This is a genomic window from Secundilactobacillus silagei JCM 19001 (assembly GCF_002217945.1).
In the GTDB taxonomy this organism is placed as follows: Bacteria; Bacillota; Bacilli; order Lactobacillales; family Lactobacillaceae; genus Secundilactobacillus; species Secundilactobacillus silagei.
Genome location: NZ_BCMG01000015.1, coordinates 1 through 51264 on the forward strand (window position 1 = coordinate 1; position 51264 = coordinate 51264).

Sequence of the window (51264 nt, forward strand, 5' to 3'; positions counted from 1 at the left end):
TGCTTGGAATCGTCACATTTGCCTTGGCATCGTTTGGTGTGTAGGTCACTTTACCTGTGGTCGTTGGGTTATCAACGGTGATCGTGCCGTCGGCATTCACCGTCGCCGGTACCGTTGGCTTATCCGCTGTGTAGCCTGGCTTCACTGGTACTGTGACATCAACATGCTCGCCTGTCTTACCGGTTACATCAGGTACTGTTTGATCACCTTGGTTGCTTGGAATCGTCACATTTGCCTTAGCATCGTTTGGTGTGTAGGTCACTTTACCTGTGGTTGTTGGGTTATCGACCGTGATCGTGCCATCGGCATTTACTGTCGCCGGTACCGTTGACTTATCCGCTGTGTAGCCCGGCTTCACTGGTACTGTGACATCAACATGCTCGCCCGTCTTACCAGTTACATTAGGCACCGTTTGATCACCTTGGTTACTTGGAATCGTCACATTTGCCTTGGCATCATTTGGTGTGTAGGTCACTTTACCTGTAGTTGTTGGGTTATCGACCGTGATCGTGCCATCGGCATTTACTGTCGCCGGTACCGTTGGCTTATCCGCTGTGTAGCCCGGCTTCACTGGTACTGTGACATCAACATGCTCGCCTGTCTTACCGGTTACATCAGGTACTGTTTGATCACCTTGGTTGCTTGGAATCGTCACATTTGCCTTGGCATCATTTGGTGTGTAGGTTACTTTACCTGTGGTCGTTGGGTTATCAACGGTGATCGTGCCGTCGGCATTCACTGTCGCTGGTACGGTCGTTTTATCTGGTGTGTAACCTTCAAGTGGCGGCACATCAACAGTGACATGTTCGCCTGTCTTACCGGTTACATCAGGTACCGTTTGATCACCTTGGTTGCTTGGAACTGTCACAGTCGCTTTAATATCTTTAATGTACTTGATTGTCACTGTTTGAGGAGAATCAGTGGCTACTTTGTATGAAATTTGAGCATCTGGGGCAACCTCATACCCATCTACCTTGTAATTTTTATCAGCCGTTGACAAATCCAAAGTTGTATTGAACTTGGTCTGAATTGTTGAATCAGTTCCGATTGCAACGTTGTTTTCATCCACATGCTTGACGGTGACAGTTTCAGAGTTGGCCTTGTAGTGTAAAGTTACAGTGTTGACATTGGTAAGATTCGTCACAGTAAATGAACTGGCATTGTCAGTGTCAGTTTTTGTAAAACCAGTATCGTAGGTATATCCAGATATTTCTGGTTGTGGAATTGTTGTTGCGGAATTGAATGATCCATTCACTGTGTCATCAGGTTTAATCGTATTGCCTTTTTCATCAACATACTTAACGTTTACATGCACATGTGCAGCATCGTAAGTGTAAGTAATTGTTGTTGTTTGAGGAATGTATGGATTAATCATATTAAAATTATCGAAGTTATAAAAGTCGCTCTTCGCGGGAGTTGTTGCAGTGGCTGGAGTATATGTCAAATCGTCTGAACCATGTTTGTCAGGCGTTTTATAATCAACATGAATGGGTACCAGCATTAAGATCAGTAACCGTATAAGTAACTGTAGCATTGGTACCAGAAGATCTATGAATAATCTCAGTAATCACTTGCCCATCAGCCGTAAATGGTGACATGTAACCATTAGCATTGGAACTAGCCTGGGGTGTATATCCCTTTAGTTCAGTCGAAGGCTTAGTAGTATATTTTTGACCTGACAATCCTTTCATTGTAATTGGGTCGGCAATTTCATTTTTAGAGCCATCAACGTACTTCGTGGTTTGCTCTTGTTTCATTGGTTTAATTACCACATCGCCAGAATACGTATTGTTTCCATCCCCTGATAACTTCCCATATACATTTGAAACTACCTGAAGACCAGTATGTTTAATATATACACTTTGAGTATCATTATATATAACTGCTCCAGTATGAGAATCAGTATAACTAGCACCAGTAATTGGAGTGGTAGAAAGTACATTCCAACCAGTCCCATTTTGTTGTGAAACAACTAATACAACATCTGTTGGATCCGTTCTGCTGGTCTCAAGGTCCAAATGGTAATTTCCCAATTTACCTTCGTAGTAAACGTAATGATCTCCAGTATTCTTGACGGAAGCAGCATAACTGTCTGGATTATAGTCAGGATCACTCACACTAAACCCTTCTGGTAATTGTTCCCCACTCTTCGGCGAACCCTGCTCAAGTTTCTTCACGTTTGTGACGGTATCAGCTGTTTTAGATGTGCCCGTTGCCGCATTCTGAACTTTTCCGGCATTGTCTGTAGCATCATTAGTATCGCTAACAGTCGCATCACCATCAGCTGATTTAGCCGGTTGATCAGTTTCGTCATCAGCGGTACTTTTATTACTGTTTTCCAAATTTGTATTATTTACGGAACCACTTTCAGATTTTGATTGTTCAGTATTCACAGTACCGGTTTTGTTCCCAGTGCTTGTTGTTGGTGCAGCCTGATCCTTATTATCAGTTGATGACTGAGTTGCACTTGCATCAGTTTTGTTAGTTGATGTCGGTTGCTCTTTATCATTTGCTGGCTGAACAACGGTCCCATCAGTCTTACTACTGGATGCAGGTTGCTCTTGATCAGCTGCCGGCTGCGTTGCAGTCGCATCAGTTTTTGACACACTGCTCCCATTATTGTTTTCAGTATTGGTTGACAAGCTAACTTCAGGTTGCTGCAAGGGCTGTGCCGTTTTTACCTGCGTTGTCGGGCTCTGCTCCGTTGCGGTATCATCAGCCTTCGCTACAGCTGTGAAGCCAAACTGAGCTAATCCCAAACTCAGTGTCGTTAGGCCTGCAATTAGCCATAGTTTTCCAGCCTTATAAAGCTTATAATGTTCCTTTTTTGTACTGCAGTCTTGTTTTAAATCATGATTATCTTTTCCTAGATTCCCCATAAATGTCACTCCCCTTTTTAAAGCTTAAAAATTAAATCATCACACTAACTTATCCCCGATTACCAAACATAAACACCATCTAGCTTCCTGCATTGCTATTCGTTTATGCCCTTAATAAGTTTTGAAGCAAAACCTTTATTGAATTAAATGTATCATGTAATAACTGTTGTAGGTCACCACTAAATTTAATAGAGCCATTAAGTATGTCTACTATTAATAAAATAACCATAATACTTAAAACCAAAATTTACAATAATTAACCTCTTTTTACTTCAAAAATTTACAGTTATTGATTTTTGTTACCTGCATAGCCGTCCAGTTTCAGTTTTACAAACACAATCGCTGCTTACCTAGAATTTTAATCTAAATTAATCCCGACTTTTGGGCTCTAAGGCGCTATTCAAGTTGTTTCTACGCCTAATTTTATGGTATGATATTTTTAGTTTATTAGAGAGTTCTAATTATTAGGAGGTTACACCCAATGTTGTTGAAATCCTTGATCAAGCCTAAGGAGCGGTTGGTGACCGTTCAGGAAAACGTCACCTTAGAAGAAGCTCTGAAGATACTTGAAGATTCCGGTTATCGCTGTGTACCAATTTTAGATGAAACCGGCACGATTTTCCGGGGTAACATCTATAAGATGCATATCTATCGGCACAAGTCGCGTGGCGGTGATATGCAATTACCCGTCACGACCTTATTGAAAAATGCCACCAAGTTTATCAAAATTGACGCTGCTTTCTTCAACGTCTTCTTTTCGATCAAGGATCTGCCATATATCGCCGTTCTCGATGCTGAGAACAAATTTTACGGTATTTTGACGCATACCCGGTTAATGGACATGCTGTCACAATCGTGGAACGTTAATATTGGTTCTTACGTCCTCACCGTTGTTTCACCGGGAACCCGTGGTGACTTGGTGGGTATCGCAAAGATCATTACTAAATATACCAATATCGCTAGTGTCATCAGTCTTGATGCCCGCGATGGTGAATTAGTGCACCGCATTATGTTCACCTTACCCGCTGACGTTGATAAGACTAGGCTTGACCGCATTGTACGCGCACTGGAACGCAAAGATTTCCAAGTCCCAGAAATTGAAAATTTAAACCACGAAATATAGCCTTGTAATCATCAATTTTAGAGTGTGTGACAAAACTCGGTAGATTCCAGAATTTAACTCAAAAAAGCCGTTCCGGCGAACTTTGTCGGAACGGGTTTTTTTGAGTTAAATGGCCGGAATCTGAGTTTTAGAACACGATTAGACTATATTGAAGTATTGAACAAATGGTCATTTTTTTGCTATTTTCAGTTAAGAAGACAGTTAAAATACTTACCAATATAGACTTATGTCACGGCCTCTTGTTGTCAAAAAAAGACGCCACCCCGTTTTAAGGATGGCATCTTGCACTATGTAATTAACCAAAACTAGACTCGCTTATGCTGCTTATAATCACTTTTTTTATTTAAGCCGATACTGACTTCTAAACCATGGTCAACTTGTTGCATCGTGACCTCATCCAGTTGCGCAACGTGGTCTTTAAGCCGTTGCTTATCGATCGTTCGAATTTGCTCCAGCAAAATGACCGAATCTTTTTCGATTCCTGTATGATGGGCCTTTATCGCCACGTGCGTTGGCATTTTCGGTTTGGAGATCCGAGCTGTGATTGCGGCTACGATCACGGTTGGACTATAGTGATTACCAATATTGTTTTGAACGATCAGCACCGGTCTCACGCCCCCCTGTTCTGAGCCGACCACGGGCGATAAATCAGCGTAATAAATGTCCCCCCGCTTGATCTCATCATTTGCCATTTCTTCATCCCCTATCTTAACGTCGCTCACAGTTGTGGGTCCTCCAAATATAACCGAGCAACTTCATTTTCACATGGCAGGTATTCTTGAACAATTGCCGCGTTAACCGTACTCATCTTCTGATAACCGCTAATTAAAGACGCCGTTACGTTTACCAGATCAGCAGTTAGCTGACAGTCTGGAAAGTTAAGGCTATTGATTAAGTGCTTAAATTGTCGCAAGGGCAGTTGAGAATGATAAACGCGCTGTTTGGTAATTATACCTCGTATGTTATAACTTCTCATTATGGACTCCTATTTCTCCGTTACTTATTCATATAATTCTACCATTGACGTCAACAAAAAAGAACCCCTTACCCAGTTTTGCCTGGATAAGGGGTGCTGTTTAACTTTAATTAATATAAGTTCGCTTTAATCGCTGGGTAAAACCGCAGGCAATTTCGTAATGAATGGTGCCGCAATAGTCGGCTATATCCTGCAAGCTGATGACCTGACCATGATCTTCGCCAACTAGGGTCACCGTAGTGCCAACCGGATATTTCTGAGGCAGACGAATCATTAGCTGATCCATGCAAATGCGACCAATAATTTCACAAAATTCACCATTGACCAACACGTGAAAACCTTGAAGCCGCCGTTCGTAGCCGTCAGCATAACCAATCGGCAGGGTCGCTACCCATTCATCTTGCTGAGCCGTATAAGTTGCCCCATAGCTCACGGAGTAGCCCTTCGGCAGCTGTTTGACGTACACCATTTTAGTGGTTAGACTCATCGCCGGCTGTAATGTAAAGGGGGCGGTTAATTCCGTACCAGAAGGATTCAGGCCGTACGCCGCCACACCGTAGCGAATCATGTTGCCGTTGCAGGCGGCGTGCCATAAACTGGTTGCTGAGTTCGATACGTGCACGTATTTAGGGCGCTTAGGTAAGACGGCCATAAAGGCTTTCCACCGGTCGATCTGCTGTTCAAAGTAGGCCGTGTCAGCGGCATCCGCCTTCGCAAAATGGGTAAAGATCCCTTCAAAATTAAATTGCGCCTGGTCATCGAGATACTGAACCGCTGCGCGCAACTCTGCGGGATGTTGAAAACCGATGCGTCCCATGCCAGTATCCAGCGCTAAATGAACCGCTAATTGGTGATCCGCTGACAGCGCGTTAGTTGCCGTCTTTAGCCAGTCGATCGAACCCACCGTTGCTGAAATATGGTGAGCTGCCATCACGTCAGCATACTGCGGCTCAGTAATACCTAATACTAAGATGGGCTGCATAAAGCCTGCTTCTCGCAACGTTAACGCTTCATCTAAAATCGCCACACAAAAGCCGGTAGCACCCGCTTTTTCAGCCGTTCTTGCCACCTGAGTGATCCCGTGACCGTATCCGTTAGCTTTGACCACCTGAAACAACTCAACTCCTGGCTTTAACCGGGCCTTCTCCGCTGCAATATTATGGTAAATAGCCGCCTGATCGATCACGAGCTGAGTAGGCCGATGAATCCCAATTGTCATTTTGTGAACTCTCCTTCTAGTAAGACTTGTGTCATCACTAATTGACGTGTGTGTGAGATCGAAACAAACCCCTTACCCTTAAACGGCTGTTTTACCAGTTCGGGTTTGCCGAACTCATTATCTAGTATTTCAACATCTTGAAACGATACCGCTTTACCAATACCGGTTCCAAACGCCTTACTATAGGCTTCTTTAGCAGACCAGCGACCGGCCAAAAATTCCGCACCGCGTTTATCATTCAACGTTTGATAAACCGCAACTTCATTCGGTGTCAGCACTTTTTTGACGAACCGTTCCTGATCAGCAACATCGACGATACGGCCGATTTCTTCAATATCTACACCAATTCCGTATATCAAGCCGAAACCTCACTTTCGCACTGTTTTCGTAGCCTTAATTTTACCACACTCACACATGGGGTAACATGACACCTACTCACGCTTGGTTGATGCTTTTTCACTCGCAAATTTTAACGACTAGACAAAAAATCTCTCAGGCAAATTGCCTAAGAGATTTCTTTAGTTATAAATTAGTCTTTTTTACGGATCGTAAACCCGTGCTTGTTACCACCGCTGTTTTTATGGTCGCGGTGATCACGATGATCACGGTTACCACCATGATCTCGGTTACCGCCACGATCATGACGGTCCTTGCTAGAACCATAGCGATGATGGGAATCGTTGTTGCGACCGCCATAGTGACGACCGTTACCGCCACGGCCATGGCCACCGCCATGACCGCCTCGGCCACCACGATAGTTCCGACTACCGCCGCTACCCTTGTGACGAGGTAATGGACGTTCTGGGGTGATCTTAACGGGTACTTGGTTGGAGTTGTCCTTAGTTAAGTCGTTCAAAAGTGCAGCAACTAAGTCAACTGCTTCATACTGGTCAAGCAATTTAGAAGCCATATCGGCGTATTTATCAGTATCGGTTTTTTCAACCAGATCCTTAACCGTTTCTTCGGCATTGCTTAATTGTCCAGTGAAGGCATCTTCTTCCGAAGGTGGCTTCAATGGCAGCATCCGCACCTTAGTTAACTTTTCAATTTCACGTAGGTAATCCATTTCGTTTGGTGTGACGAAAGTCAATGACACACCATGGTGCCCGGCACGGCCAGTACGGCCGACACGGTGCACGTAACTGTCAGGATCTTGAGGAATATCGTAGTTAAAGACATGGGTAACATCTTCAACATCGATCCCACGAGCAGCAACATCGGTTGCCACTAAGATATCCAGCTTACCATGCTTGAACCGGTTCAGAATCTGTGAACGGCTCTTCTGTGTTAAATCACCGTGAATCCCAGCAGCGTTATAACCGCGGGCTTCAAGGCCACGAGAAATTTCATCCACCCGACGCTTAGTCCGAGTGAAGACGATACTCAAATCAGGTGCTTGCACATCGAAGATCCGAGTCATCACATCAAATTTTTCGTAATCTTTAGCACGAACATAGTACTGGTCAATCAGATCAGTGGTTAATTCTTTAGCTTTGATCTTTACGTGGTGTGGTTCGTGCATGAACTGCACGCCAACCCGTTTAATTTCTGCTGGCATCGTAGCTGAGAACAGCATCGTTTGTCGTTCGTCAGGTGTTTCCTTGATAATCGATTCAATGTCATCTAAGAATCCCATGTTTAACATCTCATCGGCTTCATCCAAGACCAGCATCTTAACGTGGTCTAGTTTAACTGTCCGCCGGTTCATGTGATCCAGCAGACGGCCTGGTGTTCCGACTAAGACTTGGGGGTGATTCTTCAAGCTGTTGATTTGACGACGAATATCGGCACCACCGTAGACAACCTGAACCTTAGCATGTTCTTCCTTACCCAATTGGAAAATTTGTTCCTGGGTTTGAATGGCCAATTCACGCGTTGGTGAAATGACTAATGCTTGAATGTGGGGATCATCCCGGTCGATGTTTTGCAAAATAGGTAATGCGAAGGCCGCAGTCTTCCCAGTTCCTGTTTGTGCTTGACCAATAACGTCTTTACCTTCCAATACCATTGGAATGGTTTCTGCTTGAATGGGGGTTGCTTCCTCGTAACCGTTACGTTCAACGGCTTCAAGTAAGGCTTTTGTTAACCCGAGTTCTGAAAACTTCAAATAAGTATCCTCCTAATAGGCTTTTGCAAAGGGAATAAGACTATGAGAAATCCGTCTCGTGCTGCGTCATATTCCCCGTTAGAAATGTTTAAGTTCGAAAAAATTACAACTAGAGTATCATACATCACGCTACTGATAAAAGCAACAACTAATATTCATAACAATTGAAAACAACCGTTCCCAATGACTTCGGGGGACGGCTGCTAGCTTATTGCAAAGCGGCTAATACGTTTTCAAGGTGAATACCATGGCTCCCCTTGATCAACACAATATCGGTTGGTTTGAGATCAGCCTTTAGCTGCGTCATTAACTTTTCCTGTTCATCGGTACCATATAAATGCAGGTGTGCTGCATCGAATTTGTCCTGCAAGGCTGTGTACAAGGCCTTCATATGCGGGCCAACTAAGTAAACATCCTGGATCAACTGCGGATCAAAAGCGGTTTGAAGCCCAGCGTGTAAGGCATCCGCCTGATCGCCTAATTCCAGCATATCACCTAACACAACACGCCGTTGACCATGAGTCGCCACCTTAGAAAAAGCGGCCATGACTTCTTTAACGGCTGTTGGATTAGAATTATAAACGTCACTGAGAATTCGCTCGCCCGCACTGCCGTCGATCCATTCAGCCCGGTTCTCCGTCAGATTAAGGTTCGTAAACGCCTTAGCAACTGCTTGCGGTGAAATGCGGTACAGCTTGGCGACACTTAAAGCTGCCAGCGCGTTATTCACGTTATAGTCACCGATCATGGGAACGTTCATTTCTTGATCTGGCCACTCATTAGCAGTAAACGTTGTCTGAGTATCCGTGTCCTTAACGGCTGTCGCGTACATATCGTCATCCTTGGAACGGCCAAATGTCCGTTGACGCTGAGTAATTTTTTTAGCCCGTTCAACTAATAGCGGTTCGTCACCATCGTAAATAAACGTGCCGTCTTCTTTGAGGCCGTGAGTAATTTCCATTTTAGCATCGGCAATTTTATCCCGCGTCCCAAAGAATTCAATGTGGGCTTCACCGATCATCGTAATGATGGCAACATCGGGTTCTACTAAGCGGCTCAAAAAGTCGAGCTGGCCTGGCCGATCCATTCCCATTTCAATTACCAGTACCTCAGTATTGGGCTCCATCGACAGAATCGTCACCGGGACGCCGATTTCGTTATTGAAATTCTCCATGGTTTTCGTGACGTTAAACTGGGTAGCAAGAATCGCTGCCACCATATCTTTAGTCGTCGTTTTACCATTAGAACCGGTAATCGCGACTACCTTAGGATTGATTTTTAATAAATAATGTTGACTAAGCGCCTGTAACGCCTTCAAAGGATCTTCAACGACCAATACCGGTAAATCCGTTGGCGCCTCACCGTGGTCAGCTTTCCAAAGTGTCGCTACGGCACCGTTTTTCAGCGCGTTTTGAACGTATTCATGACCATCGCGTTCACCCTCCAAGGGCACAAACAAAGCCCCGGCAGTTAAATGACGACTATCAAATGCGACACTGGAAATCTCAATTTCATTCCAAGCACTCGTATCATTTTGAGCCGAAACTGCTTTTGCAATTTCACCAAGTTGCATCTTCATTGAAAACAATCTCCTATTTTTGTCTCGTTTTTTGTTGCACATCGCTTATCATTATACCACGACCAAGCCACCAAAAAACGGCGTATATCAAGCTGTAGCCTTGACCCACTCCGCTTACAGATCCATTTCGTTTTCGGTAAAGGGTGTTTCATCAGTAATGGTAATTCCCCACTGCTTCTGTTCAACATCGTAACTCAACGTACCGACCTGCTGGGTAGTCTCATACACGTCCATGCGGTCATGCCACCAGTTTTGCCGTTCCGGATGTTCTTGCAGGCGCAGTGGGATCAAGTAGCGCCGGTGCCGCTCAATCGCCTGATCAAACGCAAATATCAGCCCTTCGGAAAAGACCGTTTTTAATTTTTGAATGATTTCATCGGGCACGTCACTGACAGAAAATGGCCGGTTAAACATCATCCAGCGATTACTGTGCAGCAATCTGAGGTGCCGCTTTAATGAAACATCCAGAATATGCTCAAAGGTCCCCATTTGCCGGTAATAGACTTTTACGAAACCGCTAGTGGTCGCCAGATACGCATATTGATTTTGTAACTTTGAATACAGTGGAAGGTGATAATGCGTGCCCATATGCGCCATGTATAATAATTCCGCAATTTCACTAGGCATCATTAAATCAAGATCATCGCTTTCGTGATAATCTAGCCACATCTTCGGCGAATCGGTTCTGGACAGCAAAAATTCACGCACTGAATTTTGACCCGTCACCGTTTGAAACCGGGTGTGGCCATTAACTTGATTGCCCTCAAGCAGGCCATCGATCAGTACGATTCGTTGCGGCACATCGGGCATCCCATTCACAAAGTCAGCCGACGTAATGCCATACGATATAACGAGATTATTCACCTGTTCCCAGTTGATATAGATAAAATTACCTTGCATCACTTTTCCCACATTCTCTCACATTATAGACACTTTTATTGTACTACGAAATAACGCTGAAATGGACGCTAAACATTTAATCCATTTAAATTTGTTGCCCTCGCTCAAGTGCTTGACGTTCCGGCCATTATCCCATAACATGAGGGGAAAATCACTCTAAAGGAGTCGTCACCATGACTAACGTACTTTTTGTCTGTTTAGGGAATATCTGCCGCTCACCAATGGCTGAGGCCATCTTTAAAGACCTCGTTTTAAAAGCTGGCCTGCAAGATCAAATTCAAGTGGATTCCTGCGCCACCAGCAGTGAAGAAGATGGCCACAAGCCCCATCCCGGTGCCCGCAAAGTGATGGCAGCTCACGGACTAGACTACAGCTATATGCATTCCCGGCCCATTACCCGGCAAGACTTTGACTGGGCCGATTACATTATTACCATGGACAGCCAAAACGTCTTCAACCTTAACCAGATGGCACCTGCTCAGGATCGCAGTAAGATTCAGCTGTGTCTAGATATCCTGCCTGATAAACGGGGACAAGACATTCCTGATCCCTGGTATACTCATCGATTTGAATATACCTACCAAGTTTTATGTTCTGCGCTGCCAGCTTGGCTGGATAAAATTAAGTCTGCTCGTTAAGCTAAAAAGCCACCTAGTCAGTCAATTTTGACTGATCAGGTGGCCTTTTACTACTAAAACGGCATTACTTATTGTTAAACTTAGCCGCAAACTCTTTTTGAACCTTGACCGGCGTGTTTGATAACTTAGCCGTATGCGTCAAGCGTCCGCGAATCAGTAAGCGCCGCGCCCCAGTTGCGTCGCAGGTCACTAACGTAATGATGTTTGATTTCGTCTGGTTCACCACGTCAACCCGCGTTGCGGCAATGAATTCTCGTCGGTAAACCTTAAAGGTGTACACTTTCTTCATATCCGTCGTATAGATCGTATCGCCTACTCGAGTCTTAAAATACAGCGGCGAAAACAAAATGTCTTTACGAACCATATGGTGCCCAGCCAGTGGGTAGTTACCGTGCCCCATTCTCTGGTCAGCCCGCATGGTCCCAGCCGAAAGGGCTAACGTTGTGTTGGCAACCCCCTTAGCAATTGGCAGGTGGATTTTAGACTTGGGCACGACGATCTGGCCCACTGGCAGGATCTTTTGCGAATTCAGCCGGGCTTTAGCGACGGTTGAAAAGTTCAGTGATTTAGCGTTTTTAAAATTAAAATTGGCCTTTTTTCGGTCGTTATTAGCCGCCGTTTTAGCCGTCACTTTCGGCTGATAGGAACTGACCATGTAATTTTTAATCTGCTGGTTAAAGATCAGTCCCAAAGAAATCAGTACCAGTAGTGTCAGACCAATTCGATACAGCCATTTTGAAAATTGGCGTCGTCCTTTATTTTTCATTTTATTCCCCACTATCCCTATGGCATCATTTATGAAAGCGGTCCACATCATTTAGCACTCAATGAGTATATCTTGGTTATCGCCAGGAAAAGTGCTACTCTTTATCTTACTGCTCTATTTTACTCGATTGAAGAATTTTTTGAAAGAAAGAAGATTGATATTCATTGACTGAACCAGAACCTGCTGCCGTCAAGCCGAAACGTCCCGTTTGGCGTCGCAACTTATTCGTCCTGTGGTTTGGTACCTTTATGGCTGGCCTTGCTTTTAGCGAAATCATGCCGTTCTTATCCCTTTACGTGGATACGTTAGGTAACTTCACCAAGGATCAACTTAATTTATATTCTGGCATTACCTTTTCGGCAACCTACTTGGTTACAGCTGTTGCCAGTCCAATCTGGGGCCGGCTGGCCGATCGCAAGGGCCGCAAATTAATGCTGTTGCGGGCCTCGCTCGGAATGGCCCTTGTCATGGGACTCATGGGTGCCGTGACTAACGTGTGGGAACTCATGGCCCTGCGTTTTATTCAGGGAATCTTTTCCGGCTACATCAGTAACGCCAATGCGCTGATGGCGACTCAAGCTCCCAAGAGCAAAAGTGGTCAGGCACTGGGGACCCTATCCACCGGGTACGTGGCCGGTTCACTATTTGGTCCGCTGGTCGGCGGGGCTTTAGCTGAAGTTTTCTCCTACCGGGTCACCTTCTTTATTACCGGTGTCCTGTTACTATCCGTCTTTTTAGTCAGTTACTTTTTCGTCACGGAATCGTTTACCCCGGTTAAAAAGGAAAACATGCTGTCAAGCAAGGCGGTTCTGGGCGTCATCAACCATCCTAAATTGATCTTAGGGATGTTCATTACGACCTTAATCATTCAGGCTTCCAACATGTCAATTTCACCGATTTTATCCCTGTATGTCAGAGAAATTATGCCTAAGGGGTCGGCGATTACGCTGTTTAGCGGCATTGTTGCTGCCATTCCGGGGGTCGCGACCCTCTTTGCGGCACCGCAACTGGGCCGGTTAGGCGACAAGATCGGGACGGAATTGATTTTATCGATCGGTTTTATTTTTGCCATTTTGGTCTACCTGCCAATGGCCTTCGTGACCAACGTCTGGCAGTTAATGTTCCTGCGGTTTCTTATCGGAATATCAAACGCAACGATGCTGCCAGCGGTTCAAACCATCCTCTCGAAAAATACGCCACCGCAAGTCACTGGCCGCATCTTTAGCTGGAATCAATCCTTCCAAGCGGTGGGCAGCGTGCTGGGACCCATGATCGGTTCAACGGTGTCAACAATGTTTGATTACTCGGGTGTCTTCATTTCGACTTCGATCCTGGTCCTGTTAAACTTCTTGTTAGTTTGGCATAATACGGCTAGTTTGAGGAGAGGGCATTTGAAGCGTTAGAGTGTGGAAGCAAGCGATTAGAGAGCGACATGTAAGCCGATTAAGGCAGAAATCCCGAACTTGGATTTATGGCTTAATTGGCTTACATACAGCTCTCTAATCGCTTGCTGGAACACGTTTCGGCAATATAAAATAAATGAGCCACATCTAACAAAGCGTGCGTTAGATGTGGCTCTTCTATGTCTCTAAATAAAAAAGTCAACAAAAAAGCCACCCACACCAAGTGTAAGTGGCCAATGGTTAAGATTAGTCGTTTTTGAGACCGTACTTCTTGTTGAAACGATCCACAGCACCATCTGCTTGGGCAAACTTTTGCTTACCAGTGTAGAAAGGATGTGAGTCAGAAGAAATTTCAACACGAATCAATGGATAAGTGTTGCCATCTTCCCATTCGATTGTTTCGTCAGAAGTTGCGGTTGAACCTGACATAAATTTGTAACCGGTACTTGAGTCTTGGAATACCACTTGGTGGTAATCTGGATGAATTCCTTTTTTCATAATTGTTTCGCTCCTTTGCCCTGAATCATGTACTGAAACAGAGATTGATTGTTATCGTCAACCTAAATAGAATATCATAAGAATTAACCTAATTCAAGTCACTCTTATAATTCTTCAACGCGATCAGTATCTTCAATTTTCACGTCAGCGTTCAATGCCGTCATTTTTTCAACGATACTGCCATAGCCCCGTAAAATATTTTCGGCACTGGTTATTGTTGTTGTTCCGTCTGCCATCAAAGCCGCGATCATCAATGCGGCACCGGCACGAATCTCACCGGCATCCACGGTAGCACCAGTCAAATGATCAGTGTGATCAACGATGACCATGTCCTTTTCGGGACGGATCTTAGCCCCCATCTTCTTCAGTTCGGGGACGTGCTTTAACCGCTGCGGATAAATCGTATCAACGATGACGCTGCTCCCCTTGGCCATCAGCAGCAACGGCGTAATTGGCTGTTGCAGATCGGTGGCAAAACCAGGGAAAGGCAAGGTCTTAACCTGAATTGCCTTTAAGTTTTTCGAAGGCCCTACGTAGGCAGAATCCTCACCAATTTGCAGATCAACACCCATTTCGATCAGTTTGGCCGTAAATGATTCCAAATGTTCCGGAATGATGTTATGAATCTGGACCCCGTCACCCATAGCAGCTGCCATAGCCAAATAAGTTCCCGCTTCAATCCGATCCGGAATAATGGTGTGGACGTTAGTGGCCCGTAAAACGGGGACCCCTTCGATACGGATCACGTCGGTTCCCGCGCCACGAACATGAGCACCCATGTTATTCAAAAAGGTGGCAATATCAATAATTTCAGGCTCTTTAGCCGCGTTTTCAATTGTCGTGAGACCATTGGCTTTAACGGCTGCCAAAATGGTGTTGATCGTCGCCCCAACGGAAACGACATCCAAGAAGATTCGCGCCCCGTGCAGTCCATCTTCACCGGTAGTGATTCGGACGGTTCCATGACTGTCCTCTACTTCAGCACCCAGTGCCTTAAAAGCCTTGATGTGCTGATCAATTGGCCGGGGACCGATGTTGTCACCACCGGGAAAGGTCAGGGTTGCCCGACCAAACCGGCCCAGCAGTGCGCCCATAAAGTAATAGGAAGCGCGTAAGCTCTTAATGGCTCGGCTAGGCATTGGTGCTTCCACGATTTCAGTGGGATCGATCGTCAAAACGCCGTCAACAAACCTAGAGTGCACGTTCATGGACTCTAAAATCAGCATCAGGTTATGAACGTCTAAAATATCTGGTACCATATCAAATTTAACTGGTGTATCTGCCAGGATTGCCGCTGGTATTAGTGCGACCGTACTGTTTTTAGCGCCACCGATGTTGACGCTGCCTGACAGGCGCTGTCCACCGTGGATTATCATTTTTTTCATGACATAATTTCCCTCTACTATAAAATCGTGCTTCGCTGCAGTCTTAACTAATCATAAATAATGAACAGTTAAAATACAATAGTTTACTGCTGATTCCCTTAAATTGTAATATTTGAAGCACGAATGTCATTGAAAATTATCCCAAATAACAAACAAACGTCTTATTAACGGCAAAAAGCCACGCAATCATGTCGACCGCGTGGCTTAAACCTGCTCTACTTTTCATCATGCTGATGATTAGCAGCCGCAACAAATGCTTTGAATAGTCCTTCAGGTCGGTTAGGACGGGAAAGAAATTCTGGGTGATATTGAGCGGCAACAAAGAATTTATTGGTTGGCAGTTCAATGACTTCAACCAAATGATCGTCAGGAGAAGTCCCAGCGAACACTAAGCCCTTTTTACTCATCTCATCACGGTAAGCATTGTTGAATTCGTAACGGTGACGATGACGCTCTGAAATTTCGGCTTGATTATCGTATGCCGCTGCCGTAACCGTGTTCGGCTTCAGCTTGCATGGATAGGCCCCCAGCCGTTGGGTACCACCCATATCCTCCACGTCAGTTTGATCAGCCATCAAGTCGATCACGTTGTGCGTGGTGTTAGGATCCATTTCAGTTGAGTTCGCATCTTTGTAACCCAGGACATGGCGGGCAAATTCAACACTGGCCATTTGCATCCCCAAGCAGATGCCTAAGAATGGCACGTTATTTTCACGGGCGTATTGAATCGCCGTGATCATGCCTTCGATACCACGATCACCAAAACCACCAGGAACCAGTAGTCCATCGGCATCCTTTAAGGTGTCCGCCACGTTTTCCGGCGTCACTTTTTCAGCATCGATCAGGTGCAGATCAATCTTCGCATCCAGTGGATAGCCCGCGTGTTTCAAGGCTTCCGCCACGGAAATGTAAGCGTCTTGAAGCGCCACGTATTTACCAACTAAAGCAATCGTGATCGTCTTCTTTAAATGATTGATCTTATTGATCATGACTGACCATTTAGCCATGTCAGAAACCGGTGCCTGTACGTGCAAATGATCTAAGACCAGCTGATCCATGCCCTGTTTTTGCAGGCGCAGCGGTACTTCATAAATGGTATCAACATCCATTGATTCCACCACGGCCTCGCGCTTCACATCACAGAAGAGCGCAATTTTATCACGCATGGCATCCGTAATCGGCTTTTCAGTTCTCACGACTAAAATATTGGGCTGAATTCCTAACCCTCTTAACTCACGAACACTGTGTTGAGTTGGCTTCGTCTTCATTTCACCAGCCGCCCGCAAGTAAGGAATTAACGTTGTGTGAATGTAAACGACGTTATCGCCACCAACTTCGGCCTTCATCTGACGAATTGCTTCCAGGAATGGCTGAGACTCAATGTCACCAACCGTCCCACCAATTTCGGTGATGACGATATCCGCGTTAAGCGTCTTCCCTGCCCGCATAATCTTTTCCTTGATCATGCCAGTAATATGCGGAATCACTTGAACCGTTGCGCCAAGGTAGTCACCGTGACGTTCTTTTTCCAGTACTTCTGAGTAGATCTTACCAGTCGTGACGTTAGAATACTTGTTGAGGTCATTGTCAATGAACCGTTCATAGTGACCAAGGTCCAAATCGGTTTCAGTCCCGTCATTAGTAACGAAGACTTCACCATGTTGATATGGACTCATAGTACCAGGATCGACGTTAATGTAAGGATCAAATTTTTGAATGGTCACATTTAACCCACGGTTCTTAAGCAGGCGTCCAAGAGATGCCGCAACAATTCCTTTACCAAGTGAAGAAACCACACCGCCGGTTACAAAAATATATTTGGTCATTGTATAACTCCTCATAGATTAGTTTAGGGAAAACAATCGTAAACCAATAAAAAGCTCCCTATTCATATTGAATAGGGAGCGGTTGTTCCGAACGTTGACCTTGCGATTGCTCGTAAGGTGCCCAAAAAACATAATACCTTGTTGTTAGTTTTGCGTCAAGTCAAAAGTCATTAAGAATTTAAAACCGAGTGACTTTCAGGGCACAAAAAAACTCAGCTCGTGAGCTGAGTCCATCAAACTATTTGCCTGACTTGTCGTCGTCATCCGAGTCGTCGAAGTCATCATCATCTTCATTAAATTCTGACAATTGACCTTCAATACCATCTGGCATGGAGTCGTCATCGTCATCATCGTCGCCGTCATCGATATCTGCTAAATCATTCTTGTACTTACCAAGTTCTTTAGAGTTATCGTCGGTGTCGTCATCGTCATCATCATTGTAGTCAGCATCAAGATCGTCATCATCGACATCAACGTCGTCTTGATCTTCAGGATCGTCGTCATCGTAATCGATAACGTCATCATCATCGGCCGAGTCAGCTAAGAAAGCATTAACCTTCTTGTGCTTCTTCGTCTTGGGATGATCTTCGTCTTCTTCTGCACCAACCGTTGCTTCATCGATTGATTCGAAGGGATACCAAGTCCGTAAACCCCAGACGTTATCACCTAACGAAATGAAACTGCCATCAATGTTCAAATCAGTATAGAATTGAGAAAGCCGCTCGCGAATTTCCTTATCCGAGTCACCCAGGTATGCCTGAACCTCATTGGCTAAGTCAACAAACGACATGGCATCCCCACGCTCAGATAAAATGGCGTGAGCTACTTCAATCATCGATAATTCGTTTTTATTTTGGCCTTCTAAGACTTTTAATTCCAAACTGGTGCACGTCCCTTCTCACAGTCTACGAAATACTATACTCGATTAAACCGTAAATTGCAATCGAATCTTGTAATTTCCTAATAATTGTTCACCCGCATAAAGGAGGTAATCAATTGCTGCTGAACCGCCAAATGGCCGTTCATGAAACCCAACCCGCAATTGTGGTGTGACCGTTTCAACTGGCACTAATCCATACGGGGTCCGGTACGTTGCCCGAATCCGTTTGCCCGCACTAAAGTGCATCCGTAACCGGTTAGTCCCGTTACGGGTCAGCGTGACGTCACCGTTAGGCAAAAATTTAATGGTCACTGGTACGTTACTATCTTCATCATCGTTATCAGATTCCGGTTCCTGATACCGTAAATAAATTGTCTCACCGATTTGAACGATCTGGCCCTCGACATCAATTGCATAATCAGAGGCTTGGCCATCTTGCACGGTATGAGTCGTTAAGTGAATGCCAACTGGAATGCTGGTTGACAAGTCATCCATTGCAACCCTTCCTTTCCATTTTTAATACGCTGTGTTCATTATAACGCTTTTAGCCAAGAATTTGCACGATTAAACTCCACTGGTATTGGGCTGGTAACTCACCCGATAAACGCCTTTATTATCCCCTTTATCACGGGTCAGACTGGCTAAATTAATGGGCTAGTCCAAAATTAGTGACGTGCGCTTTAATTTCCGTTATAATGAATAAAGAACTGTTCTTATAGTCAACGAGGGATACTATGAAAAAACAAACGTTGTTTTCATCTCTACAAGTGATCGATACACCATTAACCAGTGACAACAAACTGGCCGCTTTTGGCATGACCAATGCTTTATTGGATCTTTGCGGCGATACTGATCAGGCCTTACTGCATTTTTGGACGTTGCCGCCAACTTTGATTCTCGGTCTAAAGGACCGTCACCTGCCGGAACTGCCAGCTGCTTTAAAAGCCGTTGCCAGTAATGGTTATGACCATTTTATCCGTAACTCAGGCGGTTTAGCGGTAGTCAGTGATGGCGGTGTCTTAAACGTTTCGCTGTTTATTCCGCAAACCGCTGCCCAGCATTTATCAGTGGATGACGGCTACGAACTCATGAAACAATTACTGCGGCAGACTTTTCCTAGCCTGTCGATTGAAAATCACGAGGTCGCCCATTCCTATTGTCCTGGTGATTATGATCTCAGCGTCAATGGCAAAAAGATCGCTGGTATCTCCCAGCGGCGCAGTACTAAAGCACTGGTGGTGATGGCTTACATCAGTATCTTGGGTGACCAAGTTTTTCGTGGCTCGCTGGTGCGTGAATTTTACGATACCGGCTTGGCTGGCCATACCAACGAATTAGGCTTTCCAGAAGTCTGGCCGGATACCATGATCAACGTGGCCGATGCCTTGCACCAGCCACTCACCCTCGATGAAGTCAAGGGAGCTATGCTGGCCGCGTATCAGGCTCAGGATATCCAACTGGATCGTGATACCCTGATGACCAGCACCCAGTCACCGGCATTTCAAAGAACTTATAATAAAGAACTCGCTAAGATGCAAAAACGGCAGCTTGGCATTTAACTCTTAAAGGAGGCAGTGTCTACATTGCCATATCAAGCAGAACGGTTGCCCCGCGAAAAAGTTTTCCGCGATCCCGTTCATAACTATATCTATATTCAGCACCGGATCATTTTGGATCTGATCAACACCAAGGAATTTCAGCGACTGCGGCGGATCAAACAGTTAGGGACCGCATCGTTAGTCTTTCATGGCGCTGAGCATACCCGGTTTACACACTCGCTGGGAGTTTACGAAATTACCCGGCGGATCTGCGATAACTTCCAGCGCAATTATCCGACGCAAACACCAGGTGATGGTCTCTGGGACGATAACGAGCGCCTGGTTGCCCTCTGCGCTGCCCTGTTACATGATATTGGGCATGGACCGTACAGCCATACCTTTGAGCACATTTTTAAGACCGACCACGAAGCCATCACGGCTGAGATCATCACGTCTCCGACCACTGAGGTCAACCAAGTGCTGCGTCGTGTCAGCCCAGAATTTCCGGCTCAAGTGGCATCCGTGATTCAAAAGACCTACCCGAACCCGCAAGTCGTGCAAATGATTTCCAGTCAAATTGACGCTGACCGGATGGATTACCTGCTGCGGGATGCTTATCATACGGGAACTAAGTACGGTACCTTTGACCTGACCCGTATTCTGCGAGTCATGCGGCCCTACAAGGATGGCATCTGCTTTGAAATCAGCGGAATGCACGCGGTTGAAGACTACATCGTCAGCCGCTTTCAAATGTATCAGCAAATTTACTTTCACCCGGTTTCCCGCTCGATGGAAGTCATCTTAAACCATCTGCTGAAACGGGCAAAAGAGGATTACGAATCAGCTAGTAACCGTAACGAACCAGCTGCGCCTTACCTGCTGTTTCCCTTCTTCAATCATGAATTTAACTTAGAGGATTACCTCTTGTTAGATGACGGGACGCTGACCACCTACTTTGCGCATTGGCGCCAATCCAGTGATCCCATCTTGGCCGACTTAGCGCACCGCTTTTTGGATCGCAAGCCACTAAAATCCGTCAAATTTGACGAAAAGACTAAATCACTCATTCCTGAGTTACGCCAATTGATTGAAAAAGCCGGCTTTAATTCCACTTACTATACGGCCATCAACGACAGCTACGACTTGCCCTACGACGCGTACGAGAAGCCCACAGCACAGATTGAACTGATGCAAGCTGATGGTCAGCTCATCGAACTATCCACTGTGAGCGCGCTGGTCAATGCCATTTCCGGCAAATTCTCAGGTGATCAGCGGTTCTTCTTTCCCAAAGAGATGTTGTCTTCTAAGCAAGACAACGTCGAACTTTTCGACCCCATTTACAAAGCCTTTCAGACTCATCTGCATAACGACTATATCATTTAACTAATTAAGGAGCTTACTCATGGCAATCAAACTTATCGCAATCGACATCGATGGTACTTTAGTCAACGACCAAAAACAGTTGACCCAGCACACGATTGACACTATCGCCAAGGCCAGACAAAAGGGCATCAAGGTCGTCTTATGTACTGGCCGGCCCATCACTGGTGTCCAGCAATACCTTGAACCGCTAAACCTTAGCGGCGACAACGAATACGTGGTGACGTTCAACGGTAGTTTGGCACAGACCATTTCCGGTACCCCAATCGTCAGTCACAACATCACTTTAGAAGATTACATCGACCTCGAGACGTGGGCCCGTAAATCAAACATTCATTTCCACATGGAAACTCTGAACTACATTTACACGGCTAACCGCGACATCAGCCCCTACACGATTGCGGAATCGTTCATCGTTAAGATGCCGATCCGCTACCGGACACCTGAAGAGATCACGAATAAACTCACGATTTCAAAGGGCATGTTTATTGATGATCCTAAATTATTGTCCGAATTCATTAAGAATTTCCCTCAAGCACTCAAAGACCGTTTTTACGTGGTTCAAAGTGAACCCTACTTCTTTGAAGCCATGAATAAAAAGGCCAGCAAGGGAAACGCCATTGCTGAACTCGCCACTAAGTTAGGCATTACCTCAGACGAAGTCATGGCCCTTGGTGACCAAGGCAATGATTTAACGATGGTCAAATACGCCGGTACCGGTGTCGCCATGGGTAATGGGATCGATGAACTGAAGCAAAACGCCCAGTTCATTACCAAAACCAACGAAGAAGACGGCGTGGCTTACGCCATTGAAAAGTTTGCCCTGTAATGTTTTTGAACGTAATAGCGCTCATCATCAGCAATTAACACTGATGATGAGCGCTATTTTTTACACCGTAAAAGCAATTCCCAGTACAATGAGGCCAATGGCGTTGATCAAACAAAACCAGGCGTACTTATTCACCACGATTGGCCCATTTTTAAGTCGGCCAACTTCTCGTACGGGTACCTTTTCTTCTGGTAATGGCTCCTCACCTTTGCGTCGACGTCTCCGCCAACCGGCAAATAAGTGGCCCTTCTCTAAGACAAAGAACGCCGCTCCCATCAAAAAGACGAGGCCCAGCATAAACCAGGTATTCGCTACGACCAGCAGTGATTGCCAGGGTAACATCAGTAGTCCCGCCACAACAATGACTGCCAGGGTCAGCAACGCCCACCGATATCGTTTCACACTTTTCACTTCAACTCACCTATTCAACAGTTATTGTGCTCTAGCATAGTTGAGATTTAGCAACTGTGCAAGACCTTTTTAAATTCAGCTTAATGCAAAAGGCTGCCCGGCACTTCATTTCCAAGTGCTGGTCAGCCTTTCGTATCATAGTTAACGGTTTATTCACTTCGCAGTGCCGTTGCAGCGTCCTTCTTAGACGCCATTCGAGCCGGAATATGGCCACCGATGATGGTCAGCACCGTACTAATGATGATCAGGATAATCGCTGCCCAAATGCTCAGCTGAGCCACGTTATTGAGCTTAGTTAAGCTCTTGATCACCGCATTGATTGGGAACGTCGCCAACCAGGCAATGACGATCCCGATGACCCCTGAAGCAACCCCTAAAATGGCGGTTTCAGCGTCAAAGACTCGGGTGATATCTTTCTTACGTGCGCCTAGAGCTTTCAGCACCCCAATTTCTTTGGTCCGTTCAAGTACGGAGGTATAGGTGATGATACTGATCATGATCATACTGGTAATTAACGAAATCGCTGCAAAGGCGATCAAGACGTAGGTAATGGCGTTCATCAAGCCACCAGTCAGCTTAGAAACTGAACCCGCCATATCCGTGTAAATGATTTTATCAGCCTTGGATTTACCTTTGTTATAGCCGTCTAGGTATTTCAGGACTTTATCCTTGTTCTGGAAAGTATTCGGATAGATCATGATGCTAGATGGCAGCTTTGAACCACCCAGGGCCGTTACCATCTGATTTTTAGCGGTACTGCCAGTTAGTTTTTGACCCGTCATGACGTTTCTCGAACTTGCCTTTTGGGCTTTCACAATTTTAGAACCAGCATTTTCAGCGACAATCGACTTGGTCAGTCGGTCACTGTAGACGAATCCCGGTGCGAGGATATTCTCTTCGTTAGCCGACTTGACCCGCAGCACACCAACAACGTGTAAGGTCTTGTTACTGCTGTTGTTGTACATGGTCTTGTAATTGTTATTTGGCAGGTACATGCCCATTCTTTGCGTATAGTAAGTATCGTTATTGACGGTTTTAAAACTGGTGCCAACAATCTTGTTAAAGTTGACCTTTTGGCCATCTTTAACGTTAAAGCCCAGATTCTTCAGCGCGTTCACGTTGGTCGAATTATCCTTGTTGATGACCATAATGACATCCGTTGCTTTACTAGGGAACCGCCCAGCCAGTGCCTTGTAGTGTTTGTGCAAAAAGCTGACTTTTCCCTTATTATCAGTTGGATAAGACGCCACCCCAATCCCGGCTGAGCTGGCCATCATGCTAGAAACATCCGGGCCAGCCGCCTTCTTTTGATCCTGATTGGACAGTTGAACCGGCTTGACCTTCCCATTGACATTACGTAACAGATTCATGCCCGTCGTATAGGTATAGCCAATGTTCTTGCCGTACTTAGGGTTTAATTTTTGAACGTAATCGACGTATTTTTGCGAGATCTTATTGGCGTGCTGCGCCTTATCAGCTTCACTCATCTCAGCAATTACGGCCTTATCCTTTGAAAAATGTTCCTTTTTTTGCGTATTATTGCCGTTTTGTGACGATGCCATTTGCGAAATGGTCACCGGATACTGTGCCAGCGTATTGGACTGCGTTTTATCGATTTGTTTTTGGAACCCATTCGACAGCGCCAGCACGATTGCGATACCGATGATGCCAATACTAGAGGCAAAGGCCGTCAGGAAAGTCCGCCCCTTTTTCGTTCGAATGTTCGTGTAAGACAGTTTCAGCGCCGTCCAGTAAGTCATTTTCGTTTTCTTCAGTGCAAATTTTTGATTATCTTCCTGCTCGTTATAAGGATCAGAATCAGACTGAATTTTGCCATCCGCAAAGCGAATAATGCGGTCAGCGTACTGATCAGCTAGATCCGGGTTATGGGTCACCATGATGACCAAGCGCTCTTTGGACAGGTCCTTAATGATCTGCATGATCTCCTGACTGGTTTCGGTATCCAATGCCCCAGTTGGTTCATCACAGAGGAGAATTTCCGGATCATTGGCAATCGCTCGGGCAATGGCCACCCGCTGCATCTGCCCACCAGAAAGCTGGTTGGTCTTTTTGTACATGTGTTTTTCCAGACCAACTCGTTTCAGGGCGGTAATCGCGCGTTCCTTTTTCTCCGCGCTGGAAACACCGCTTAGCGTCATCCCTAATTCAACGTTATCGATGATGCCAAGGTGGCCGATCAAGTTATAACTTTGAAAAATAAATCCCACCGAATTATTCCGGTAAGCATCCCAATCCGACGCCTTAAATTCCTTGGTCGATTTGCCTTTAATAATCAAATCGCCGGAATCATAAACGTCCAGGCCGCCTATATTGTTAAGCAGTGTGGTCTTCCCTGAACCGCTGGGACCCAAAATAGCCACAAATTCCTGTTTCCGAAACGCAACTGAGACGTCATCAAGTGCTTTGGTGATGGTGTCGCCAACATGATAATATTTTTTTAAATGCTTGAGTTCTAGCATCTCTAATACCTCCGTATGATAAAGGTGATGATATCCGAGAGTTAACGCATATCAGCAACTAAGATTAATCCATAACAAGCATGCTGTTACTTTATTTAAAACTACCACTAAATCAAGCGTCCGTAAATGATTGCCAGCAATGTTATCAACCGTATTATGCACCTTTTTGTTGCGATTTTCTCTACCTAGCTTCATTTCATTCTGTAATCTAAACTAAAAACAGCTCCCTTTTTCAACTGAAAAAGGGAGCTGTTCGCGTCTGATATTCTGTTAATTAAGCTCTCACACCACCATCAACGGTGAATTCACCGCCAATAGCGTACTTGGATTCATCACTGCCTAGGTAAACGCAAATTTCGCCAATATCTTTGGGTTCACCCAAATGGCCAGCTGGAATGGTCTTTAAAATCTGGGTTTTAGCGTCATCCGGCACAATATTCGTATCGATCCAGCCGGGATGCACTGAATTGACCCGGATCTTGATGCCACGGCGTGCTAACGATGAAGCAGCTGCCCGGGTCAACAACCGGCTACCACCCTTGCTAGCGGAGTAATCGGGCGCCATTGGCAAACCGACCAAGCCAGCAACGGAAGACACGTTAATAATGGAGCCAGTCGCATTGTTGGTCTGCTTCATGGCATTAATGCCGGCTTTCATTCCCAGAAAGTTACCGGTTAAGTTGATATCGATCACTTGTTGCCAGTCAGCTAACGGTTTATCTTCAATTGGTTTACCGTCGCCACCGACCCCAGCATTATTGACTAAAATATCCAGTTTACCAAACTTAGCGATGGTCGCATCGATCACCTTTTGCCAGTCAGCTTCTTTGGAGACATCCTGTTGCACGAATAAAGCCCGGTCATCGCCGAATCTTTCCACGGCCTTTTTCCCGCCGTCAACGTTATGGTTAGCTGTCAGGACCACGTTGGCACCTTCCCTGATATAACATTCAGCAATTCCTAGGCCGATACCTGCAACGCCACCGGTAATGATAGCAACTTTACTCTTTAAACAATCTGTCAATCTGATCACTCCTTAAAATGAATTCGGTTTCATAAGCACCTTATATTGTACAGATTTACCGCCACCGCCACAAACTTTATGACTTTATTTTTTTGCACTAAACTGTCATGCAGCCTAAAGCCGCTCCATAACTCAGATTCCGGCCATACAGTAAAAGCGCAGATAAGTTCCCAAGTTCAGGAAACCTATCTGCGCTTTTACTGTATTCTGGAATCTACCGAGTTATGTCCCGTTCTCTTAATCATTAACGTGAAAACGATTGTTAAACAACGGACTAACTGGCCGGTGTTCATGGATCCGGATAATGGCATCACCAATCAGCGGACCAACAGAAATCTGTTTAATTTTATCAATTTGCTTTTCTTTTGGTAATTGAATCGAATCGGTGACAATCAGCTGCTTAATCGCCGAATTTTTAATCCGGTCGATTGCAGGGCCTGAAAGTACGGGGTGAGTTGCGCTGGCGTACACGTCAGTCGCACCCGCATCCTTCAAAGCCTGCGCACCCAAGGTAATGGTACCAGCTGTATCGATCATGTCATCGATCATGATGCAGCGTTTGCCCTTCACATCACCAATAATGTTCATGATTTCAGCCACGTTGGCTCTTGGCCGGCGCTTATCAATAATGGCAATTGGCGCTTTCAAAAATTCAGCCAGTGCCCGGGCACGGCTAACACCACCATGGTCAGGGGAAACGACCACTGCGTTCTTATCGATGCCGTGGTTAATAAAGTAATCTGCCAATAATGGCGCACCCATCAAATGATCAACTGGGACATCAAAGAATCCTTGAATCTGCGCAGCGTGCAGGTCCAGTGCGACTACTCGGCTGATACCAGCCTTTTCCAACATGTTAGCAACTAACTTAGCTGTAATTGGCTCGCGGGAGCGCGCTTTACGGTCTTGACGGGCGTAACCGTAGTATGGAATAACAACGTTAATTGTTGCGGCACTGGCACGACGAAGCGCGTCTACCATAATCAATAATTCCATTAGATTATCATTGACAGGAGCGGAAGTCGATTGAATCACGAAAACGTGGCAGCCACGAATACTTTCTTCAATGTTGATCCGGATCTCACCGTCACTAAAACGGTCAACTGATGTTTTTCCAAGACTGACACCGACTTCATCAGCAATACGCTGAGCAAGGGGTTTGTTGGAATTTAACGCAAAGATCTTCAACTTTGGGTCATTATATTTCTCTGACATGGGATCCTCCAATGGCTAATTTCTAGATACAGTTTACACTAACTCACAAATTGAGTACATTACTTTTCTGGGTCGTATGGCAACTTTTTGAAATACCCCGGCTTATTGGTCTGCCGTGAACGGGCAATCGCCATATCATATTGCTTTACTTCATCCGTAATGGTTGAACCAGCAGCAATAAAGGCATGATCAGCCACCGTTAATGGGGCGATCAAATTCGAGTTGCTACCAATAAAGGCGTCGTCGCCAACCGTAGTCTCATGCTTATGAGCGCCATCGTAGTTGACAAAGATCACACCGCAACCAACGTTGATCCGTTTACCTAAATGCGCATTGCCGACATACGTTAAATGACCGACCTTAGTGCCTTCGTCGATCGTTGCCTTTTTAACTTCCACAAAATTACCTAAATGCACGTTTTTGCCAATGTGTGATTCTGGACGCAGATGGCTCATTGGTCCAATGTTGCTGCCATCTTCCATCTCGGAATCTTCTAAGTAAGAAGACGTCACCGTCACATTATCATGTAACACGGTATCATGCAACTCTGAGTGGGCCCCAATGTAGCAATTATCACCAATAACCGTCCTGCCCTTCAGCAAAACACCGGGTTCAATGATGGTATCAGAACCGATTTTAATATTAACATCGATATACGTGTCCTCAGGATTGATCAGGGTCACACCGTTGTTCATGTGATATTCGTTGATGCGGCGTTGCATCACCTTAGTGGCTTTAGACAAGGCCACGCGGTCGTTAACGCCCATGGATTCTTCAAATGAAGGCATCCGGTAAGCCGCCACAATGTCACCTTGCGCCTTCAAAATTTCAATGACGTCCGTCAGGTAATATTCACCCTGTGCGTTGTGGTTCGAGATCTTGTGCAGCGCGGCAAAAAGGGCCTTATTGTCAAAGACGTAAACGCCGGTATTGATCTCGTCGATTTCTTGTTCCTGCTTAGTGGCATCTTTTTGTTCCACAATTTTTTCAACGATGCCAATATCGTTACGCACGATTCGGCCATAACCGGTTGGATCCGGTGCCTTGGACGTTAAGATCGTGGCCACTGCCTTTTTGGCTTCGTGATACTTGAATAATTTTTCAAAGGTCTCAGCCTTAAATAGTGGCGTATCACCGCTCACTACTAAAGTGGTCCCCTCTTGATCCTTCAACAATGGTTCCGTCTGTAAAACGGCGTGGCCAGTTCCTAGTTGCTGCTTTTGCAGCACGTACTTGGTTCGGTCTCCCAACGTTTCTTCGACCTGTTCGGCACCATAGCCGACAACGGTGACGATTTGATCCATGTGCGTTTTTTCAACTTGGGTCAACACGTGATCCACCATTGAACGACCGCAAACCTTGTGTAAGACCTTGTACAACTTTGACTTCATCCGGGTGCCCTTACCAGCAGCGAGAATAATCGTATTTCTAGTACTCATTTAGACGAACTCCTTAATTTTAATAATGAAACTCATTTTTTTATTTTAATCGACGAATTGGGCAAGTCGCTCTGGTGTATATATTTGTTCCGCAAAATTACCAGGGGTCACCTCAACGTGATCGTTGGTCGCGTGAATTTTAAGCAGTGACGTATAGTTAGGCACGCGTCGTTCACCCGCAAAACTGCCCTCGGCAAAAACGGCCACGCCAGCCACTTTGGCATCAAACTCTTTAACCAGTGACTGCATGCCGCCGACAGTGCCGCCGCCCTTCATGAAATCATCCACGATTAAAACCCGTGAATCAGGCGCTAGGCTGCGTTTAGACAGGGCCATTTTTTCGATTCGGCTACTGGAGCCGGAGACGTAGTTCACACTGACAGTGGACCCCTCAGTAATCTGGGAATCGTGTCTGGCGATCACAAACGGCACGTTTAAATAATCCGAGATGCTTTGCGCAATCGGAATACCCTTAGTTGCTACCGTCAAAACGGTGTCGACCTGGTCTGCTAAATACTGGGTGGCTATCAGCCGACCGACCTGCCGTAAAACGTTCGGCCGGCCCAGTAGATCTGACATGTACACGTAACCGCCGGGTAAGAACCGATCAGCTTCAGACAGCGATTCAATGACACCATCAACAAACTGAGTCGCTTCTTTTTCGGGGATATACGGAATAAACCGCGCCCCGCCAGCTGCTCCGGGTACCGTTTCTAACAGACCGGTTCCCCGTGACTTCAGCGTTCGTTTTAAGATCGTGAGGTCCTCACTGATCGAAGACTTGGCTGATCCATAACGTTCCGAAAAAAAGGTCAGCGACACTAATCGATGAGGCCGCTCTAAAAGATACCGGGTCATATCAATCAACCGGTCGCTTCTTCTTACTTTCACTTTGGTTTCCTCCATGTCATTTAACAGCATATTTAATATTATTATTCTAGCATAAATGTTCGGGTTTAAGGAACAGATTCATTGAATCTCATGATTTTATTAACAAGTCGTTGAAGTTTAGTCCTTTTACCTGTAAAAATACCCCTCAGATATACGGGTACGCTTATTAAGATATCATTATAATCAAAAAAGTCCCAGTAACAGCTCTAACGCTGTACTGAGACTTTGATCTATGCTCGAATGCGTTGATAAACCAGTGCACTGAAGTAAAAGAGCACTTCAATCACTGCGATAAAGAAACTGACGGGCCAGTTGGTCACGTAACTCAGATAGAGGCCCAGCCAAACGCCAACCAGCGAGAACGCCACGGCAACACTGATCATCATGCCTACCGTGTGAGCAAAATACTTCGCTGCGGCAGCTGGTAACGTCAGCAGAATAAAGATCAGTAACGACCCGACGATCTGCGCGGCAACACTCACTGAAAACGCCAGCAGGACTAAGAAGATCACGGACAAGGTGCGGGTCCATAGCCCCTTGACCTGCGCCCCAATTGGGTCAAAAGAATCAAATTTGAGATAGCGGTAAATGACCACCACGACCACTAGGACCGAAATTGACAGAATCATCATTTGAACAACGTTGGCTCGGCTGATGCCGATCACGCTCCCAAATAAAATGCCAGTCGCATAGCTGGCATTGCTGTCTGCTAGTGATAGAAATAGGATTCCTAGACCAATCGCTAAGGCTGAAATCGCCGTAATGGAATTTTCCCGGCGCGACGATTTGGCGCCCAATTCACCAACACCAATGGAACTGATAGTGGTAAATAGCAGCATCCCGTTTAGCGGCTGCCAGCCCATAAAGATCCCAAAGGCGGCACCAGCAAACCCAATTTCGGATAAGGTATGCGTTAGAAAAGACATGTTACGGGCAATCACGAAAACGCCCATAATACCCGAAATAATCGCAATCAAGGTGCCAGCCATGTAGGCATTTTGCATAAAAGGATAACTAAGCATTATTCATCGCGCCTACTTTCTCGTTGGTTAACTCTGAAATGTTTCCCGCTTCATAATGACCGGGACTCAAAAACAGGTAATGGTCGCCGTAACGCCGTGCTAACGGGATATCGTGAGTCACAAAGATCACGGTGAGCTGTTGATTCTCATTGATCTGCTTGACCAAATCTAACAATTCCGTTTTGGCGATCGGATCCAAACTGGCAGTTGATTCATCAAGGATCAACAGTCTTGGCCGATCAAGCAACGCCTGTGCCAGATAAGCCTTCTGCTTCTCACCACCGGATGCTTGTCCCAATGGCCGGCGACGAATATCAAAGAGTTTGGTTTCGGTCAAGATTTCATTCACGCGTCGCCGTTCCTTAGCTGTTAACCACGGCAGACCTATTTTGGCAAAGTTCAGGCCCACAAAATCTTGAATGCTCAGTGGATATTCCGCGTCAACGTTACGAAACTGCGGCACATAGCCCACTGGGACGGCCTGCCGGTTCGGCAGAAAATCTAGGGTGCCACTAGACGGTTTCAAATCTTGTAAGATCAACCGCATTAAGGTGGTCTTTCCCACCCCATTTTCGCCAACAATGCTCAAAAAATCGCCACGTTTTAAATCGTAGTTCAAATCGTTTAAAACCTGCTTATCAGGAAAGGCGAAGAATAAATGTTTTAGTTGTAATATCGATTCAGTCATAAAAGCTCCTCAACAAAAAAAGCACCTTAATGTGCTTTTTTAATTTACTGTAAACAGTAATGGTTACTATTTTATTGTAAAGGTTTCTGTAAAGAAGTCAATCTCTTTTAAAGATATTGCGCTAAAAAGTCGGTCAGTACTTGCTTGTAATGCTCCGGATCATGGGCATACGCTTGAATATGCTTAGCGTTAGGCACAATGTAAGCCTCTTTGGGACCAGAAATCGCATTATACAGCAATTTTGCGTGTTTGACGGGAACGACTTGATCGGCTTCACCGTGAATGATTAGAATCGGAACCATGGCGCGCTTCAGCTGGTCGTCCACCCGTTCCTGGCTCAACCTAGAACCAGTCCGAAAACGGGCCAGCCAATCGGCAATCGGCACGATGGGGTTCGCTGGCAGATGATAATCACGCCGTAACGTGGTTTTAGCCATTTGATAAATGGAAGCAAAACCTGAATCGGCCACCACGGCCTTCACATTTTGCGGCAAGTGTTCGCCAGCCGTTGCCAGAACGGTCGCCGCGCCCATGCTAAAACCCATCAAAACGATTTTAACGTTCGGGCCTAGCTCTGAGATCACCTTGTTGATCCAGCGCAGATAGTCTTTGCGGTCTGGCCAGCCAAAACCGATTCGGTGGCCGTCGCTTTCACCCTGCGCCCGGGCGTCTGGCATCAGCACGTTATAGCCGCGGTCATGAAATAACCGGGCTAACGGAATCATTTGTTCCCGGGCATGATTGATGCCGTGGGCTAAAATCACGACACGCTGGCTCTTCTCAGCTGCCGGAATGTAACTGGCCCGCAACGTCAACCCATCCGGTGTCGTCTGGCGCCATTCTTGAATGGGCTGTTTGAGATACCAAACGTTATTGGCCGCCGTATTCTCCGCCACCGCTTTATGGTGACCCTTTTCTTTTTCAGAATCGCTAATGTGTGTCAAATCATGATAAACTGCCACACTAGCCGCCACTGCAGCAGTTACCCCAGTAGCTAACGCTGCAGCTGAAATCTTGATCCATTTAGACAAACTGATTGCCTCCTTATAATGAGCGGACAAGATAAGCTTCGGGACAGAACCCACGAATACTGTTAAAGACCCGCTGAGCACGAGATTCCTTATTAAACACTGAAAAGACGGTGGGCCCAGTACCGCTCATCACGGCCGTTTCGGCCCCGTAGCCCTGCATTCGTTCTTTGATTTGCTGAATTTCTGGATACCGATGGACCGAAATGGGTTCCAACGCATTTCCCATACTAGCCAGTAACTGATGGTGATCGCCAGTCGCAATCGCGTCCAGCACGCCGTTAATATCTGGGTGTGCTAGGCCATCATAGTTGATCTGGCGAAGAATGCTGGGCGTGGACACGCTGACGTTGGGCTTAGCCAACACGATCCAAACTGGTTTTAACGCCGGTTCCAACACATCAACCTGCTCACCCAGCCCGGTTACGTGGGCGGTCTTGCTGTAAACGCAGTAAGGCACATCAGAATCCACTTTCAGACTTAATTTAGCCAGTTCCGCGATTGGTAGCTGAATGTCCCACAGCCGATTTAACGCCCGCAAAACGGCGGCTGCATCCGAGGACCCGCCACCTAACCCAGCTGCCACTGGGATCTTTTTTTGAATCTTAATATGTGCGCCATGGTTAATCTTAAACGTACGCTGAAGCAATGAAGCCGCTTGAAACGCGAGATTACGCTGATCATTAGGTAAAAAGCCAGAGTTGGATGAAACCACGATCTGCCTCGTTCCAGTTGAACGGACTTCAACGTAGTCTGCGAGATCAATGGAGGTCATCACCATGTTCCACTCAGGCTGCCCATCAGCATGGCGAAACGGTGTATCAAGGCCCAGGTTCACTTTGGCCGCTGCCTTTTCCACTATTATCAAATTTTGATCACCTACACTTCAGTCAGAATCGTTTACTTATAAGTTACTGCTCCCTTAAGTTTTGTTATTAGGGATATTATACTCGAAATCAACAAGGTGCGAAAGAGGGGTGCCAGTCTCTGCCCCTCTTTCACCCGATTAGGCTATAAAGCAGTCAAAGTGCACCAATCAAAAAATCCCCACTAGAAAATATTTTCTAGTGGGGATCACTTAAATTGCTAATCATTAATTTTTAATAAGCCGTTGTACTCCGTAAAATTTCAGGAGTCCGGTTGCTCAGCAGCAGACCATGACCACCGTTATCAAAGTTCAAAGATTCAAATTCACGGTGTGAGTTAAACTTCGTGTACTTGAAATCACTGGACTTCAGTGACCCATGACCATTCAACTTCTTAGCTGGGAAACTGGTGATGGAATCATCAGCAACTAAGTAAAGCCGGCCGTTATGACCGTTGTAGCCCATAGCCTGTTCATGCGTGCCAGGACGACGTGCGAAGAGTTGATTTGTCAGCCGGAAATGAACTGATTTCGCCCCAATTTTACCCTTGTAAACTTTTACCTGTGAACCAGAAACTGTCCAGTAGTACGCATTTCCACTGTGATCAAAGGTTAAATCATGCCCGCCAGGAACGTTGGCACCGTGGTTAGACATGTGGAACGTGATGGCCTTGTTAGGTGTCAGCGAAGAAGTACTGATCCGTTGAAGCGTTGAATTCCGCGTTTCACCTAACGTCATATCACGCCACATGTACAGTGACTTGCTCTTTTTATTGTAAGCTAATGATTGTCCGTGACCAGTGGTGAAAATCCCACCGATTTTAACAGCAGAACTCCCCTTTTTGCTGTCTAGCAAAGTCTGCTGCTTTTCAAGCGACATTCCACCCAGCTTGTTCAAGTCAAAGCGGGCAACAAAGCCCTTATTCTTCATGCCAGCTGTGTAATGCGGCTGATAAGCAACGTACAGATAATGACCGCCATCGTAAGCAGCTGATTGCGGATTAGTCATATCGTACTTGGTACTATTCTTGGCATTGTGCGTGTTCGGCAAGGCATACTTCGTTTTTAACGTCCACTTTTGGTTGCCGCTGACGCCCTTAATGGTATTACTCAAACCCGAACCAAAAGAATAGTTCTTACCGCTGACTTTAACAAATCCAGTGGCCTTGTTATTAACGGTCCGCAAGCTGCCAGAAGAATACTGCGAAATTGCATTGCTTCTTTGAGTGTATGATGCAGCGTTAGCAGTCGTACCAGCCCCCAATAAGGCAATCGCACCAACTACGGCGCTTGTAATGATGCCTAAATGTTTCATTGGAAAATTCCCCCCATAATTAGAATTTGTTATATCTTACCCATCTATAATAACGCTATTGCGTTCATTTGGCGGAACAAAAAACCACTAATGTTAATTTCTCATCATTAGTGGTTAATTTATGTAATAAAAAAAGGCCTCAAAGACCCGTTTTTACTGATTGTCATCCGCATCATCGTCACCAAAGTTAACCTGAATATTCTGAGTTAGGATATCAGTGTAACTGTAGGAAACGCGTTCGAATGAATTTTCATCTTGGTCCAGATCCACAACGAAGACGGCCGGATAAGTTTCCTTTAGAATTCCGTGTCGTTCCGTTGTCTTTTTGCGCCCTGCCTGGGCGACGACCATAAGCTCCTGACCAATATGCGTTGAAAGCCGGTCTTTAATAGTTGCTAAACTTGTTGGCATGACCTCACCCCTTGTGAAACATTTTAACATCGTTTCACAAAAAAGTCAAATTATACCACAACACTTTATTTACAACAAGTATTTTATTATGAAAAATGAGATTAAAATCCTTTCACGACAGGATTTCACCGGCTTACAACCCGTTTAACATCATGCGACGGCCTAAAACTAAAGCAATCCCTCTTCATGCAGCGCGTTAACCAGCACAATAAACTGTTCAATGGTCAGTCTTTCAGCGCGAATTTGCGGTGAAATTCTCACCCGGTTTAACACGTTAGTAATGCGGTCTTTAACATCTTGATCCTTACCAAAAATGGCACACAGGTTATTCCAAAAACTCTTTCGCCGATGCATGAAACTGCCCTTCACAAATTTGGAAAAGACGCGTTCATCAAAGGGTGCCGGATCAAAGGGTACCCGTTTAGTCATGGTCACAATGGCTGAATCAACGTTGGGCTGCGGAATAAAGGCCGTCCGCGGTACCGTAAAGGCCACTTCGGCGTCCGTACGATACTGCACCGCAATCGACAGCGAGCCGTACGCTTTGGTCCCGGGAACGGCGACCAGGCGATCAGCCACTTCCTTTTGCATCATGACCGTAATTGAATCAAATTGAATACCGCTTTGCAGCACGTTCATCAAAATCGGTGTCGTGATGTAATAAGGTAAATTAGCGACTAATTTTAACGGCCGGTCTTGGTCAAAGTTCTCCTTGATGACCTTGGGCAAGTTAGCCTTCAAAATATCCTGATTGAGAATCGTAATGTTGTCGTACTGCGATAAGGTTTCACCCAAGATTGGGACTAACTGCTCGTCAATTTCAAACGCCAGAACATGATGGCTGTTTTGAGCTAAGAATTCCGTCAATCCGCCAATTCCTGGACCAATTTCGATCACGTTATCTTTCTCAGATAGCTCGGCAGCCTGAACAATATGCTCCAAAATATTAATATCGGTTAAAAAGTTTTGTCCCAGGCTCTTTTTAATGTTTAACCCATAACGGTTGATAATCGCCTGCGTCCGCGCCGGACTGGCAATCAATGGTGTATTACTCATTGGCGTTCATCCTCCTCTTGGTCGATCTGTTTGATAGCCTGCCAAAATGTCTCCGAACTGATCTGAAACATCTGCAGTCGTTTTTTCAGTTGTTTGCCGTTCACGTAGCCGATCCGCAGCAACTCGCCTAAGGCTTCACGGCGGGCTTTAGCTGCCGGGCCGCCAACCAGGCGCGCATGAATCAGATCAGCCTGACTAATATTTTCCACGGTCGAATCGCCCTCAGTATAGACGTGGGCTAAGGCTTCGCGAATCGCTTCTGGACTGGCATGTTCCACGCCCAGTGACCCACCAGCCTTGGTAGGGACACCCTCCGCTTTAGGTAAGAAAGCGTGCTTAGCGTTGGGCACAACTTCGGCCACAATTTTACGAATCTTTTCACCGGAAAAATCAGGATCGGTAAAAATGATGATGCCGCGCTTCTTAGCAACTTCGGCAATCAGATCTAGGGTTTCTTCCGGTACTGCCGAGCCGCGGGTCTCAATCGTGTCAGCGTTGACTGCTTTGGCAATTTGTTTGGTATCGTCTTTTCCCTCGACCACGATGACTTCTTTAATGGTTTTCACTCTCGGACTCCTTAATCTTGAAAAATCGGTGTGCGTTTTGCCAAGTGGCTGCGGCAATTTCTTCTGCAGTCGTCTGGCGTTCTTTAGCTATAGCTTCTACGGTATAACGCGTAAAGCCGGGTTCGTTCTGTTCCCCACGATGGGGCTCAGGTGTCAGGTACGGTGCATCCGTCTCCACCATCATGCGGTCAAGCGGTGTGGCCCGGACGGAATCGTGGACTTCATGGGCGTTTTTAAAGCTGGCCACCCCGGAATACGAGATCATCATCCCTAGATCCAAGAACTTCTGCAACCATTCCGGGTCCCCGTTAAAGCTGTGCATCACACCGCCCGTTTCTTGGATACCCACTGACTTGATAATGTTGTAAGTATCTTCAAACGCGTCTCGGTTATGCACCACGATGGGCAGACCGTGATCCTTAGCAATTTCAATTTGGCGTTTGAAGACTTTTCGTTGGACATCCTTGGGTGAACTGTCCCAGTGATAGTCCAGTCCAATTTCGCCCAGTGCCACAACCCGGTCTTCTTCTAGCTGCTGCTCTAAAACTTTCTCTTTATCAGCATCGTAGAATTTTGAATCTTCTGGGTGCCAGCCAACAGCAGCGTGCAGCTGCGGATATTCGTGGGCTAAGCGAACCGCATTTTTATTGAGTTCGGTGTTGGACCCAACAATGGTCATCTTGACCACGCCGAGATCAGCTGCCCGAGCCAAGTAACGCGGCACGTCGTTAATGAATTCTTCGCTGTTCAGGTGGGTATGTGAATCAAAAATTTTCATCTTTTTCTCCTGCATTGAAACAAAAATCCGAATATTCAATGATCTGAATATTCGGATTTCGCCTTTCACTCAATCGCGAAAGTTTAGTTATTATTCGACTGTTGACCCGTTCTTGATGCTTTCAGGCACCGTCACGAGTTGAACCTTGCCCTCAGAATCTTCTGAAGACAGTAACATGCCTTGGCTGACTTGACCGCGCATCTTACGTGGTTTCAAGTTGGCCACAATAATGACCTTTTTGCCCATTAGATCCTTTGGTTCTGGATAGTACTCCGCAATGCCAGACAGAATCTGACGGTCATCAGCATCACCGGCATCCAAGCGGAACTGCAGGAGCTTATCGGCCCCTTGAACCTTTTGGACGTCAATAATTTCAGCCACTTTCAGTTCGATCTTCTCAAAGGCATCGAAGCGAACCTGTTTTTTAGCAGACTTCAATTCCGTGTTTTCTGGGTTCCAAACACCAGAGTTAGCGGCCTGTTTAGCAGCTTCCATGGCAGCCCGGCCCTTCTTCTTGTCAGACTTGGTCATCTGAGCCGCGATAAAGGCCACTTCTTCCTTAGCGTCACGCCGTGGGAAGATTGGCGTTCCCTTTTCAACTACTTTGCTGTTCTTAGGCAGACTGGCCATGGTCAGTTCTTTCAAATTGATATCGTCATCAAATGTCAAGCCTAACTGTGACAGAATCTGTTTTGGTGCATGGGTCATCACGGGACTCAAGAAGTAAGCAATCACCCGCAAGCTGGCTGCTAAATGCGCCATGACGGCACCTAACTGATGCTTGCTGTCGTCATCATCATTTTTAGCCAAGATCCATGGTTCAGTCTCGTCAATGTACTTGTTCGTCCGGGCGATCAACTTCCAAATTTCGGCCAAAGCATCGGACAAATGCAAGTTGTCCATTAATTTGTGATAGTTCGCCATCGTGGTTTCAGCAGTGGCTTCCAGTGACGCGTCAAATTCAGTCACACCGGCTTCATAAGCTGGAATTACGCCACCTTCGTACTTGTTGATCATGGCCACGGTCCGGTTCAATAGGTTCCCCAGATCGTTAGCCAAGTCATAGTTCAACCGGTCAACGAAGTCTTCTGGCGTGAAGGTGCCATCGTTACCGTAAGGCATTGCCCGAACCAGGTAATAGCGGACTGAATCCAAGCCATATCGGTTAACCAAGGTTTCAGGGTAAATCACGTTCCCCTTCGACTTGGACATCTTGCCGTCCTTCATCAATAACCAGTTGTGACCAAAAACCGTCTTAGGGAGTGGTAAACCTAAAGCATGTAACATAATTGGCCAGTAGATCGTGTGAAAACGCACGATTTCCTTGCCGACCATCTGAACGTTAGCTGGCCAGAACTTCTTAAAGAGACTGTCATCGTCAGTGTCATAACCAAGTGCGGTAATATAGTTGGTCAAAGCGTCAAGCCAAACGTAAATCACGTGCTTTGGATTAGACTTGACCGGAATCCCCCAGTTAAAGGTCGTCCGTGAGACAGCTAAGTCTTCCAAACCAGGTTTGATGAAGTTATTGATCATTTCGTTCATCCGGTTGGCCGGTTGAATAAACTCTGGGTGCTGCTTGTAATAGTCTAACAACCAGTCAGCGTATTTGCCCATCTTAAAGAAGTATGACTCTTCTTTAACCAGTTGCACTTCATGGCCACTAGGCGCTTTTCCGCCGATCACCTTACCGTTATCATCGCGGTAAACTTCGGCCAGCTGCGTTTCAGTAAAGTACTCTTCATCATCGACTGAATACCAGCCTTCGTACTCGCCCAGGTAGATATCGCCCTGGTCTTGTAATTGCTGGAACATCTTTTGAACGGCTTTTTCATGATAATCATCCGTTGTCCGAATAAACTTATCGTTGGAAATCTCCAGCGTCTTCCAAAGCTTCTTGATGCCAGCAGCCATTTCATCAACGTAGGACTTAGGATCAGTCCCTAATTGTTCCGCTTTTTCTTCAATCTTTAGACCGTGTTCATCGGTCCCCGTCAAGAAGAAAACGTCGTAGCCGGTGGCGCGTTTGTACCGTGCTAAAGCGTCACAAGCAATAGTGGTGTAGGAATTACCAATGTGCAGCTTCCCAGATGGGTAGTAGATTGGTGTGGTTATGTAATACGTAGGTTTGGTTTCTGTCATGTAAAAACAGGCCCCTTTCAGTCAATTTTATTTTTTTAAATTAATTCATTTTTGCTGCTAGAAAGTCTCCAATATTATAGCATATCTGACACGTCTGAGAAACGCTTCTCAGGTATCGACAGTCAGTTTTGCATCAAATATCGAACGGCTACTTGATAATCAGAACAAACTCATTTGCTGAGGGCCTAACCCCGACCACGATAAATGCAGCAGATCGCGCAGTGCCAGCGCGTTGGGAGCGGCGTCACCACCGGAATTATTATTGAAGATCACGCACACTTCTTGAGCCTGATCGGCTAATTCAGTAATGGTTTGAGCAAAGGCCGCGAGTTCATCGTCACTGTACTTATACAGTGTGCGAACCCCGCGCCAGTCCTTGCCCTGATGAAACCAGCCCTGTTCGTTGCGGCCGTGCAGCCGCAGCAGCGCTAACGACTCATCCGCCACCCGAGCGACAAACGGTACGCCATCGTTTAAGCGGTGCGGTTCATCCACGATCACGTGGGTCATGTTGAGGCCTTTCAGATAGCGCATCAGGTCAGCCGTCAGCGCCGGGTCGTACCAGCTAGGGTCACGAAACTCCACCGCAATGGGCAGATCAGCCATCTGGTCACGAATTTCAAACAGCCACTGCAGATTCTCAGTTGTGCGCTGGAAAAAGGGTGGAAATTGGAACAGCACCGTCTTTAATTGATGGGCATGGACCAGTGGCCGAACCATCCGGTGATATTCATAAAATGCCCGTTTGCGGTCTTCATCACTGACCGCGTCTTGACCAATATCATGCTTGGTCATCAGTTTATTGGCTTTGAGAATAAACTGAAAGTTTTCCGGTACCTGTTTTTGCCAGTTGATCACGGTACTTTCCCTGGGGATCCCGTAAAACGGGGTGTCCAATTCCACCGTTGGCAAAACGGCAGCGTATTCCGGCAACGTCACATCTGGTTTGGCGTTTTGAACTAAGGCTGGGTGCTCTTTGAACGTCGTTAACCCAATTGTTATCATCGCACACACCCCTTTCTAATTGGCGAAACACTTTTTACTGCTTGTTTAAATAACGGTCGACCCGGTGATCCGGCACGATCCAGGGAACTAAACAGCCAAAACAAAAAATGGCGGAAAATGGCGGCCAGATAAACGCTAGAATAATACCCAGCAGCGCCATCCCCATTGAAAACCAGGACTTGCGAGATCCCTTGCCAAAGAATTCAGTGAAGACCGAATCTGGTTCATGAGCAGCCAAGAGGGTTCTCACCAGAATGTAGAAACTAATATTGACCGCCAAAAAGACGATTCCCATGGTCGCTTCCGGAGCGGCATATTCCGTATGGCTGCCTGCCCAGGCCGTTGCGATCGGCATCACACTGATCGTCAGCAAAAAGAAGTTGTTCGCCCACAGGACGCCGCCACTAATGGTTTCCGTAATCTGAAATAAATGGTGATGGTTATTCCAATAAACCGTGACGGTCAAAAAACTCAGCAGATACAAGATCAGCTTATACCGTAACGGCCATAGCGCCCCAAAAGTGGTTCCTTTGGGTTCCGGAATTTCCAGTACTAAAATCGTAACGATAATGGCCATTACGCCATCGGTGAACGCCTCTAACCGCGATTTACTCATGTTCGTACCCCCCCGTATTTATGTATGACCGGATAAACCGGTCAAGACGCTGTTATCACACTTGCAGTTGCTCATAAAACTGCGCAGCATCTTCTTGAACCATTTTAAAACTAAAGGGAAACGACAATTTTTCGTTGTTAATGACGATCACCGGTGCCTTAGGGTTACGGTAATCTAATAACCCAGCGAAGGGATAGACCCGCATCGAAGTCCCGGTAATCACGATCAGATCGGCATTGGCCATGGCGTTAACGGCATTTGAAATATTGGCTTCATTCAAGCCCTCTTCATAGAGCACCACGTCGGGTCTTAACTGACCGCCGCAATTTTCATGCACCGGCGACTTTAAGTACGTGTGCCAATCCACCGGTTTGTGGCATTTTTGACAGTAGACCCGGTACAGATTACCGTGAAATTCCACTAAATGTTTCGCCCCAGCTTCACGGTACAGATTATCAATGTTTTGCGTCACAATGGTAGCCCGATCCTGCTGGGTCAGCGCTGCTTGTTTTTCATGAATCACATTGGGTTTGGCATCCGGCTTGTACAAATTGGTCTTCACATAGTCGTAAAACACATCTGGTTCCTGCGTCAAACAACTGTGACTGAGATAATACTCCGCGTTTTTATGATGGGTATACAGCCCGTTGTTTGACCGATAATCCGGTATTCCGGAAGGTGTTGAAACGCCCGCACCCGTTAAAAACACGATGTGCTTTGATTGTTCAAAAGCCCGTTGAATCGTTTCATCCATAAACATGACCCCCGATCATTGTCACCTTTATCTTAAACTATACGGCATTTCTAGTTTCTTAAACAGGTCCTCAACTGAGAGTGAATAAATTGCTTTGTAGTAGTCGGGATTGTCGTTGTCCTTAGTGGGCGCTGAGATCACAAAGGAGTTCTGGCCATCCGCGCGATTGATGCCTACGTAGGCGCGACGCTTGGTTTTAATATCGACCATGTCAGAATGGTACAGTTCAAACATTTGCCGAACCTCTAAGCGTAATTGACGCTTAGAAACCACGTTTGAGATCGTGGCAAATTCCGTCATGTTAATTGGCGGCAGGCCCCAGTCCTTCAATTGGTCATCAAAAGACTTAAACAATTTCACAACGTTACGCCGCAGCGTAAACGGTGAGTCCACTGGCTTTTCAGTGATGAGCGCATACAGTTTCTTAGCGGCAGCAAACGAAATCGGATAATCATTTTCTAGCTGATTATTGACCACTTTGTTTTGGTCGCCATAAAAGACTAATGCATCCAACACAACTAGCAGCCGTAACGTCATTTTATCATCTACCGGCGTTGGTTCTGGGTCGATAGTGGCCCGAACCCCCTTCATGTACATCTGTTCGATCTCATCGTTGATCAGATTGTGCTTACGCTGTTCGCTCACGACCACCATGTGACTGACAGTATCATAGAGTTCCGTGCCCAGCATCATCAGCTGCTGATCTAACTGCTCTTCACCAGTGGAAATGGCAAAGAAGATCTGCGGAAAACCACGCAGCGTCATTAATAGGTGCAGGAGTTCATGAGAAGCCGTATAGTCGGGCGCTGAAAGGTCACTGATCTGAATCATAATGTGATCTTTGTCCTGCACCGCCTGAGCTTGATCATGGCGAACGTAGCCGCTCTGAAGCTGCCCGATAAATTGCAGTTCAACTTTACCGGGGAAAATTTCATTAACCGCGTCTAATAAGGATTGGGTATCCGAATTAATCTCAACGTTTTGCATGCTTATTCTCCTTGTTTTTCTCGAATTTGATTCAATAACTGGGTTGCCTGTGCTTCATTAGGATCTGATAATTTCATCAATTGCTGCGTCAAAGCCGGCGTTTCAACGGCCGTGGCCCCAACTGACATGGCCAGTGAGCGCATTTGCATTTTCATGTGTCCCTGCTGAATGCCGCTTGTAACTAGTGCCTTTAAGGCCGCAAAATTCTGAGCTAAGCCCACGGCAACGATCAGCATCATCAGTTCTTCTGGCGATTTGATCTGGGCAATTTTTTGGTTAATTGCTACCAAAGGCAAGACTTTCGTAGCACCGCCAACCACCCCGATGGGCAGCGGCAACGTCAGCGTCCCTGTCAGCTGGTTATCTGTCAGATGCCATTGACTAAGGCCGCGGTACTGACCATCCGTGACGGCAAAGGCATGGGCAGCACTCTCGATAGCGCGCCAATCATTACCCATTGCAAGCACCACGGCATCCACGCCATTCATGATTCCTTTATTGTGTGTCACTGCACGCATGGAATCAAGCTGGGCGATCCGGCTGGCCTGTTCGATTCGCTTAGCTACCCGTTTAGCATCGTCAAAATCATTTGCTAACTGACCCACCGGAATCGATACGGTGGCCGTCGCGAGACTTTGATCACCAGCATTGGACAAAATGCTAAACAACGTGGTGTGATGCAGCTTATTTTGGATCACATCCGCAATGGCTTCTAGCATCGTGTTCATCATGTTAGCACCCATTGCCGACTGAACGTCAACCGTCAGATCAATTGAAACAAACCCTTCACCCAGATCACGGGTCCGAATCGTCTGGGGGCCACCACCGCGTTTCACGATGGAAGGATGGGCCTGTCTGGCCACTTCCAGTAATTCATTTTGGTGCAGGGCGACCCAGTCATCGATGGAAGCGTACACCCGCACATCGCTTAGCACCACTTGCCCCGTTAACAGCCGGGAACGGACAGTGGCCGTAATGCCGCCAGCCTGGGCTAATTGCTTCGCCCCGTTGCTGGCAGCCGCGATCACGCTGGGTTCTTCGGTCACCATTGGAACAACGTATTCGTGCTGGTTGACCAGAAAGTTGACCGCCACGCCCTCGGGTAATTGATACGTGGTCAAATAATTTTCAATCAGTAACGGTGCATCGCCTTGATCTGCACGCTGCTGAAGTTCCTGTTGCTCCGTTTCAGACAGTCCTAATGTTTTCGCTAAAATAGCTAATCGCTGTTCCGGTGTCCGCTTATAAAACTGTGAAAACGCCGCATTCATGTTCATCTATCCTCTATCTATCATTAATTATAGTCGTGATTAAGATATGCGTGAATGATCCCCTCACGCACACCGCTTTCCGAGAAGATCACTCGGTCTGAATCTAACATCTGCAGTAAGATCACCAGTGGCATAATGCCCCCGATGATAATGTCCGCCCGGTCTGGTTCGAGGCCAGAGAGCTGCTGGCGCTCAGAACAGTTTTTCTGCAGTAACGTACTAAACAGCCGAAAAACTTCCTGCGTTGTCAGCTGGTAGCCATGAATCTGGTCAACGTGCAGTATCTGCTGCTGACGCCGGCTCATCCGTGCCAGCGAGCGGTGAGCACCGCCCAGTAAGATCAAGGGTTTGGCCTGTGCTGCTCGCAACCACCAAATATCTCTCAGCCGCTGCCGTAAAAAGACCGTGGCGTCAAAGAAATCCGCTGCGTCAACTTTGTCAGATAAATTGAACTGTTCTGATAAATTGACCGCGCCAAACGGGATACTGATCAGATCACTTGCTTTACCGGCACTAATGTTCACCATTTCCAGACTGGCGCCACCAACATCCAGCATTAGGGCGTCTGCTACCCGTAACCGGTTTTTCACGCCCAGATAGTCGTAGTAAGCCTCGTCATCACCAGATAAAATATCTAGTTTAAGGCCAACTGTCTGTTGAACCCGTGCCAGAAATTCCGCTTGATTTTTCGCCTGACGAACAGCCGCCGTGGCAATCGCTTTGACCGTCAAATTAGGCAGCGACTCGTAGTGAGCCTTAAATTCCCGCATTGCGTCTAACGTCCGCTGAATGGCTGTCTCCTGGAGAATCTTTTCATCGCCCATCCCTTCGGATAAACGCGAATCTTCCTTATAACGGGCCACTTCACGAAAGGTTTTATCCGGCCGAATTTCATTAATCGCCATGCGGACTGAATTAGAGCCCAGATCAACGATCACTAAATTCTCCATCACCCGACGCCCCCTCTTATCATCGTCAACATTTTTTAGTCGAAGTAGTTCAGTCCCATGGCACCCACAACTTCTTTTAACGTTTGGTTTGCAACCACGTTGGCCTTTTCGCTGCCGTCCTGTAAGATCTTGTAGACACCAGGAATATCCTGAGCATACTGTTCACGACGGGCACGAATTGGGTCCAATACTGCTTGCAAAACATCGTTTAAATACCGCTTAATTTTAACATCTCCGAGACCACCATGTTGATATTGGGCCTTCAAATCAGCAATCTTTTCAGTGTCTTCACCAAAAATATCTAGGTAAGTAAACACGGTGTTGCCCTCAACGTGGCCGGGATCTTCCACGTGAATATGGGTTGGGTCAGTGTACATTGACATGACCTTCTTTTGCACCGTATCCGCATCGTCTGACAGGTAGATGGCATTGTTCAATGACTTACTCATCTTAGCGTTGCCATCCAGTCCAGGAATTCGGCCTTCACCCTTTGGTGGGAAGTAGCCTTCAGGTTCAACCAGCACTTCACCATAGATACTGTTAAAGCTCCGAACGATTTCGCGGGTTTGTTCCAGCATCGGTTCTTGGTCTTCACCAACGGGGACGGTAGTGGCCTTGAAGGCCGTGATGTCAGCAGCTTGGCTAACGGGATATATGAAGAAGCCGGCTGGCACGCTTTGGCCAAACTTCTTTTGTTTAATTTCAGTCTTGACCGTTGGGTTACGTTCCAGACGTGACACCGTGACTAAGTTCAGATAGTGCATGGTCAGTTCACTCAAAGCTGGAATCTGTGATTGCACCAGAATGGTTGACTTCTTAGGGTCAATACCAACGGCTAAATAGTCCAAGGCCACTTGGATCAGTGAGTTGCGAATCTTTTCTGGATCCCGGGCGTTATCCGTCAAGGCCTGTTGGTCAGCAATCATAATGAAGGACTCGTAATCACCGGAATTTTGTAACTTAACTCGGTTTTGCAACGACCCCACGTAATGGCCAATATGCAGCTTACCAGTTGGTCGGTCACCCGTTAAAATAATTTTCTTATTGCTCATCATAATCTCTCCTTTGTATTTATGCCCGTCTTTTGGCGCGGTGATCCGGCTACTAAAAAGACGCCCCATTGCGTATGCAATAGGACGTCAACCGCGGTACCACCTAAATTTGTGACTAAAAGTCACCACTCTTGCCGATAAGGAGGCATCCAAAAATTCAATTGTCAGCTCCAAATTGATCATCGTGGCCATTTACAGCAATCATGGTCTCTCTGAAGTGATGATCTCGACGCACTGACGAATTTTTCAGCTATATAAAGTTCCTATATAATGGTTTCTATTTTAAGCAATTTAGTGGGTGTTGTCAAAGTTCAATCCGTCACGAGTTTTTCCAATTGACACAACTACCTAATCACACTAGAATGGTTCAAGCACATTAAACGAAAGAGGCGGTTTTTTGGAATCACATGAACAAAAAATTGAACAGCAACGCGTCGATTCGGTGATTCATCAAATTACCGCAAAAATTAAGTCGGTCTCCATGGAGTACAGTAAGGCCCATGCCGAAATGAAGCTGGTCCAGCAAAACTACAGTGCCAACACCTCCGTGAACTACGTGGAAGTTGATGACCGAATTGATACTTCGGCCGAACTGCAGCAGCAACGGGCCTTAGCTTCCCGACTGATTGAAAATGAACAGATCATTTCTAATCAATTAAACGTTTATCAAGACCTCGAAAAGTCCCCCTACTTTGGGCGGATCGATATTCAAGACCCCGGTGAAACGGAGCAGGACCGGCTGTACATCGGGACGGCTTCCTTTACCGATGAAAACGAGAATTTTCTCGTGTACGACTGGCGGGCACCAATTTCCGCTATTTACTACAACGGGACGTTAGGTGACGTCACCTACGACACGCCAGCGGGGAAGCAGCTCACTAAACTGACTAAGAAGCGCCAGTTCTTAATTCAAAACGGTCAGATCGAAAGTATGTTTGACACCAACGAAACCGTGGGTGATGAGATGCTGCAGCACGTGTTGGGGCAGCAAAACGACGAAACCATGCAAAACATCGTGGCGACGATCCAGCGCGAGCAAAACGACATCATCAGAGATACCCGTTCCGACTTACTGGTCGTCCAAGGGGTCGCCGGTTCAGGCAAAACTTCCGCGATCTTACAGCGAATTGCGTTTCTGCTCTATCATAGCCGCCAGGAACTGCAGGCTGATCAAATCGTTTTATTCTCACCCAACAAACTGTTCAGCCACTACATCTCAGACGTGCTGCCCAGTTTAGGTGAACGTAATATGCGCCAGGTCACCCTAGCGGACTTTCTCACCCAGCGGCTGCAGGGTCTGAACGTGGAATCGTTATTTGACCGTTACGAAAAGGATTTGGATTTGACCCCTGAACAGCAGGCATTGGTCGATTACAAATCATCGTCACAGTACATGCACCAAATTGCGGACTACTGTCAGCATTTAGCACCGACCCACTTTAAATTCAACCACATTTACTTTAACGGCCGGGTGTTCTTTGATAAAACCGACATTGAGCAGATTTATCAAGGCCTGCCGCACCTGCAGCCAGCCGAGCGCTTCTTACGCACGAAGAACATCTTGATCAAGCGCCTGAAGCACCGAATCGGTCAAGAAGCCAAATCCGACTGGGTCGCCGAAGAAATCGATCAGCTCTCAGATGAGCAGTACCACAATTTGTTAGGGTCCAAACGACGCCACGATTTTCAGGAGATCGATGCCGAAACCAACTACATTGCCCGCAAGATCGTCACCCGGCGCCTGCGAAAAGTGTACGATGCCATCTACAATAACTACTTCTTGGATATTTACAGCCAGTACGCTGACTTCATGGATACGGTGGCTCTTCCTGATAACGTTTCTGCTAAGAGCATGGCAACCGGTAAACAGAATTTCTCCCACGATATCGAATTTCACCGCTGTGAATTAGTAGATGCCGCCCCGTTGCTCTATATTCGCGACATTCTTACCGGTGGCGGTCAAAACCACGCCATGCAGCACTTATTCGTGGATGAAATGCAGGATTATTCCATTGCGCAGTTGCAATACTTGCATCACGCGTTTCCTAAAGCCCACATGACTTTCTTAGGTGATGCTGAACAAGCCCTCTTTAAGGCGGTTCAGACGCCTGAAGAATTACTCACGAGCTTGCGAGACGCCTTTCAGGTTCGCCGGCCACGGTTATTAAAATTAAACCGTTCTTACCGGTCAACGTTACCGATCACGACCTTCGCCAAGGCACTCTTACCAGACGGCGACCAGATTGAAGCGTTCAACCGGCCAGGCCAGTTACCGCGATTAGTTATCCGCTATGATGCTGAGAGTTGCTATGAGGCCTTAGCGTCTGAAGTGACCAGCTTACGCGCTGATTATGGTACGGTGGCCATTTTGACTAAGAATTTGGAACAGGCGCACGAGGTCTATCAAAAGCTCCACCATCAAACCAGCGATGTGACTTTGATGACCGATGCTGATCTGTCCCTGCCAAAGGGAACCCTGATCATGCCGATTTACCTGGCCAAGGGGCTGGAGTTTGACGCTGTGATCGCCTGGGACGTTTCCGCGACTAACTTTCCCAATGAACGTTTCACCGGGACGTTATACACCATCGCGACCCGTGCCATGCACCAACTCGTTTTGATGAGTCTCGGCCCAGTCTCGCCACTGATTGCGTCGAATAAAATGCCGAAATCAGTCTTGCAGATCGAACATGAATTAACAAATTAATTTTAAAAAAAAGCGTCCTGAAGATCGTCGTAACTGACCGTCTTCAGGACGTTTTTTGATTAAACCTTCTCGTTTATGGGTTTAGCTGGATTTTTACTTAGTTTTAACGCCTGTTTGAGCATGAATGGTGCGATCATCGTCGCTAAAATGATGACCAGCACCATTTTAGAATAGGTAGCATTGGAGAGTAGCCCCGCCTGCAGACCGATCTGCACGGTGATCATCCCCATTTCACCGCGGGAGATCATCCCGGAACCGATCACATAACTGCTGTGCCAGCTAAAGCCAGTCAGCCGGGCACCTAGCCCGCAGCCCATTAATTTGGTTAAACAAGCAAGCAGCGTCATCACTGCGATCAGTCCCAGTGACTGCCCCAAGTAACGAAAGGACATGCTGAGACCGATGCCCACGAAAAACAGCGGAACGAAGGCCGCGTAGCCGATCGGTTCCATATGGGCTTCAACCACTTTTCGATACGAGGTTTGAGCAACTGCGATCCCCGCAAAAAACGCCCCGACTGCGCCACTCAGCCCAACCGCATCGGCCGCCCATGCCATCCCTAGACAGATCACCATGGACATGATCGTGACACTGGAATTCATGAGTAATTTTTCGCTGATACTCATCAAATAAGGCGCAATCCAGCGAACAACCAGGTAAGTTCCACCAAAAAAGGCCACCTGCTCCAGTAAGATCAAGCCAATATTCGTATGCTGGCCACTGGTCTTCAACCCTTGAGTCCCCATGAGACTGATCATGATGGATAACAAGATCACACCCACGATGTCGTCAGCCACCGCAGCCCCCAGGATGGTTGCCCCTTCCGAGGTATCCAGTGCATGGTATTCGCGTAAAACGGCCACCGATATTGAAACTGATGTGGCACTAAAAATAACACCTATGTATGCTGCTTCAAATACTGAAAAGTGAAAGGCAACTGCCGCGCCACCCATACAGACAACCGGCATAACAACCCCGCATAGGGCAACGATAATTGCTGGTTTAAAGAACCGCCGCAACAGCGCTAAATTACTTTCCAAGCCACCAATAAACATCAGCATGATGACCCCAATATCTGAAAAGACATTCAGTAATTGGTTGGGCTGCACCCAGTTAAACATGGCTGGCCCCACTACGATTCCCACTAAAATTTGGCCAATGACGGACGGCATTCCCATCCGGTTTGAGAAGTGCCCAGCAAAGGTCGTTAACACCAGCAGGAGGCATAATGTTCCTATAAAGTTCACACTCATCACCTCTTGTAGTAAAATAGTGCTGCGTCATTCAGCACTAAATAGAATATAACACTAACCAGAAGGGAAATCTTGTACATGTTTAAAAATTGGCGTCAAGCTGGTCACATTAAGAACCAAACACCTCAATATCAAGGCCGGGTATTTTCCGTTGCCCAGTGCAACATTGATACCCCGGATGGTCTTTCGGTTGAAAGAGACCTGATCCACACGGCACCAACGGTTACGATCCTAGCCCTCACGGACGATCAGCGCGTGGTGCTGACCAGTGAATACCGGGTAGGAATCAATGCCGATTCCGTTTCACTGCCAGCTGGTATTATCAATCCTGGTGAGTCACCAGAAGCCGCTGCCAAACGTGAATTTCAAGAAGAAACCGGCTACCTCGCGCGCTCCGTTCAAGTGATGACCACTGTGACCTCATCTGAAGGCTTTATGGACCAAACGGCAGCCCTCATTTTATTACGGTTTGATCCAGCTAAACGGACTGCTACCCACTTTGACGCAGACGAATTTGTGACGACTGAGCTCGTTGATTTGAATCAAACCTTAGACTGGATCAAAGCGGGTAAGATCAATACTGCGCAGGCATTAGCAGCAATCGGTTATTATCAGCTCTATTTAGCGAATTAAAAAAGCAACCTGATCAGCAGTCATTGTAAACCGCTCATCAGGTTGCTTTTATTTACACTATGATACCGGAGGTGGGGTTCGAACCCACACGTCCTCAACGGACACTGGATTTTGAGTCCAGCGCGTCTGCCAGTTCCGCCACTCCGGCATATGCTCATTAGTTACGATAGCATATCGAATCTGTACTTGTGATACAAGACATATGATTTGCTATCGGGAAGACAGGATTCGAACCTGCGACCCCCTGGTCCCAAACCAGGTGCTCTACCAAGCTGAGCTACTTCCCGAAGACGTTTTATAAATTGCCAACTATATTAGTATACTACTCTGGTTTAGTTTTGACTAGCACCTTTTTAAGACATTTTGTAATCAATTGACTTTAATCGACTTTAATCGATTTTGATCAATTGTCAGGTTGTGAGAACGATGGCGTGTAGTATAATATGAATTGCCGCTGTAGCTCAGGAGGTAGAGCACTTCCATGGTAAGGAAGAGGTCATCGGTTCAAATCCGATAAGCGGCTTTAAAATGCACGATCAGGATGAATCATCAACCGGTTACAGTTCAATCAGACAATGATCCAAACTGAAGTATAACCTGTTGATGATTATAAATTAAAAGGGATTAAAAAAGCAGTCATCGATTACTCGATGACTGCTTCGTTTGCGTGGCAACGTCCTACCCTCGCAGGGGGCGATCCCCCAACTACTCTTGGCGTGCTGAAGCTTAACTACTGTGTTCGGCATGGGAACAGGTGTATCCTTCAGGCTATCGCCACC

At 46.4% G+C, this 51264-nt stretch carries 46 protein-coding genes, 3 tRNA genes and 1 rRNA gene; 9 read left to right on the top strand and 41 right to left on the bottom strand.

The genetic code is table 11. The features are described from left to right. Both CES79_RS11560 and CES79_RS11565 read right to left on the bottom strand, forming a co-directional pair. A partial coding sequence (locus CES79_RS11560; RefSeq protein ID WP_191983085.1) for a MucBP domain-containing protein occupies window positions 1-1375 on the bottom strand: 1375 nt, incomplete at its 3' end. A 103-nt stretch (window positions 1376-1478) separates the two neighbouring features. Beyond that, complete coding sequence (locus tag CES79_RS11565) at window positions 1479-2879, bottom strand: KxYKxGKxW signal peptide domain-containing protein (protein ID WP_089137293.1); 1401 nt, start codon at window positions 2877-2879, stop codon at window positions 1479-1481. A gap of 481 nt (window positions 2880-3360) precedes the next feature. On the opposite strand from CES79_RS11565, the gene cbpA reads away from it, so the two are divergent. After that, a complete protein-coding gene (cbpA, locus tag CES79_RS11570) occupies window positions 3361-4002 on the top strand; it encodes a cyclic di-AMP binding protein CbpA (RefSeq protein ID WP_089137294.1) in 642 nt (213 codons plus the stop codon). 305 nt (window positions 4003-4307) lie between these two features. On the opposite strand, the gene CES79_RS11575 is transcribed toward cbpA, so the two are convergent. From CES79_RS11575 to CES79_RS11605, 6 genes are all read right to left on the bottom strand, one after another. Continuing rightward, window positions 4308-4694, bottom strand: coding sequence for a type II toxin-antitoxin system PemK/MazF family toxin (locus CES79_RS11575; RefSeq protein WP_089137320.1), 387 nt, complete (start codon window positions 4692-4694; stop codon window positions 4308-4310). A gap of 390 nt (window positions 4695-5084) precedes the next feature. Beyond that, window positions 5085-6197: an alanine racemase gene (alr, locus tag CES79_RS11585; protein ID WP_089137295.1), complete on the bottom strand. Its 1113-nt coding sequence runs from the start codon at window positions 6195-6197 to the stop codon at window positions 5085-5087. Next, window positions 6194-6556 (bottom strand): holo-ACP synthase, encoded by a 363-nt coding sequence (gene acpS, locus CES79_RS11590; RefSeq protein ID WP_089137296.1) that lies wholly within the window; start codon window positions 6554-6556, stop codon window positions 6194-6196. Before acpS ends, alr begins: the two co-directional genes overlap by 4 nt. A 170-nt stretch (window positions 6557-6726) precedes the next feature. Further along, window positions 6727-8304, bottom strand: a complete 1578-nt coding sequence (gene cshA / locus CES79_RS11595; RefSeq protein WP_089137297.1) for a degradosome RNA helicase CshA — start codon at window positions 8302-8304, stop codon at window positions 6727-6729. A gap of 208 nt (window positions 8305-8512) precedes the next feature. After that, entirely contained in the window at window positions 8513-9883 is a 1371-nt protein-coding gene (locus tag CES79_RS11600; protein ID WP_054656409.1) for a UDP-N-acetylmuramoyl-tripeptide--D-alanyl-D-alanine ligase, read from the bottom strand. A 114-nt stretch (window positions 9884-9997) separates the two neighbouring features. Next, window positions 9998-10783: a hypothetical protein gene (locus tag CES79_RS11605; protein ID WP_089137298.1), complete on the bottom strand. Its 786-nt coding sequence runs from the start codon at window positions 10781-10783 to the stop codon at window positions 9998-10000. Window positions 10784-10956: 173 nt separating this feature from the next. Here CES79_RS11605 and CES79_RS11610 point away from each other — a divergent pair, with 173 nt between their 5' ends. Beyond that, window positions 10957-11421: a low molecular weight protein-tyrosine-phosphatase gene (locus CES79_RS11610; RefSeq protein WP_054656411.1), complete on the top strand. Its 465-nt coding sequence runs from the start codon at window positions 10957-10959 to the stop codon at window positions 11419-11421. Window positions 11422-11485: 64 nt separating this feature from the next. Here the strand turns inward: CES79_RS11610 and CES79_RS11615 are convergent, their stop codons facing one another. Next, window positions 11486-12187: a class A sortase gene (locus CES79_RS11615; RefSeq protein WP_089137299.1), complete on the bottom strand. Its 702-nt coding sequence runs from the start codon at window positions 12185-12187 to the stop codon at window positions 11486-11488. A 164-nt stretch (window positions 12188-12351) separates the two neighbouring features. On the opposite strand from CES79_RS11615, the gene CES79_RS11620 reads away from it, so the two are divergent. Continuing rightward, window positions 12352-13590 carry a multidrug efflux MFS transporter gene (locus CES79_RS11620; RefSeq protein WP_089137300.1) on the top strand — a complete coding sequence of 413 codons (1239 nt, stop codon included), beginning with the start codon at window positions 12352-12354 and terminating at the stop codon, window positions 13588-13590. 246 nt (window positions 13591-13836) lie between these two features. On the opposite strand, the gene CES79_RS11625 is transcribed toward CES79_RS11620, so the two are convergent. From CES79_RS11625 to CES79_RS11645, 5 genes are all read right to left on the bottom strand, one after another. Then, window positions 13837-14088 carry a type B 50S ribosomal protein L31 gene (locus CES79_RS11625; RefSeq protein ID WP_054656412.1) on the bottom strand — a complete coding sequence of 84 codons (252 nt, stop codon included), beginning with the start codon at window positions 14086-14088 and terminating at the stop codon, window positions 13837-13839. A gap of 104 nt (window positions 14089-14192) precedes the next feature. Then, window positions 14193-15473: a UDP-N-acetylglucosamine 1-carboxyvinyltransferase gene (gene murA / locus CES79_RS11630; protein ID WP_089137301.1), complete on the bottom strand. Its 1281-nt coding sequence runs from the start codon at window positions 15471-15473 to the stop codon at window positions 14193-14195. Window positions 15474-15688: 215 nt separating this feature from the next. Beyond that, complete coding sequence (pyrG, locus tag CES79_RS11635; RefSeq protein ID WP_089137302.1) at window positions 15689-17299, bottom strand: CTP synthase; 1611 nt, start codon at window positions 17297-17299, stop codon at window positions 15689-15691. A 238-nt stretch (window positions 17300-17537) separates the two neighbouring features. Beyond that, a complete protein-coding gene (rpoE, locus tag CES79_RS11640; protein WP_054656413.1) occupies window positions 17538-18179 on the bottom strand; it encodes a DNA-directed RNA polymerase subunit delta in 642 nt (213 codons plus the stop codon). Between the two features lie 45 nt (window positions 18180-18224). Beyond that, window positions 18225-18674, bottom strand: a complete 450-nt coding sequence (locus CES79_RS11645; RefSeq protein WP_054656414.1) for a YwiB family protein — start codon at window positions 18672-18674, stop codon at window positions 18225-18227. Window positions 18675-18913: 239 nt separating this feature from the next. Here CES79_RS11645 and CES79_RS11650 point away from each other — a divergent pair, with 239 nt between their 5' ends. The 3 genes from CES79_RS11650 to yidA are packed head-to-tail and all read left to right on the top strand — an operon-like array spanning window position 18914 to window position 21926. Next, window positions 18914-19738 (top strand): lipoate--protein ligase family protein, encoded by an 825-nt coding sequence (locus CES79_RS11650; RefSeq protein WP_089137303.1) that lies wholly within the window; start codon window positions 18914-18916, stop codon window positions 19736-19738. 24 nt (window positions 19739-19762) lie between these two features. Then, window positions 19763-21100: an HD domain-containing protein gene (locus CES79_RS11655; RefSeq protein WP_054656416.1), complete on the top strand. Its 1338-nt coding sequence runs from the start codon at window positions 19763-19765 to the stop codon at window positions 21098-21100. Between the two features lie 19 nt (window positions 21101-21119). Next, window positions 21120-21926 (top strand): sugar-phosphatase, encoded by an 807-nt coding sequence (yidA, locus tag CES79_RS11660; RefSeq protein ID WP_054656417.1) that lies wholly within the window; start codon window positions 21120-21122, stop codon window positions 21924-21926. Between the two features lie 60 nt (window positions 21927-21986). Here the strand turns inward: yidA and CES79_RS11665 are convergent, their stop codons facing one another. The 23 genes from CES79_RS11665 to trpS form a co-directional block, all read right to left on the bottom strand. Beyond that, window positions 21987-22328 carry a DUF3899 domain-containing protein gene (locus CES79_RS11665; protein ID WP_133286379.1) on the bottom strand — a complete coding sequence of 114 codons (342 nt, stop codon included), beginning with the start codon at window positions 22326-22328 and terminating at the stop codon, window positions 21987-21989. A gap of 158 nt (window positions 22329-22486) precedes the next feature. Beyond that, the gene (locus CES79_RS11670) at window positions 22487-24817 is read right to left on the bottom strand and encodes an ABC transporter ATP-binding protein/permease (protein ID WP_089137304.1); all 2331 of its coding nucleotides are present in this window, start codon (window positions 24815-24817) and stop codon (window positions 22487-22489) included. A gap of 274 nt (window positions 24818-25091) precedes the next feature. After that, entirely contained in the window at window positions 25092-25841 is a 750-nt protein-coding gene (locus CES79_RS11675) for a glucose 1-dehydrogenase (protein WP_054656419.1), read from the bottom strand. A 237-nt stretch (window positions 25842-26078) separates the two neighbouring features. Beyond that, the gene (locus CES79_RS11680) at window positions 26079-27056 is read right to left on the bottom strand and encodes a ribose-phosphate diphosphokinase (RefSeq protein ID WP_089137305.1); all 978 of its coding nucleotides are present in this window, start codon (window positions 27054-27056) and stop codon (window positions 26079-26081) included. Window positions 27057-27115: 59 nt separating this feature from the next. Further along, entirely contained in the window at window positions 27116-28495 is a 1380-nt protein-coding gene (gene glmU, locus CES79_RS11685; protein ID WP_089137306.1) for a bifunctional UDP-N-acetylglucosamine diphosphorylase/glucosamine-1-phosphate N-acetyltransferase GlmU, read from the bottom strand. A gap of 45 nt (window positions 28496-28540) precedes the next feature. After that, window positions 28541-29386: a pur operon repressor gene (gene purR / locus CES79_RS11690; RefSeq protein WP_089137307.1), complete on the bottom strand. Its 846-nt coding sequence runs from the start codon at window positions 29384-29386 to the stop codon at window positions 28541-28543. Between the two features lie 230 nt (window positions 29387-29616). Then, window positions 29617-30408 carry a metal ABC transporter permease gene (locus CES79_RS11695; RefSeq protein ID WP_054656420.1) on the bottom strand — a complete coding sequence of 264 codons (792 nt, stop codon included), beginning with the start codon at window positions 30406-30408 and terminating at the stop codon, window positions 29617-29619. Further along, a complete protein-coding gene (locus tag CES79_RS11700; RefSeq protein ID WP_089137308.1) occupies window positions 30401-31096 on the bottom strand; it encodes a metal ABC transporter ATP-binding protein in 696 nt (231 codons plus the stop codon). Before CES79_RS11700 ends, CES79_RS11695 begins: the two co-directional genes overlap by 8 nt. Before the next feature lie 107 nt (window positions 31097-31203). Continuing rightward, complete coding sequence (locus CES79_RS11705) at window positions 31204-32127, bottom strand: alpha/beta hydrolase (protein WP_054656421.1); 924 nt, start codon at window positions 32125-32127, stop codon at window positions 31204-31206. Window positions 32128-32140: 13 nt separating this feature from the next. Beyond that, window positions 32141-32992, bottom strand: a complete 852-nt coding sequence (ispE, locus tag CES79_RS11710) for a 4-(cytidine 5'-diphospho)-2-C-methyl-D-erythritol kinase (protein ID WP_054656422.1) — start codon at window positions 32990-32992, stop codon at window positions 32141-32143. A 232-nt stretch (window positions 32993-33224) separates the two neighbouring features. Further along, the gene (locus tag CES79_RS11715) at window positions 33225-34304 is read right to left on the bottom strand and encodes a hypothetical protein (protein ID WP_054656460.1); all 1080 of its coding nucleotides are present in this window, start codon (window positions 34302-34304) and stop codon (window positions 33225-33227) included. A 153-nt stretch (window positions 34305-34457) separates the two neighbouring features. Next, window positions 34458-34715 (bottom strand): Veg family protein, encoded by a 258-nt coding sequence (locus CES79_RS11720; RefSeq protein ID WP_054656461.1) that lies wholly within the window; start codon window positions 34713-34715, stop codon window positions 34458-34460. Window positions 34716-34883: 168 nt separating this feature from the next. Further along, on the bottom strand, window positions 34884-35771 hold the full coding sequence (gene rsmA / locus CES79_RS11725; RefSeq protein WP_089137310.1) for a 16S rRNA (adenine(1518)-N(6)/adenine(1519)-N(6))-dimethyltransferase RsmA: 888 nt from the start codon (window positions 35769-35771) through the stop codon (window positions 34884-34886). Next, window positions 35768-36337 carry a ribonuclease M5 gene (gene rnmV, locus CES79_RS11730; RefSeq protein ID WP_089137311.1) on the bottom strand — a complete coding sequence of 190 codons (570 nt, stop codon included), beginning with the start codon at window positions 36335-36337 and terminating at the stop codon, window positions 35768-35770. The genes rsmA and rnmV overlap by 4 nt, the downstream gene beginning before the upstream one ends. After that, the gene (locus tag CES79_RS11735; protein WP_089137312.1) at window positions 36324-37115 is read right to left on the bottom strand and encodes a TatD family hydrolase; all 792 of its coding nucleotides are present in this window, start codon (window positions 37113-37115) and stop codon (window positions 36324-36326) included. Before CES79_RS11735 ends, rnmV begins: the two co-directional genes overlap by 14 nt. A 90-nt stretch (window positions 37116-37205) precedes the next feature. Then, the gene (gene metG, locus CES79_RS11740) at window positions 37206-39257 is read right to left on the bottom strand and encodes a methionine--tRNA ligase (protein ID WP_089137313.1); all 2052 of its coding nucleotides are present in this window, start codon (window positions 39255-39257) and stop codon (window positions 37206-37208) included. Window positions 39258-39416: 159 nt separating this feature from the next. Further along, a complete protein-coding gene (locus CES79_RS11745) occupies window positions 39417-40262 on the bottom strand; it encodes a DUF72 domain-containing protein (protein ID WP_089137314.1) in 846 nt (281 codons plus the stop codon). Window positions 40263-40296: 34 nt separating this feature from the next. Beyond that, window positions 40297-40878, bottom strand: a complete 582-nt coding sequence (locus tag CES79_RS11750) for a TMEM175 family protein (RefSeq protein ID WP_089137315.1) — start codon at window positions 40876-40878, stop codon at window positions 40297-40299. 55 nt (window positions 40879-40933) lie between these two features. Beyond that, complete coding sequence (locus CES79_RS11755; protein ID WP_054656463.1) at window positions 40934-41632, bottom strand: NAD-dependent protein deacylase; 699 nt, start codon at window positions 41630-41632, stop codon at window positions 40934-40936. 27 nt (window positions 41633-41659) lie between these two features. Beyond that, the gene (locus CES79_RS11760) at window positions 41660-42619 is read right to left on the bottom strand and encodes a hypothetical protein (protein ID WP_054656464.1); all 960 of its coding nucleotides are present in this window, start codon (window positions 42617-42619) and stop codon (window positions 41660-41662) included. A 2-nt stretch (window positions 42620-42621) separates the two neighbouring features. After that, window positions 42622-43896 (bottom strand): hydroxymethylglutaryl-CoA reductase, degradative, encoded by a 1275-nt coding sequence (locus CES79_RS11765; RefSeq protein ID WP_225362433.1) that lies wholly within the window; start codon window positions 43894-43896, stop codon window positions 42622-42624. A gap of 17 nt (window positions 43897-43913) precedes the next feature. Further along, on the bottom strand, window positions 43914-44840 hold the full coding sequence (locus tag CES79_RS11770) for a Ppx/GppA family phosphatase (protein ID WP_054656465.1): 927 nt from the start codon (window positions 44838-44840) through the stop codon (window positions 43914-43916). A gap of 35 nt (window positions 44841-44875) precedes the next feature. Continuing rightward, window positions 44876-45892, bottom strand: coding sequence for a tryptophan--tRNA ligase (trpS, locus tag CES79_RS11775; RefSeq protein ID WP_054656466.1), 1017 nt, complete (start codon window positions 45890-45892; stop codon window positions 44876-44878). A gap of 397 nt (window positions 45893-46289) precedes the next feature. On the opposite strand from trpS, the gene helD reads away from it, so the two are divergent. After that, the gene (helD, locus tag CES79_RS11780; protein ID WP_089137317.1) at window positions 46290-48599 is read left to right on the top strand and encodes an RNA polymerase recycling motor HelD; all 2310 of its coding nucleotides are present in this window, start codon (window positions 46290-46292) and stop codon (window positions 48597-48599) included. Between the two features lie 59 nt (window positions 48600-48658). On the opposite strand, the gene CES79_RS11785 is transcribed toward helD, so the two are convergent. Beyond that, the gene (locus tag CES79_RS11785; RefSeq protein WP_089137318.1) at window positions 48659-49846 is read right to left on the bottom strand and encodes a cation:proton antiporter; all 1188 of its coding nucleotides are present in this window, start codon (window positions 49844-49846) and stop codon (window positions 48659-48661) included. 84 nt (window positions 49847-49930) lie between these two features. Between CES79_RS11785 and CES79_RS11790 the strand changes: the two genes are divergently transcribed. Next, window positions 49931-50485, top strand: coding sequence for an NUDIX hydrolase (locus tag CES79_RS11790; protein WP_089137319.1), 555 nt, complete (start codon window positions 49931-49933; stop codon window positions 50483-50485). A gap of 63 nt (window positions 50486-50548) precedes the next feature. Here the strand turns inward: CES79_RS11790 and CES79_RS11795 are convergent. Together CES79_RS11795 and CES79_RS11800 are read right to left on the bottom strand one after the other, a co-directional pair. Further along, window positions 50549-50633, bottom strand: a tRNA-Leu gene (locus CES79_RS11795). Window positions 50634-50698: 65 nt separating this feature from the next. Further along, window positions 50699-50772: transfer RNA gene (locus tag CES79_RS11800), tRNA-Pro, on the bottom strand. A gap of 163 nt (window positions 50773-50935) precedes the next feature. Here CES79_RS11800 and CES79_RS11805 point away from each other — a divergent pair. Continuing rightward, a tRNA-Thr gene (locus CES79_RS11805) sits at window positions 50936-51008 on the top strand. A 142-nt stretch (window positions 51009-51150) separates the two neighbouring features. Here the strand turns inward: CES79_RS11805 and rrf are convergent. After that, window positions 51151-51264, bottom strand: a 5S ribosomal RNA gene (gene rrf / locus CES79_RS11810).

Bases quoted from the DNA above. Each gene is read 5' to 3' on its own strand.
- CES79_RS11565 (WP_089137293.1), bottom strand. From the start codon at position 2,879: ATGGGGAATCTAGGAAAAGATAATCATGATTTAAAACAAGACTGCAGT.
- cbpA (WP_089137294.1), top strand. From the start codon at position 3,361: ATGTTGTTGAAATCCTTGATCAAGCCTAAGGAGCGGTTGGTGACCGTT.
- CES79_RS11575 (WP_089137320.1), bottom strand. From the start codon at position 4,694: ATGGCAAATGATGAGATCAAGCGGGGGGACATTTATTACGCTGATTTA.
- alr (WP_089137295.1), bottom strand. From the start codon at position 6,197: ATGACAATTGGGATTCATCGGCCTACTCAGCTCGTGATCGATCAGGCG.
- CES79_RS11600 (WP_054656409.1), bottom strand. From the start codon at position 9,883: ATGAAGATGCAACTTGGTGAAATTGCAAAAGCAGTTTCGGCTCAAAAT.
- CES79_RS11605 (WP_089137298.1), bottom strand. From the start codon at position 10,783: ATGCAAGGTAATTTTATCTATATCAACTGGGAACAGGTGAATAATCTC.
- CES79_RS11610 (WP_054656411.1), top strand. From the start codon at position 10,957: ATGACTAACGTACTTTTTGTCTGTTTAGGGAATATCTGCCGCTCACCA.
- CES79_RS11615 (WP_089137299.1), bottom strand. From the start codon at position 12,187: ATGAAAAATAAAGGACGACGCCAATTTTCAAAATGGCTGTATCGAATT.
- CES79_RS11625 (WP_054656412.1), bottom strand. From the start codon at position 14,088: ATGAAAAAAGGAATTCATCCAGATTACCACCAAGTGGTATTCCAAGAC.
- murA (WP_089137301.1), bottom strand. From the start codon at position 15,473: ATGAAAAAAATGATAATCCACGGTGGACAGCGCCTGTCAGGCAGCGTC.
- pyrG (WP_089137302.1), bottom strand. From the start codon at position 17,299: ATGACCAAATATATTTTTGTAACCGGCGGTGTGGTTTCTTCACTTGGT.
- CES79_RS11645 (WP_054656414.1), bottom strand. From the start codon at position 18,674: ATGGATGACTTGTCAACCAGCATTCCAGTTGGCATTCACTTAACGACT.
- CES79_RS11650 (WP_089137303.1), top strand. From the start codon at position 18,914: ATGAAAAAACAAACGTTGTTTTCATCTCTACAAGTGATCGATACACCA.
- yidA (WP_054656417.1), top strand. From the start codon at position 21,120: ATGGCAATCAAACTTATCGCAATCGACATCGATGGTACTTTAGTCAAC.
- CES79_RS11670 (WP_089137304.1), bottom strand. From the start codon at position 24,817: ATGCTAGAACTCAAGCATTTAAAAAAATATTATCATGTTGGCGACACC.
- CES79_RS11680 (WP_089137305.1), bottom strand. From the start codon at position 27,056: ATGTCAGAGAAATATAATGACCCAAAGTTGAAGATCTTTGCGTTAAAT.
- glmU (WP_089137306.1), bottom strand. From the start codon at position 28,495: ATGAGTACTAGAAATACGATTATTCTCGCTGCTGGTAAGGGCACCCGG.
- CES79_RS11695 (WP_054656420.1), bottom strand. From the start codon at position 30,408: ATGCTTAGTTATCCTTTTATGCAAAATGCCTACATGGCTGGCACCTTG.
- CES79_RS11700 (WP_089137308.1), bottom strand. From the start codon at position 31,096: ATGACTGAATCGATATTACAACTAAAACATTTATTCTTCGCCTTTCCT.
- CES79_RS11715 (WP_054656460.1), bottom strand. From the start codon at position 34,304: ATGAAACATTTAGGCATCATTACAAGCGCCGTAGTTGGTGCGATTGCC.
- CES79_RS11720 (WP_054656461.1), bottom strand. From the start codon at position 34,715: ATGCCAACAAGTTTAGCAACTATTAAAGACCGGCTTTCAACGCATATT.
- rsmA (WP_089137310.1), bottom strand. From the start codon at position 35,771: ATGAGTAATACACCATTGATTGCCAGTCCGGCGCGGACGCAGGCGATT.
- CES79_RS11735 (WP_089137312.1), bottom strand. From the start codon at position 37,115: ATGAAAATTTTTGATTCACATACCCACCTGAACAGCGAAGAATTCATT.
- metG (WP_089137313.1), bottom strand. From the start codon at position 39,257: ATGACAGAAACCAAACCTACGTATTACATAACCACACCAATCTACTAC.
- CES79_RS11745 (WP_089137314.1), bottom strand. From the start codon at position 40,262: ATGATAACAATTGGGTTAACGACGTTCAAAGAGCACCCAGCCTTAGTT.
- CES79_RS11750 (WP_089137315.1), bottom strand. From the start codon at position 40,878: ATGAGTAAATCGCGGTTAGAGGCGTTCACCGATGGCGTAATGGCCATT.
- CES79_RS11755 (WP_054656463.1), bottom strand. From the start codon at position 41,632: ATGGATGAAACGATTCAACGGGCTTTTGAACAATCAAAGCACATCGTG.
- CES79_RS11760 (WP_054656464.1), bottom strand. From the start codon at position 42,619: ATGCAAAACGTTGAGATTAATTCGGATACCCAATCCTTATTAGACGCG.
- CES79_RS11765 (WP_225362433.1), bottom strand. From the start codon at position 43,896: ATGAACATGAATGCGGCGTTTTCACAGTTTTATAAGCGGACACCGGAA.
- CES79_RS11770 (WP_054656465.1), bottom strand. From the start codon at position 44,840: ATGGAGAATTTAGTGATCGTTGATCTGGGCTCTAATTCAGTCCGCATG.
- trpS (WP_054656466.1), bottom strand. From the start codon at position 45,892: ATGAGCAATAAGAAAATTATTTTAACGGGTGACCGACCAACTGGTAAG.
- CES79_RS11790 (WP_089137319.1), top strand. From the start codon at position 49,931: ATGTTTAAAAATTGGCGTCAAGCTGGTCACATTAAGAACCAAACACCT.